The organism is Nostoc cycadae WK-1 (assembly GCF_002897135.1).
Lineage (GTDB): Bacteria > Cyanobacteriota > Cyanobacteriia > Cyanobacteriales > Nostocaceae > Nostoc_B.
This window is the reverse complement of sequence record NZ_DF978422.1, coordinates 352,768-410,438: the sequence shown is the minus strand read 5'-3', so window position 1 is coordinate 410,438 and position 57,671 is coordinate 352,768. Positions and strand designations below refer to the sequence as shown.

Sequence of the window (57,671 nt, the reverse complement as noted above, 5' to 3'; positions counted from 1 at the left end):
GAAAGCGAAAGCCACTGCGCCGCAATTATTAGGAGTATCTTCCGAGCAGATAATCGCAGACAAAGCGAAAGTTACTCGTCAACGCCACAAAAATTCTGTCGCAACTAAACCTAGCCTCAATCTGCAACAGCCATCTGCAAAAACCCAGTCTAATCTCATAACCTTTCCCCTACCTAGTAAACAACGCCGTCCCTTATTTGGACAGCGTTACCCATTCATTCAGCAACAAAGTACCGCTGATTGCGGGCCAGCTTGCTTGGCGATGATCTCCCATTACTGGGGTAAAAAATTTAGTATCAATATTCTCCGAAATATCTCAAATGTTGGTCGTGGCGGAGCCTCCCTCAGAAGTTTAGCAACCGCCGCAGAAACTATAGGTTTTCAAGCTCGGCCAGTACGAGCTAGTCTCAACCGTATAGCCAATCAAAAACATCCTTGGATTGCCCACTGGCAAGGCGACCATTATATAGTTGTTTATCGAGTACGGAAAAATTGCGTTATTGTTTCTGACCCTGCTATTGGGCGTAAAAAGCTCAATATCAAAGAGTTTCAAGCTGGCTGGACTGGATACGCACTCTTACTAACTCCTACACCTCAATTCCAAGCTGTACAATCTACCAAACCATCATTAAGGCGATTTTGGAGCGCATTTTTACCTTACCGTTCACTGTTGCTACCCATTATCGTTGCTTCTTTGCTGCTGCAAATTTTTGGTTTGGTGACTCCCCTGTTAACTCAAGTCATTCTTGACCAGGTAGTAGTACATAAAAGTCTCAGCACCTTACACGTCTTTATCATCGGTTCGTTGGTATTTAGTCTCTGGCGTATTGGTTTGGGAAGTATTCGCCAATATATGCTGGACTATTTCTCCAACCGAGTAGACTTGAGTTTAATTACTGGCTTTATTACTCATACCCTAAATTTACCGCTTCAGTTTTTTGCTACTCGCCACGTAGGGGATATTATCACCCGCGTTCAAGAAAACCAAAAAATTCAGGTGTTTCTGACGCGACAAGCAGTTGCAGCTTGGCTTGATGCACTAACAGCAGTTGTCTATGTCGGACTCATGGCATATTACAACTTGCAATTAACTTTTTTAGTTCTGGCACTATTACCACCGATTATTTTGTTGACAGTAATTGCCAGTCCGATTTTACGTCAGGTATCGCGGGAAATTTTTAATGAAGCTGCCAAGCAAAACTCTTCACTGGTAGAAATGCTCACAGGCGTGGCCACAGTCAAAGCCGCCGCCGCCGAACGCGAACTGCGATGGCGCTGGGAAGACCACTTTACAAGTACAGTCAATGCTAAATTTCGCGGTCAGAAATTAGCGATTACTTTACAAGTAATTAGTGGATTAATTAATACATTGGGTAGTACAGTATTACTGTGGTACTCAGCAACCTTAGTAATTCAAGACCAACTCAGCATAGGTCAATTAGTCGCTTTCAATATGCTGATTGGTAACGTAATTGGCCCTGTTTTATCACTAGTGAATCTTTGGGATGAATTTCAAGAAGTGCTAGTTTCCGTAGAGCGGTTAGATGATATTTTTAGCACTCAACCAGAAGAAACTGCGGAAAAATCCATGTTGGTTCTACCGAACCTCCGAGGAGAAGTAAGATTTGAAAATGTGACTTTTCGTTATAGTGCAGATGACGATCACAATATCCTACAAAACATTTCCCTAGAAGTACAGTCTGGTCAAACTGTTGCCATTGTTGGTCGTAGCGGTTCTGGCAAGAGTTCATTGGTAAATCTATTGCAGGGGTTATATTATCCTACTAGTGGCAAAATTTTAGTAGATGGGCATGATATCCGCCATGTTTCCCCTCAATCTTTGCGTCGGCAATTGGGCGTTGTACCGCAAGAGTGCTTTTTATTTTCTGGGACGATTCTCGAAAATATTACCTTATATCGTCCAGAGTATAGTTTAGAACAGGTAATTGAAGTTAGTAAGCTGGCAGAAGCACACGTATTTATTCAAACTTTACCCCTAGGCTACAACACCAAAGTCGGCGAACGCGGTTCTAGTCTTTCTGGGGGACAACGCCAAAGAATTGCGATCGCTCGTGCTATTTTAAGCAATCCTCGCATTCTGATTTTAGATGAAGCTACCAGTTCTCTAGATACTGAATCAGAGCGACGTTTTCAACAAAATCTTCGCCGCATTAGTTGCGTCAGCAAAACTTCTGTGCAAGAGGCTCGTACCACTTTTATTATTGCTCATCGCCTCTCAACTGTGCGTCATGCTGACCACATTATCGTACTAGACAAAGGCGTTATTGCTGAACAAGGCACTCACGAAGAACTTATAGCAATTCAAGGACTCTACTATCATCTTACAAAGCAGCAAATTGATACATAAAAATTAGTAAATTGCTGTTTTTAAGAATTATATATGCTCCATACTATCTAATTTCAGTAAAAATTTACGAGGTATGGAGCGGCTTATATTTTCAATTTTAACCCAAGATATTTGGTATTGTCTCTCAGAAAAAGTGCCAATTTGGCTCAATTTACAACAAATTAAAGAGTATTCTGTGTAGTAGGTAACTATTCATTAGGCAAAATTCTGACATAATATCTGGCTTTTTAATCTGAATTTCCAGCAACTCAGACAACGTCAAAATCCAGACAGAATATCCTTACTAACTTCTCGTTAATCACCATTACAGGGTTAGCCATGAACTACCAGATGCCTTCTTCTCAAAAAAACTTTCACAGTTTGATTACTCATGAACAATTAGAGCAAGTAATCGAAGCTATTAGTGAGGGTAGATATTCTTGGGCTTGTGTATTAATTTTGCGTTTTGTTGGCTATAATCCACTCCACTTTATTCCGCAAAGAACTTACAGCCGTTTAATAAAAGAGCAGAGTCAATTTATGGCTGCAAAATTAGAATTAGAAAATGCTATGAATGTCTCAAATAATATTACTGACAACCAAGAAAAAACTCAAAATTTGCATAATGCAAAATATCTAGATACACCTATCAAAAAACAAGAAAATATTCAAGGTGTCAATGTACCATTTTATTTAAAAGCAAATATGGCTAAACTTTATCCCTAAAAAAGAAAAGAGCTACAAAACTAATATCAAAAAATAGCAGGGAAGAATATTGATATTTTCCTCAAACCTTCCCTGTTAATTTATCCTGCATTAAAAGTCGCAATAATATTAACTGCTTTGATTAGACAGTTTTAATCGGAATAATCCCCTGATCAAAAACACGCTTATCAGTACCAATAGCCTTAACTTCTATTCTATTTGGATACACTTCATAAACTGCAAAGCTCAAGCTAGAAGCAGAATACTCAGTCCACTCAGAACGACCTACAGGACGAGTTCCAGCACCACCGCCAGTAACTAAGTAAGTTGTGCCATTAATAGACTTAGTACGTTCATAATGGTGTTCATGACCATTAATATAAAGTTGCACGCCGTATTTTTGAAACAAAGGTGTAAAAGCCTGAATAAAAGCTGGGTTACTACCATAAACACCAGAAGCATAAATTGGATGATGACCAAATACAACTTTCCAAGATGCATCACTGCGGCTCAATTCTAACTCTAACCAAGGTAGTTGCTTTTTCCAATCAGCATTATTGTTAGTATCTAAAGCAAAAAACTGCACTTGATTACGGCGAAATGTATAGTAACGTTTTCCCTGCATATTAAAACCAGGATATTTCAGTTGTAATTCACCGTTATCAGTCCGAATATCGTGATTACCTAAACAAGCTTGAAACTTGACACCTTTTTTTAGTAAAGGTTGATAAGGACGTTCAAATACTGCACCAATTTTTTCGATTTCGCCGTTGTTGTAAATATTATCCCCAGCTAAAACTACTAAATTGTATGAATTTTGCTTGTGATAAAAATTCATTGCCTCTGCTACAGCATATTGTCCTTTGGCACCAGTCCCTGTATCTGCCACAGAGACAAAACGCAATAGTAAGTCTTTTTTCGCTGGTTTACCTGCTATTGCTACAGAATCATCGGTATAGCTATTTTGACGAACTAATCTCCAGCCGAGAATTCCTGTACCAATGGCTCCCAAGCTTCCTAAGAATAAAAATTGACGGCGTTTCCAGTTCATAACTCACCAAATTCAATAAATAGTCAGTTTAACCGAAGCCAAGTGCAATGAAGTGATACATTAGGGCAGAAGAGACAGCAGTAGTCTCATGTACTGCTTTTGGTGAAAGTTCCATGTCACAAGACAATCAGAATTCACAACCCCCTTCTCCTCAAGAACCCTACCAGAGAGAGCCACCTATATGGAAGGCGGCCATTATCCGAATTCTGCGGGGAACAATTGGGGTTTTGGAAACAGCCGTGGTAAAACTGGAGGCTGAGTCATCTGCAACAGGCGAAACTTCGGGTGTTTGGCAGCAGTTACAGCTAATCTGGCGTAGACTATTAGCTGGAATTCGGTCTTTCTTACCAGTAAATTTCTCTCGACAGTTATCAGACACAGCTTTAACAGGAATTATTGCTGGAATTACTGTGGTTTTGATTTGGACAACTTCTAGTGTCTTTACTAGTAAACCGACGGAGATAGCCACAATTCCCCCAGTTGAAGAGATTCCTGTACCTACGCCAACGGTTCCACCAGAGTTAACTACACCGGAACCAGAACCGTCAGCAGAAACTACACCGGAACCGGAAGTAACTCTCACACCGACACCAGAACCGTCAGCAGAAACTACACCGGAACCGGAACGGGAAGTAACTCCCACACCAGAACCAACGCCAACACCCGCAGTAGTATTAACACCAGAACAAATTTTGATTGCGGCTATTGAGAATCAAGTAGCAGAAATTAGCGATCGCGTCGCTTCTGGTCTGATACAGTCAATTCAAGCTAATTTTCGCACTAGCAATCTAATTATTAAAATTAATAACGATTGGTATACCCTTAAAGAATCTCAACAAGACAAATTAGCATCAGAAATATTACAACGTTCTCAAGAACTAAATTTTAGTCATTTACAAATTGTTGATTCTCAAGACAAATTAATCGCCCGAAATCCAATTGTCGGAGAGCAGATTATTATTTTCAAACGACGCATCGCCAATTTTCCTGTTTCAACTTCAGGGTGAGATTCTTTGTATATTTAAACTCTATATATTATGAATGTTATACCTCGTTTGCTAGAGGTTTAGCGATCGCTTATAAAATAAGATAGTTAATAAATTCAATTCTTTGCAATTGGCTTAAACGCCAATCGATTTAATAAATAAATTCAAAATTATTTTTAAGAGGAGCATGAAACTATGGATATGCAAGTCCTGAGAGAGCGTGCTGGACTTAGCCGTGCAGAAGTAGCCTTCAGGCTTGCAATCAGTGAAACCAGTGTGCGTAACTGGGAAGCTGGGCGTACTGAACCAACAATGACACCCAAAAAATATCTAGAAGCTTTACGTTTGTTCAAATGTACCCCAGAAGAATTAGCAGCTGCCAGCGAGAAATCTATTAATCAACGCCATAAACGTAAACCTGGAAGACCAAAACGCTTTCCTGATAATCAAGTAGCTCAGGTGACAGATACGCCAGTTTGCACCTGATAGTCTGCGAAGTGTAGCATAGCCCCTGATAAGATCTAGTTTATGGCGATCGCTTAGGTAAACAAATCTAGTACGTCACCACTGCTGAACTATTGAGTCGTTAATCTCCATTGATGGAAGACTCATATATTTAGCAGTGAAAGTTTATGATGTGGGCAAATGATTGGGAGTGTAGGTTAAAAATGCGGAAATATAAATAAATACAATTCAAAATCAATTAAAAGCTCATAATTATCAGCACATTGAATTTTGAATTCCGCAAAGTGGTACTAGTGCGATCGCTAACGGTATTTGCCACGATAGCGCGATAAGATTCTAAAACAACAGTCGGAACAAAGGTTTAAATGGCAGAAACATTATTTTTCAACGCTCTGCGGGAAGCCATTGACGAAGAAATGGCGCGTGATTCCAGTGTATTTGTGCTGGGTGAAGACGTAGGACATTATGGCGGTTCCTATAAAGTCACCAAAGACTTATACAAAAAGTATGGTGACTTGAGGGTTTTAGACACTCCCATCGCCGAAAACAGCTTTACTGGTATAGCAGTAGGGGCGGCCATGACTGGGTTGCGACCGATAATTGAAGGTATGAACATGGGCTTTCTGCTCTTAGCCTTCAACCAAATCTCTAACAATGCCGGGATGCTGCGCTATACTTCCGGCGGTAACTTTAAAATTCCTATGGTGATTCGCGGCCCTGGTGGTGTAGGTAGACAGTTAGGTGCAGAACATTCCCAACGTCTCGAAGCTTACTTCCAAGCTGTACCAGGGTTAAAAATTGTCGCTTGTTCCACACCCCATAATGCCAAAGGGTTACTAAAATCAGCCATCCGTGATGATAATCCCGTACTGTTCTTTGAACACGTACTTTTGTATAACTTAAAAGAAAATTTACCAGAAGAAGAATACCTCTTACCCTTGGATAAAGCTGAGGTAGTGCGTCAAGGTAAAGATGTCACAATTCTGACTTACTCACGGATGCGCCATCATGTGATGCAAGCCGTAAAGCCTTTAGAAAAACAAGGTTACGACCCTGAAGTCATTGATTTAATATCTCTCAAACCCCTCGATTTTGATACCATCGGCGCATCTATCCGCAAAACCCACCGAGTGATTGTTGTGGAAGAGTGTATGCGGACTGGGGGTATTGGTGCAGAATTAACCGCTTCTATTAACGATCGCTTATTTGATGAATTAGATGCACCTGTATTGCGTCTATCTTCTCAAGATATCCCCACACCTTACAACGGTACTCTGGAGCGTCTCACCATTGTTCAGCCAGAGCAAATTGTTGAAGCTGTACAAAAAATGGTCGCATTGCGAGTCTAAAAAAGTGTGAAGTGTGAAGTATGAAGTATGAAATTCATCCTTCATACTTTCCTTGTCCCCAGGGACTTTCAACCCTGTCCGCTGTTACCTGTCCCCTATTCCCTGTTACCTGCTCCCTGCCGTAACTCAATCAAAGAACGCTATTATAGCGTTTGTCAGTTGCGAGTTATGGTATGCAAAGACAGCGATCGCTATTAGCTTTAATTTTTGTCCTCATCATCGCCGCTGTAGTGGCGATTGTGAAAATTCCTGTGCCTTTGGGATTGGACTTGCGCGGAGGTTCTCAGCTGACAATTCAGGTGAAGCCAACAGCAGAAATCCCCACAATTACTCAACGTGAATTAGAAGCCGTCAAAAAAGTTGTCGAAGGTAGAATTAACGGCCTCGGTGTTTCGGAACCAATCATTCAAACAGTCGGTACAGACAAAGTTCTCGTCCAGCTACCAGGGGTAAACGATCCTGAACAAGCAGAAAGAGTCTTGGGTGGTACTGCTCAGTTAGAATTTCGCCAACAAAAGCCAAGTACAGAAACTCAATTGTTTGCGTTTCAGTCTTCAAGAGCCGAACTAAGAGCGAAACAAGAAGAATTACGTAGCAGCAAAGATCAAGCTGCAATTACCAAAAATCAAGAAGAATTACAGAAAAATAATCAAGCAATCTTAGAATTGTTCGATAGCACCAAGCCGCCACTTGATGGCAAATACCTCAAGGATGCCTATGGTGAACCAACTCAAGCTAATAATTGGAATGTAGCCATTCGCTTTGACCAAAAGGGTGGTGAACTCTTCGCCGAAATTACCAAAAACTTAGCTGGGACAGGTCGCAGTATTGGAATTTTTCTTGATAATGAACTCATCAGTGCGCCGGTAGTCGGGCCAGAGTTTGCTGCTAATGGTATTACTGGTGGTGCAGCAATAATTACAGGTAGATTTACCGCACAACAAGCCAATGATTTAGGTGTACAACTCCGAGGCGGCGCATTACCTGTACCCGTAGAAATAGCCGAGAGACGGACTGTCGGCGCAACTTTAGGTAAAGATAGCATTCAAAGCAGTATCTACGCTGGTATTGGTGGTTTGGCTTTGGTATTAGTTTTCATGGTGGTGTATTATCGACTACCAGGACTAATTGCTGACTTCTCCTTGGTAATTTACTCACTTTTGACTTGGGCTTGTTTTGCACTGTTGGGTGTTACCTTGACGCTGCCAGGAATTGCTGGGTTTATTCTCAGTATTGGTATGGCTGTAGATGCCAACGTGTTAATTTTTGAACGCACAAGGGAAGAATTAAAAGCAGGTAAATCCTTATACCGTTCTGTAGAATCAGGTTTTTACCGTGCATTTTCCAGCATCTTAGACAGTAATGTGACTACTTGGATAGCTTGTGCTGCCTTATTCTGGTTGGGGTCAGGTTTAGTCAAAGGTTTTGCTTTAACCTTAGCTTTGGGGGTAGCAGTAAGTATGTTTACTGCAATCACATGTAGTCGGACATTCTTATTTTTGGCAATTTCCCTGCCTAGTTTGCGAAAACCAGAATTGTACTGTCCTAACGTGCCAGTGTCGAATAAGGCTGAGGTGGCTAAATGAAACTGAGTGTTAATAAATCGCGATCGCTGTGGTGGATTATTTCTGGTGTTATCATCCTCACTGGCATCATTTCGATGGCAATTTCTTGGAGTAACCCAGCAATTCACGCCCCTCTGCGTCCAAGTTTAGATTTTGTTGGGGGTACACGTTTACAATTTGAACGCGATTGTACAAAACCAGGTAACTGCGATAAACCAATTGATATCACAAGCGTCCGGGAAGTCGCTAAAACCCAAGGTATTGGTGATAGTAGCATTCAAATTGTGGGCGAAAATGGCATCTTAATTCGCTCAAAAGATTTAAGTGTAGACCAACGCACTCAATTACAAAAAACTTTAAGCGATAAAATAGGTGCTTTTGACCCCCAAAAAAATCAAATTGATTCTGTCGGCCCAACTTTAGGTGCAGAATTGTTTCGCTCAGGGGTTTTAGCCCTAGTAATTTCTTTCGTGGGTATTACGCTCTACATGAGCGTACGCTTTCAACTGGACTATGCGATTTTTGCGATCGTCGCCCTGTTCCACGATATCTTGATTACGGTAGGAGCTTTCTCACTTTTGGGTTTAGTTGCAGGTATCGAAGCTGATAGCCTCTTCATCGTCGCCCTACTGACCATTACAGGTTTCTCTGTCAACGATACAGTGGTTATTTACGATCGCATCCGGGAAACCATCAAAACTCATCCTCAACGCCCAATTGCGGAAATTGTCGATGATGCAGTCAATCAAACTTTAGCTAGATCAATCAACACAACCTTAACTGTCTTGTTGACTTTATCGGCGATCTTCTTCTTCGGCGGCGAAACACTGAGAAATTTTTCCCTAGCATTAATCATTGGTTTCACAATGGGGGCTTATTCCAGCATTTTTATTGCCAGTACTCTCCTCGCTTGGTGGCGAGAACGTACAGGTCAATCTACCTTAATCACCAGCAGCGAAACAATGGATACTTCAGTTGATAATTAGTTCAACAATTTTGGATTTTAGATTGACGATAGTGTAGTGTGAGCAAACCTACAAATGTTGTTGAGATTGCTTCTATGCTTCTGCTCAAACCGAAAAAACAATCCAAAATCCAAAATTTCAAATTAGTAACTCTATTTGCATCCGTGTCTTTATGACTTTTTCCTGCTATGGATCAATCGGAACAACCGCCAATTAATGACCCATCTTTTGCTCAACAAGTTCAAAAACTACATCAGCTAACAGTATACGGTCGATGGTTGTTTGTGTTCTTGTTATGGCTGATTATCGCACCTATTTGTTTTTGGGATTTACGCTCAGAAATTGTTTTGTGGCGGCAATATTTTACCTGGGTAGCAGTGCGATATGGACTCATATTTCATCCCCTGTCTACCCTGGGGTTAAGTTTTTGTATCGCTATGACTGTTTCTGTTTTAGTTTGGCAAAGCCGCAATATTTTAATAGGACTACCACAGCGGGAAAAAGAACGCCTAGAAAAACGAGTGTGTCGCATTCGCCAGCAAGGGCCTACTCATCCTTTGTGGAAGTTAATTTCTCGGTAAATTTAGGGTTAGATAAATAAATTTGTATATAGTTGCATTTCGGTATACTTAGGGGTAAATTTCTATCACAATATGACTAAATAAAAGCAAAGATATTTATTGGTGAAAGTGAGTTGCTACACATGAACTATCCTCAGATTAAATTTAGCGATCGCCATTCTGATATAGACCTTTACCAACTCCAAGAGTTATTTAATATTTCCGCTTTTTGGGCAAAAGGACGTAGTATCGAGGATTTAAGCATAGCTATTACCAACAGCGACCCAGTAATTTCTCTGTGGGATGACACAAAACTAATTGGCTTTGCTAGAGCAACTTCTGATGGAATTTACCGCGCAACAATCTGGGATGTCGTCATTCACCCAGACTACCAAGGCACTGGACTAGGCAGCAAGTTAGTCGAAACTGTTTTGAGCCATCCCCGCATGAAGTGGGTTGAGCGCGTATATTTAATGACAACTCACCAACAAGGATTCTATAAAAAAATGGGTTTTATACCCAACACAACCACAACTATGGTGCTACATAACCAATCTCAACAGCTAAGTTCTCTCTCCGCAGCGGAACTCCAGTTTCAGGAATAAAGGTAAGCATGAGAGGCTAGTACTTTTTCAAGCCAAGGGAATAGATATTTGTACCCTAGTTTGTGCCTCAGATGATTCTGATTTAATTGAATTGGGCAGCATTTCTAGTTTTGCTCCCATTACTTCTAATAGAGTTTGATTGAGTAATAATTTCATTCCTGGCGAAAGATTTGCCTTCTCATATTGAATTTGAGGAGGCAAATTATCATATTTAATTAAATCTATCGGCTCACTTTCAGGTAGAGCATGAGTAGGAATATCTAGATAAATATGAGCCGTATTAGTAGTAGGTAAAACAGTAGCGGAAATACCAATACTACCTTCTTGCATTTGTGTAATTGCCGTATCTACTAAATTGACTAATACTTGGCGTAACCAGCGATGATCTGCCAACACATAAATTTCTGGATCTACAGGTGACATCTGCAACGGAAAATTGCGATTCGCCGCCAGCATATAAGTTAAGTCTTTAACTTCCTGAAAAACTGTGTCTAAACAGCGGGGCTGAATATCTAATTTGTTAGTACCGTATTCAATTCTCGACACGCTGAGAATTTCATCCATTAATTGGAGCAATTTCAAAGCTTTTTCATGAGCTTGGGCAACAAATTCTCGTTCTTCGTCAGAATTTTCACATAAGTCTGACAAAATTAATTGATGCAGGCTAATCACGCTATTAAGTGGCGATCGCAATTCATGGGTAGTCCGCGCCAAAAAACCTGCTTTAAACTGGCTCATTTCCTGTGCCATTTGATACGCCAGTTGTGTTTGCTTGACATCTTGCAGCAGTTTTGCAACATTTTCTGGTTCTTCTACTACTACTGGCGATAAGTTAGCGTTAGTATCTGCCGACTTAGAAAATAACCAACGAAAACTGATTCCTAAGATAATTCCGACTCCGAGATATGCCCAATTGCTCCAATTCATAATTTGGCCATTATTAACTTTTTAATTGACCACAATGGTATAAAACTAATTTCCTGAATTTCTGATTAATTCAGTGTAATTCTCCCTTGGCGTAAAATTTGCCAGTTTTTCCCTGTCCACTTGGCAACGGTTGAAGGTACACCAACCCCAGAAATTTCGTCAAGAAATTCTGTAGTTGCTAAGGTTAAAGCATCAGGAAATTGCATTGTAATTTCTGCCATTGTTTGTAAAGGCGGTTGACCAGAAAAATTAGCACTTGTTGTGGCTAAAGGGCCTGTTTTCGCCAAAATAGCACGAGCGATCGCATTGTCCGGTACTCGAATACCAATAGTAGTTGGGTCAGTAGGGTTTATCTGTTTCGGTAAGCGATCGCTGGCTGTCAATACTAAAGTTAGCGCCCCCGGCCAATACTGATTCACTACTTGTTGCCAAAGTTCATACTCATATTCGCTACCTTTGACATAAGGCCATAAATCCGCAGCATTAGCACCCATTAAAATTAAAGGTTTATCCTGACTACGCTGCTTGGCTGCAAAAATTAAGCCAGCTTTTTCTGGTAAAGTTGCCAGTGCTGGCACAGTATCTGTTGGAAAACTCACTAATCGGCCAGCCTGTGCGCCTGCTATTAGGTCTGCTAGAGAAACTTGAGGCATATTTTGTGAGAAGTTATGAGTGAAAACGTGTAATTTTTGTATTTTCACTCATAACTCCTGTAAGGGTATAGGGATTTATATATCCAAAACCCTATCACCTATCACCTGTTCCCTGTTCCCTTTCACATAAGCTAAAGCAAAACGTTCAATTCCCTCTAAATCAGTGTGAATTTGAATATTGCAATAGCTACCTTGATTTTGCAAAAGTTCTCTGACTGCACCCGCTTGTCCGGCCATCATTTCAATCAGCCACACACCACCAGGCCGCAAATAACTGGGGGAGACTTCAATTAAATAGCGGATATCATCTAAACCATCAACACCACCATCTAATGCCAAATGTGGTTCATGCTGCATTACTTCTGGTTCTAAGGTAGCCACAGTTGCAGTCGGAATATATGGCGGGTTGGAAACCATACCACTGAATTGGCCTTTCATGGTTGTTAATGGTTCCCACCAAGAACCTTGGTAAAAATGAATTCGGTCGGCAAATCCCAGATTTTGAGCGTTGGTTTGGGCAATTTCTAAAGCGGCGGTACTGTAATCAACAGCATGAATTGTGGCTTTTGGTAATGCGTCGGCTAGTCCAATGGCGATCGCACCACTCCCAGTTCCCAAATCTATCCAATGTCCTTGATCTAATGGGTTTATAGCTTGACTTTGAGAGATAGATACTACTGCTAAATCAATTATGCACTCTGTCTCTGGTCGAGGAATTAACACGGCACTCGACACCGCCAGCTTAAATTTTCGCCAAGGTGTAACTCCGGCAATGTACTGCACTGGTAAGCGATCATGTAATCTTCTTTGCCAAAGCTTTTCTAAATCTGCCAAAGAAATAGCGATCGCTATTTCATCCCAGTCCTTGAAAAATTCTAAACGTAGAGCCAAGCGGTCTAAACCAGCAATTTCTTGCAGCAGCCAATCAACTTCTGATGGTGGTACAGCAGCGGCGATCGCACCTTGCATTGCTTGGCTGCGCCACTGCCAAAGTTGTAACCCAGAAACTACTTGTGGCTGTTGATCTGCCATGCTTTAACGTTTTGGCTTTGCCGCAGGCTGACGATTATTACCAGTAGCCGAATCTTTTGGTAGAGTTCTGATATACTCTCTGGATTCTTGAGATGGCACTAAAACCACTTGTTTGAGCCAATCTTCATTTTTATCTTGTAAAGTTTTGATCACGCCGTCTATGTCAATTACTTGAATATCCGCTTTCGGATATTTTGGTTTTACTTGGTTTAATAAACCTTGTGCATCTTGCTTACTAACAAACAAAGGCACGACTTGTTCTTTGTCGTTTGTCAGTTTAATGGGTACATAGCCTTGATCAGGTGCAAATCTGACTGCAAAAATCGGCACACTCCGAAACTGATCTATTTTTTGACCGCTTTGGTTCAGCAATTCCAGCGCTCCTTTGACATCCTGCTCTACTGGTTTAAAAGCAAATACCAAACGGTTGGGCTGGTTTTTGGTTTGTTGCAACTGCTGATAAATGATTCCCAAAGGTACAGCTGTCACCTGGAGACTCTTGACAATATCTGCCATTTTGGGGTCTTTGTTCGTGCTTTGCAGTTGCTTAATAAAGGCTTGAGCTTCTTGACGGCTGAGATATACACCTGTCACTGAACCACCCAGTTTTTGACCGTTTTGACCTTCTGGCAAAGGACGACTCAAAGGCAATCCTTTATCATTGGTAATTAGATATACAGGTACTGAGTCTAGTTTTTCTTTTATTTGTTGTTCTGATAATGCCAGCACTGGGAGGTTCCCGACAAAAACTGTGCCTAACAGAGTACTCCCGATTAAACCCAATGTTGCGCCCCAGCGAACTAATGCTTTCATGACTACTCCTCGCGTCAATGGTTTTTAATTAAATTAGACTAATTGGTTGGATTTGCACCGAACTAACTTGTTTTAGTTATATAGCAATCCATTTGAGATGTAAAAAAGCCATTATGGCTGCTAAATGGTCACAATCAACTTGCAAAATGAGAGATTTCTAAATTCTTGAGAACTCTACAGTACTTTTCGCACAATGAATTGTGCTGCAACCTGATTTTTTTAATTCGCTTTGCCTAATTCCTGCACAAGAATTATAGAGGACTATTATAGACTGCTCTCAAGTAATGAAAAATTTTGCCGACCGTTGAGATGATTAATGCCATTTTATTGTCTTTCTCAAAAACTGGTGACGCGATCGCAAAATAATTCGTTCCATTTATTTATTACCTTAATTACTGCTTAAATCAATACCTAGACTTATTCTCGGCTGATTCTCCTATTCGGGATATAATTACTCAACTTTTGACAAAGACAAAAAAATCAAATTATTGTTTTCTGTAGTATTTACACTTAAAGTGTCAAACTTACTACACAATCCATAATTCTGGACAAATTTCAAAATTCAAACATAGTAAATTTTGATTGCTAATTAAAAATATAAAAAAATATCCTATCTATTGATTACCAATAGATAGGATATTCCGCAAATTTTTATTTTAAATCGGGATGACAGGATTTGAACCTGCGGCATCCTGCTCCCAAAGCAGGCGCGCTACCAAGCTGCGCTACATCCCGGATACTCTAGTGAGCTTTTGCCTTTTGGTAATTACCTTAAGCATGACAAGACAATTATCTTAACACACTAGCTTCCCTATCATAGCAGGCTGAACATATCTTTGCCAACCAATATCTATAATTTATTGCCCACAGCTTATAGATTAAGAGATTTCGCCAGCACAAACATTAGTAACACTCGGGTGTTTAGCGTCTGCCCCCTGCCATAGCATTTCCCAAAACATCTTAAAATACAAACTCAGCCGTTCCCATAAACAAGGCTTGTTTTTATGTGGTCGTTTTGAACAGAATATTTTAGTGAGGATACCAAAACATACCTTTAATGCCTTCAGGATCTGACATAAAACCCATACCCCGATAAAAATCCACAACATGCGGATCAGCAAAGAGAGTTACATTACTGATTTCTTCGCTTCTGAGTTTTTTGAGTACGTACTTCATTAATGCTTTACCCAGCCCTTTACCTTGAAAGTCTGGATGAACTACTACATCCCAAATCGTGGCATTAAACGCATGATCTGAGGTAGCACGGGCAAAACCAATGAGCCGCCTTTGGTTTCCTCGTACTTGCCACATGGAGGCAACGAGAAAACTATGCTCTATGGCTTTTTTCACTTTTCTTAACGGACGGCGCGACCAACCAACTGCATCACACAGTTCTTCTAATTCATACAGGTCAATATCTCGTTCTGTGCTGAAAACAATCCGTTCCGCATTCCGCGCCCCAGTATCGCCAGCGTTAGAACTGCCAAATTCCCCTGTAGTCTCTTCAAATGAGGTTGTTTTATTTGTCGCTACAGATTCAGGAGTACTAAACCAAGTTTTCCAAAAACCCATGCCAACGTGGTTCGGGTAGTATAACTGAATTGGCTACCACTCTTTTGGAGTGATGATACACGTTTTATCAAGCAAATACCAGAGTACAACCCACACACTGAATTTTTTCGGGTGTTGTGGGGATAAGCAATGGTAACAGCCTTTCATAGCGTGTTTCATACCAATCATCTTCAACTTTAGCATTTTGTTGTAAAGGCTAGGAGAAATTCCCCAAAAGGCAAAGTTTTGAGAGTCAATTGTATATATCAAGATTGGGTATTAAGTACTGGGTGTTGGGAATAATGTTTATTAGCACCCAGTCCCCAGTCACAGTCCCCTGGTGACAACAGCAAGCGAGTCTTACCCCAACAATGGCTTCTGGTTTAAAATCTTCGACACTGGAACTCCTAAAACGCTTTAACCGAGCGTTTCCCCAGTTTTATGAGCAATTTGTCAGTAGTGAAATTCAACTGCAAAATCTCCGGTTAGCTTACCGTCTTTATAAAACCAGACGTGCCGTTATCGAGTTAAAGCCGGAAGGTAGCAAAAGTGCTTTGCACTTTGCCTACCGTAACCAGTCCTTTCTCCTCAGTGATATTTTTGGTGTGTTGGCAGCTTATGGTTTAACCATTCATGGTTTGAGCCTGTATGGTCAAATCCGACCTCCTATGTTAGTTTTCATCAAACTTTTGGTATCTCGTGGTAGCAAAGCTTTGACAGAGAAAACCGCAGAAAATGTCTGTCGAGCTATTCGAGAGGCTTTAGGAGGACGCTTTGAAGTAGAAGAGATGCTGGCTGTAGAATTTAATTTAGATGCTGGTTTAGAACAAGTACAAACTGAGTTTTACGTCGATCCTGTATTTCATCTGCCGGCGCTGGTAATTGAAGCAGATAACCAACCAGGATTGTTTTACAAAGTGATGTACGCTATCTGGCAAGAAGATTTGCTAGTAGTTAATGCTAATTTGCTAGTTTGGCGGGGACGCACGCGGCTAATTCTCTATTTGTTGGGGCCAAATGAAAGCTTGATTCCTGAATACCTAGGACACAAAATCGCTGAAGGAGTTCGACAGAGGTTATTAGGTAAGTGATCCCAATTGTAAAATTCCTTCTGGCTTGATTGTTTAACCTTTTGTACTCTGTATTTAGTCGTACCCATCCTTGAGGGTACGATATAAGTATGGCAACCATAGAAATCTTGGGCGTTCCACACGCATACGAGTTAACGGCTCCCACTGCCTGCCCCCATACTTTGGTGTTCATCCACGGTTGGCTAAATAGTCGTGGGTACTGGCAACCTGTGATTTCCCGTCTGTCAATAGATTTACAGTGTCTATCTTATGATTTGCGCGGTTTTGGTGAGTCACAGTCCCAGACAGAAACTGATGTTGATCGGGGAGAACCTACTGGCGGTTTGACATCCCACTTGTTGGATACTTCTAGCTCACAATTTGATTCTCTGTATACACCAACTGCTTATGCTCAAGATTTAGTAGCTTTGTTACAAGAGCTAAATATTACTAGCGCGTGGCTGATTGGCCACTCTTTGGGCGGCACGATCGCTCTATGGGCAGCTGCCTTAATGCCTGATCGGGTTCAAGGCGTGATCTGTATCAACGCTGGTGGGGGCATTTATCTGAAGGAAGCTTTTGAACAATTTCGTTCAGCCGGTCAACGATTTTTACAAGTTCGTCCGCGTTGGTTATCTCAACTACCTTTGATTGATTTGCTATTCACTAGAGCTAGTGTCGCCCGCCCTTTAGATCGTTATTGGGCGCGTCAACGGGTGATAGATTTTGTGGTTGCTGACCCAGAAGCTGCTGTAGGAACGCTATTAGACTCCACAACAGAAGAAGAAGTTAATCGCTTACCTCAGTTAGTTTCGCAATTAAAACAGCCTGTTTACTTTTTGGCTGGTGCCGATGACAAGGTAATGGAACCCAAGTATGTTCGCCATTTAGCCAGCTTTCATCGGCTTTTTCAATACTGTGCTGATAATGTGATTGAAATTCCTGATTGTGGACATTTAGCTATGTTAGAACAACCGGATGCTGTTGCTGGTCATATTCGGGCAATAGTTAATGGTCAATAGTCAATGGTCAAGAGTTTTGGATAAAGAACACATGACCATTGACTATTGACCATTACGCTTGATATAACTTCATCACCTGACTTAGGGATAAGCGGGATTCAACACCCAATGTCAACGGTGAGACATGACCACGAGAGAAATGGTCAGATGCAGCACAGGCGATCATGGCGGCGTTATCGGTACAAAATTTTAAGGGTGGGAACAGGACGCGGAGGTTATGTTCACTAGCGGCTGCTTGCAAGTGCTGTCTCAAGCCACTATTTGCTGCGACTCCGCCACCAACAGCAATCGTCTTCAGTCCGTAGTCCAGGGCGCAGGCGATCGCTCTTTTGGTGAGTGCTTTGGCTACAGTCGCCTGAAAACTCGCCGCTACATCTGCTACGGGGATTTGCCCACCATCTTTCTCTAATTGCTGTACTAGCCTTAGCACTGCTGTTTTTAAGCCACTAAAACTGCCATCATAGCGATGAAAACCTCCACCTGGCAGCGAAACTTTCCCTTCTGGCAACGCAAAAGCTTGGGGATCACCCTGCTGTGCTAACTTGTCAATAACTGGGCCGCCTGGATAACCTAGATTTAACAGTCGTGCCACCTTATCAAAAGCTTCCCCCGCAGCATCATCACGAGTTTCACCCAGGGTTTCGTAATTACCACATTCTTTAACATAAATCAAGCTTGTATGTCCGCCTGAAACCAGTAAGCTAAGAAAAGGGGGATCTAAAGTTGGCTCACTCAAGTAAGTCGCGTAAATGTGGCCTTCGAGGTGATGAACTCCCAAAAATGGTTTATTGTGTACGATCGCTAAAGTTTTGGCAGCAGTTAATCCCACCAACAACGCTCCTACAAGACCAGGGGCGCAAGTGGCGGCGATGCCATCGATTTTTGACCAGTCTAATTCAGCTTGTTCTAGAGCTTGGGCGATCGCCTCGTTGATCGTTTCCAAATGCTGACGGGAAGCCACCTCTGGCACAACTCCACCATATTGCTGATGAACTGGGATTTGGGACGCGATGATACTACTGCGAACTTGACGATTGTTAACAATTGCGACAGCAGTTTCATCACAACTGGTTTCGATTGCTAAAACGTTTGCCATCTGAGGGTTCTGCAAAATAACGATTTGTTTGAGAAGCTTTAACTTTTATTTACTTAAACTTTACTCGGTTCCCAGGCAAGAGTATGATGACTTGCTAGTTAGCCAAATAAAGAATGTACAAGCCGCTTCGTTTTGTACAAAAAACTTTTTCTTTTGTAATAAAAGGAAACAACTCCATGCGACGATTGTTTGCTTTGATTTTAGCGATTTGTCTTTGGTTCAATTTTGCTCCACCAGCGAAAGCTCTAGGGGCTAATCTTACACCCTGCCAAGACAATCCCGCATTTCAAGCACTAGCCAAAAATGCCCGGAATACTACCGCTGATCCTCAATCAGGTCAAAAGAGATTTGAACGTTACTCTCAAGCGCTGTGTGGCCCCGAAGGCTATCCTCACTTGATTGTTGATGGTCGTCTAGACCGTGCTGGGGACTTTTTGATTCCTAGCATTCTGTTTCTCTATATAGCTGGTTGGATTGGCTGGGTAGGCCGTACTTATCTAATCGCAGTTAGAAAAGAATCTGACACCGAACAAAAAGAAATCCAAATTGATTTGGCTCTAGCGTTACCCATCATAGCCACGGGTTTTGCTTGGCCAGCAGCCGCTTTGAAAGAATTTCTTTCTGGCGAATTAACTGCTAAAGATTCGGAAATACCCATTTCTCCTCGTTAGGTTCCGCTTAACTGATTCATTGTTTTGGAGACTAAATACATGGCTGAAAAAAGCGATCAATCATCCTATTTGATTAAATTTATTTCCACAGCACCAGTGGCAGCTACTATCTGGCTGACAATTACAGCAGGTATTTTGATTGAGTTTAACCGCTTTTTCCCCGACCTACTGTTCCACCCACTGCCATAACTCAAGCATTGGGATTTACAACTGTTGCTTATGTAATTGAGAGGCGAACATAAAACTATGGCGCAAGCAGTAGACGCATCCAAAAATCTGCCCAGCGATGTGAGAAACCGGGAAGTAGTGTTTCCCGCAGAACGCGATCCGCAACTGGGTAATCTCGAAACCCCAGTTAATTCTTCTCCTGTAGTCAAGTGGTTCATCAATAACTTGCCTGCTTATCGTCCAGGTCTCACTCCTTTCAGACGTGGGCTAGAAGTTGGTATGGCACATGGCTACTGGATATTTGGCCCCTTTGCTAAATATGGCCCTCTGCGTAATGCAGAAAACGCTAACCTAGCAGGTTTACTAGCAGCGATCGCTCTAGTAATTCTGTTGACAGGTGGTTTATCTTTATACGCCAATAGCAATCCACCAAAAGCCCTGAATAGTGTGACTGGAGCTTCAGCCCCAGATGCTTTTCTATCAAAAGAAGGCTGGAATAATTTTGCCAGCGCTTTCTTAATTGGTGGTATTGGTGGTGCGGTAGTTGCTTACTTCTTGACTAGCAATATTGCCATCATCCAAGGTTTAGTAGGCTAATTTGGTTTCTGGTAATTGGTAATTAGTGATTAGTCAAAGTTACTAATCAGCAAGTGATGAATTAAATAACATAACTTGAGATTATGACTTTCTAATTACTGATTACCACTTGCCCATCGATATAGCAAAATGCTATTAGCTGTAGCTGGGGTTTAGTTGGTGCTGAGTTGAAAGAAATAATCATGTATTCCTATAAAAAAATTTGAAGGACACATATTTATATGTGTCCTTTATCATTTGGTGGTGAAAATGCTTGGTTTTGATTATTCAAATAAAGCTGCTTCAATCGCCTCAAGTGCCATTTCAAAATCGTCATTGACGATTTGAATATTAAATTCATCAGCAGCTACAATTTCTGCTTTGGCACGGGCTAAACGACGAGCGATCGCTTCTTCCGAGTCTTGTCCACGGCCACGTATCCGTTTTTCTAATTCATCAAAGGAAGGCGGTAATATGAAAATGCTAAGGGCATTAGGAAAGGAAGCACGAATTTGCCTTGCCCCTTCTAACTCAATTTCCAGCACTACTAACTTACCAGACTGAATTTGGTTAACCACAGTTTCCCGCGGAGTGCCGTAATAATTACCCGCAAATTCCGCCCACTCTAAAAATTCACCTTGAGCAACCAGTTGTTCAAACTTACTTCGGTTAATAAAGTAATAATTTTTGCCATCGATTTCTCCTGGACGAGGAGAACGAGTTGTCACGGATACAGAATAATAAAGTTGCGGATGACGCTGCAACAGCGATCGCATTAAGGTGCCTTTGCCGACTCCACTAGGGCCAGTTAAAACAATTAACTTGCCTGTAGGTGGGCATTCTTTGGTAGTAGCACTAGTCTGGATGGGTAAAACTTGCATCATCCGTTCAACCTGTGAATTAATCAACAATCATGATTTGTGAGTTTGTTGTCGTGGTCAGGGCGACCTCAACTAACGAAGTTGTAGCACTGGTGACAGAAAACCAGTCTAATTCACATGGTACTGCCGATATGGTGTAAATAGAATAGGCGTTTGTCAACTATCCCTAGTTAATTATCTACAGCATGATGATCACGAGAAATCACGAAACGATTTGCTACCGTTTCTGGTTGAATTGCTGAAAGAATGACGTGGTTGGAATCTGTAATAATTACAGCCCTTGTCCGACGACCATAAGTTGCGTCAATTAGTTCACCTCTTTCCCGCGCATCTGTAATGATTCGCTTAATTGGGGCAGATTCTGGACTAACAATCGCAACTACTTTGTTAGCTGACACAATGTTGCCGAAACCGATATTGATTAATTGAATTTCCATAAATTAACTGACATTAAATGTGACGCGATAATCCATTCAGGATTTTATTTCTATGTTATCCCTAAAAAATCGGAGTTACAACGCATTACATCTAGCTTGCTTTAGTTTTTAGATAGCAAATGCTTTTTTTAGCAGTTTCTTAGCCAAATATACTGAAAATCATCCCCAAGACACATGCGTAACTACAAAAATATCATCTAGTACCCAGTAAATAGTGCCTAGACGCGCAGCGGTGAGGCAGTGCGGTCTTCTCCCAAAGGGAGAGGCCAACGCCCGCCGTAGGATGCCCGTACCCTTCGGGAAGCAAGCTACGCGTAGCGTCTCCTTTAGGAGAAGGGCTGTAGGGGGTTTCCCCATAAGCGATGCAGGAGTGTCAGGGCTTGCCGCAGTAGTACGAAATTTTAGACTTCTATCTCCTGCCTTTTGACTATTGACGATTGACTTTTTCCAATTCCAGCCATTTTTGGCGTAATTGTTGTAAATCAGGAGTATGACCTCCATAGCGCCAACTAACATAAGCCTGGCTAATTTCATCAATTACTTGGGCTGTGGCTGGGGCATGATGTTGATATGCCACTTGGACATATTCTAGGGGTGTTTGTGCTGGATGCTTACCGAAACCTTTGGTTGCAGTCCATTGCAGCATTTGTTGATAAAGCCTTTCCATCGGCGGTAATTTACTTAACCACCGACTCTTTAACCACTGTCGCCACTGTACCCAACCTAGCCAGCCAAAGAAAGCGATGGTGGTTCCCAACGTTAAGCCAGTTAAGACACCTAACCAACCTTGAGCGAATAAAGCAAAAAACCAAGCGATCGCTCTGACTATCCAACTAAAGATTGTGCCAAATACATTGTTAAACAACCCAGTCACCGGTGAGGGTAACCACCCAGCTACCCAATGCCAAAATTGGCGCAAAACGCTAAAAGTTTGTGAGTCTTCAACAGATGGCGGAATTAGAGGATGATTGGGAATGGGGTCAAAGGTAAACCAGCCATATTTAGGGAAGTAAACTTCTGTCATCGCGTAAGCATCGGTGTTACGGACAACATACATCCCCGTAAAGGGATTAAACTCTCCTGGACTAAACCCCCCCACCAACCGCGCTGGAATCCCAATAGAACGCAGCATCACTGTCAGCACAGTCGAGAAATGATCTGGGTAGCCGCCTTGATGTTTAAACAAGAAAGCTTCTACTAAGTCTTCTTTTTCATCCAAATAAGGAAAATCGAAGGGATTTTTGGGGATAGAGTAGTTTTGCTTGAGGTATTGCGCTAGGTAAAGTGCCTTTTCATAGTTTGAATCTAAAGTTTTTGAGACCTTAGATACATTATTTCGACGGTAGTTAGCCAGAATTTCTGCGGTTAATTTTTGGACTTTGGAAGCAATTTCTGGCGGAATTTGTAAATAGTATTTTTTAATGTGCTTGGGATAGTTAGTAGTGGCTTTGCCTAACAAAGTGCGATCGCGGTATGGTACGTCCGATATGACCGTATAGGTGAGGTCTTCAGATAAACTAACAGGCGCTCGCAGCCCGTTTTCCTGATCCACAGCGATAATCGGTGTCGGAAAGTAAATTTCTTTGGGATAGGACATCGCCGGAATCAAATTCGGCAAATCCGCCACCACTGTATAGGTTTGCACTACTTCTCTAGTTGGCAAAGACGTAGGAGGTGGAGACAAATAAATTTGATAAGACCAAGGCGATCGCTTGAGCGTAGTAACATCATCATTGCGGGAAATTTCCCAGCCTTTACCTGTGTAGCGATCAAATGCCAATACACGCCAAAACCCTTCCACCTGCGATCGTACCCGCATCACTACCTTGGGTGTCATGCTTCCCCGCAGATTTTGATTCATTTGGCTATTAAAGCCATAATAAAAACTGTCATTTAGCTTTCCTGGTTGCCCAGTTTGGCTTTTTCCTTGACCATCGCCTTGATTTTCAGCATTACCTTGGCGGACATAACCAGGATTAATAATACTCCGTCCCGTAAAGCCGCCTTTGACTTCAATCGGAGAACTAACCGGAAATGTCCGTAATTGATAACCAGGAAAGCGGGGTAAAACGGCAAAAATCCCTAATCCCAATCCCAGAATTAAAGTAAATAATAAAAAATAAAAAGATAATTTTGATTTAAGTTGTGTTGCTTTTGCCTTTTCTCTTTTAACTTTTGACTGACCTAAACCCAGTTGGGAACGGTAGTTTAAGACGAGAGTTGGTAAGGCGATCGCTAAAAATAATAATAATATAGGTGCAAAAGTCAAAGTTTGGCTCAACGTTGCTGCCACACCTAATAAAATTAAACCAATCACAATTGAATAGCCCAAGTCTTTGCGTCTGGGCATATCAAAACTGTGGAGTATTTGCAGTTGAATCAATAACTCTGCTAAAGCCAGCCGCGTATCATTTAATTCTCCCAACACCCGTCCAAAGAATGCACCTAGAGCAACTAACATTCCAATGGCGATGCAGAATTTAACTGGTATATTGGGATTTCGGCGATAGCGGTAACTCCAGATTGCACCAACAATATTTAAGGGAACTGCCCAAAAACTGAATGTTGTATCAGCAGCAATATCTACTGCCACAGTTCCCATTATTACTAATGCCAGCACTAAAAGCCGCAAGGAAAGAGAATCTTCCACTGCCATCAAAGGCGATCGCTGGATATTTTGTCGCCAATTATTAACTCTAGGTAGACGCGAAGACCAATTAATCCTGGATAAATTAAACATTTAAAGGTTCAGCAATGGTGTAGATGCAGTCAACAAAATGCTTGGTTAGTCAAACCATCTACTTAGTTGTAACTCATACCCTGCCGAAATTCTTGTGCAGATAACAGTAACTCCCCGAAGCAGCCTTTGGGAGTCTCAAATCTCTAGCCCTAATGATCGTTGCAAAAAACGTAGAAGCCCTAATGATCGCTTATTAAAAAAGATAAGCTCCAAAACCACAATAATTTTCTTAATTTCTCAGCGTTCTTTGACTTGCGCTAGATTGTAGGATTAATCACAAACAACAAAGGCTGTTGGTCGATATCAGGAAACTCAACTTCTAAAGTATAAGTTGGGTTAAACTCCTGACAGGATAACTCAACATGCAAGCAGCCCGCACTTGAAGACTGAGCCATTGCCAAAGTACCATCAGCTCGCAATGTCACAATTCCTTTGGTGGGTAAATCAGCCTCAACTCGTAATTGAGTGTGTTTACCACGAGATTGGTATTCAACCCGCAAAGTCAACAAACCTTCACTTGTAAACCATTGTCTTTCTACAACTGGACTGTTTGGTGTCACTGGTAGACTTAAATTTTCTAGCAGTTGTTTGGCCGCCATTAAAGACAATGCCATTTGTTGACGTGGTTGTAAATCTGGGTAATCGCTCTCGATATTGAGTTTTTGATCGAGAACATCCGCAGATCGATAAGTACTTCTGAGTACCAAACCAGCTATATCATTCAGCGCATAAGAAGATTCTTGTGGGAAGAAGTCTTCCACTGCCTGAACTAATTTAGCTCCTAATGGTAGTGAAGCAGTTAGCAGCGTTTGGCACTTTTCTAATAGCTCTCGGAAAACTGTTTCTGGCAGAGTAATCGGCAGATTCAGCTTAGATTGTTGTGCCTTCCAGCCCCAAGCAGGAACTAAAGAGAGCGATCGCTCTTCCAAACGCTCAGGATATTCCATTAATTGTGTTTCCCAAGGAAACAAAGGGGGCTGGTTTTCGATTTCGGTTTGCAACCGACGCTTGAGTACGGCTTGGAAACGGTCTTGCACAGTAGGAATGTCTCCCAGTTTAAAGGTTTGGGGTATCCCTCCCAACTCTGGATCGCCACTGGCGAAAGTGGCTGATTGTTTGAGAGAGTGATTAACCCCGTCATTTTCCTTAAACTCGACCAAGTTAGATTCACTAGTGTTGACATCATTTGCCAACAACCAAGTGAGTAATTGGTTTTTTAAGGATTCTGAGTCACTATTCATGAGTAGATGCACCTGATCCGGACACTAATGAGTTACGAATTTCCCAAGCCTGTTCCAGAATTTTAAACCAGCGTTTTTGCAGTTGTGCCATTGATAACCCTAGAGTTTTAGCAATTTTCTCGTCAGGTTGTCCTTGTTGTTTTAAGTCAAGTAAAGACCGCTGTTTCTCGTCTAGCTGGGAGGTATAGGCTTCCCATTGCTGCGGAGTTAGTCCCAAATTTGTTTGTAAAGAAGCTTCCAACCATTCGTGAACTAGTTCCCAGCGATGTAATAAAGCGAACCTAATTAAATGATACTTGAAGCGCTGTTGTAAGTAATCTCTCTGACGCGGAGTGAGATTTAAAATTGTCTCAATTTCTTGTGTTGATAAATCTTTAAGACGTAGGGAGAAGTAATCAGCACAATCAGATTGTTGTTTTTGCTCCAAATAGCTCATCAATTCTGTAATCACAACAGAACGCAACGTATCTTCTTCGGGTTCTGGTTCTGGTTGCGTCGCCATTGTGGAGCGTAATTGGTGGACTGCTGGCTCTTCCCAAGAACCATCACCGTCACCAGAACTACCTTCAGAAGCTTGTTCTATATCTACGCTGGTTTCTGGGGGTTGTTGCTGAGAGAAGGTCTGCGCCCGCAGAATAATTAGCTGTTGCTGACGACCGGGTAAAGGAATGCGGCGCTTACCGTAGCGTTCGGTAAAGGCCATGTACTCTGCTAATTCCAGGAGAGATTGGGGACGATAGGTAGTACCCAGTTGATTCTCCCGTCGGAAAGCGTTTAATGCTTCTAAATAAAAACTTTGTAGAAAATCTTCTATGATAGTTAGCCGCCCTTGATAGCTCAATTGCCGCTGGGGAGGATTAATGTAACGATAAATAATGGCACTCAGCGTACTGTGTAATTCAACTCTGCCTCTATTGGAACCCAACTGATAGTACCTTTGACATTGTTGCAGCCGATGTCTAGCTAGAGTCATTGCTGAGTTTTCTACAGCACCGGAAGCTTGGATGCGTTTACTTTCGCTGCAAATTCGGTATACTTCGGTAGTAATACGTGTTGCCACATCATGGCAATTTTGTTCTGAGGCTTTGGTTGATTGCCGAAACTCCTTGTACAGGAGTTGAAATATCACCTCCACTCCGATAGTCTGTTCTCCCAAAAAAGTTGCGGTTGGAATAGTTGCGGTTGCGGCTGAATTCATAGTCTCGGTGTTTAAAAGACCCTAACATACATAGAAACAACCTGTACGACGGTAGGTATTGGCTTTGTGTGTTTTGCGGATAAGCTAAACGCAGGTCTATCCTGCAATGAGGATATGGCTGATTTTATTATTCCCAATTTGCTGGGGATTGTTCACACCTTGACCTGCTGTGATTGCCATTACTTAAAAGTCGTTGACAAGTCATTATGGATTTAGAAACACAAATTCAATTGCTGATCGACAATGCACCCCGCGATGGTATCTCACCACATCTTATTGCAGCAATTGTTCCTGCTTTTCGCGCGATCGCTCAACAATTACGCCACTCCCAGTACTATATTCTCCAAAAGGAGGGAAACTGGGTCTTAACTACATTGAGCCACCGTGCAGATCCTGGATTGGAGAAGCAGGTGATTTACGCTTTTTCTACCATACAGGATGTTTCCCTAATTTCATCTGCTGGGCGAGACCCTCAAGTGGTGGCCACACCCATTGCTGTCACCCATATTTTGTTCCAATTAATCGCCCTAGACACCGTAGATAGCATAGTTTTTTTAGAAACACCGGGTACACTGAATAATGCTTTTGAAGTGCAGCGCACTCAGTTAGAAAAAACGATTCAAAAGCAGTTAAAACAAAGGCTTAAACCACAACAGCAATCGAGGCAAATACCACCTGATATTGCCTAAAAAAATTGGGAGTTAGGATTTTTTGGATACACTCCAAATTTTCCTACTCCCAACTCCAACATCAAAACTTTACAATCAAAAATTTTTAATAAAGTCGACTCAGCACATATTCAGTGATGTCAATTAAGGCTTGGCGTGATTCTGATGGTGGCAAAATCTCAATGTCTTCAGCTGCTAACTTGGCATGATGTGCAGCTAATTCTCTCGCTTGCTGTATCCCCCGACTATCTTGAATTAATGCCAGTGCTTGCTCTAAATCTTCGGCTTGAGCAAACTGACGTTCAATTAGCACTTCTAAATATGGTTTCTCTTCTAAAGCAAATAAAACAGGTGCGGTCAAATTACCACTTCTCAGGTCAGAACCTGCTGGTTTACCTAGAGTATCTGTAGTACTGGTGAAATCTAAAATGTCATCTACAATTTGAAATGCTAAACCAAGATTCCGCCCGTAGTTATACAAATGCTGGGCTGTTTCTGAGGGAACTTCACTTAGTAAACCCGCTGCTTTGGCACTATTGGCAATTAGTGAGGCAGTTTTGTAATAGCTCTTTTGCAGGTAAGTTTCAATGGCCAGGCTACTATCAAAGCGGTTCATGCCTTGCTGAATTTCTCCAGTAGCTAAATCCATGATGACTTCTGAGAGGAGTTTTACAACCTCTAAATTATCTAAGTTTGCCAGATACCAAGATGATTGAGCAAAGAGAAAGTCACCTGCTAGTACAGCAATGCGATTACCAAACAGGCTATGAACAGTCGGTACGCCACGGCGCATTTGCGATTCATCTACCACATCGTCATGCACTAGGCTGGCCGTGTGAATCATTTCTGTGATTTCGGCTAGGCGGCGGTGACGCTGGGTGATATCTTCTTCTAACATTGTCGCCCGCGATATCAGCAGGACGATCGCTGGTCTGATGCGCTTTCCCCCAGCTCCGAATAGATGTTCGGCGGCTGCAAAAAGAATGGGGTGGCGATTGCCAACTAGCTGCTTGAGGTTATCGGCTAGTATTTGCAAATCTGCTTCCACAGGGGTAAACAGGGAGGTAGCTGGGGTCATGGATGGCCGGACTCTGGCTTAGGTTACGAAAGTTTACATATCCTATACTCATTTTAAGATAACCCTGTGCCAGCGCAAAGTTTTGCTGAGAGAATCCTTGCTTCTTGGCTGTTATCTGAGCTATTGGAAATGACTGCTATCTCCCTGCTGTCAAGGCTAACAGGCGATTTTGTTAGTTTTAGCTGCATACAAAAAATTTTTGCAATTCAGCCAGAAATCTGAGAATTCAGACTAATTTTCTGAATGAGTGTCACCAAATCTTGAACAAAGACTGAATACCACTTGTGACGGTCTTCAGCAATTTGATCAATCGCTATCCTATTCATCATCATTTCTCTTGATGGTTGATTTAGAGATGCTTCTGTATGGGTAGCCTGTGTTTTTTTACCAGAAATTGTCTGATTTTCTCAGTATCCTAAGTATATATACAAGTATCGAAAAATCTAATTTTTTCGCTGGCTAACCCAAGAATCATAATTCGGTAAATATATCTTTGATTTTTACTATAAATTTATATTTAACATTACCTGTTGTAAGTAATAATAACTACATTGGTAGAATATTGAGTTTTTGTTATTTATGATCAAATGAAACACAAACAATATTTTTAATCAAAGAAAAATTCATTTTATCCGTGAATTTAGCCTTTCAGAAAATTCAAAATTTAGCCTCAAGATTGGCTTAAAAGTCAGGTTGGTTGTGTTACGCTAAAATGTAGGGATTTTAAATTTTTCAGGTATTGACAATGTACGGGTAAAACACTTTTGAGTGATTTTACCTTGAAGTTGTTTTGAATCCAGAATAGCTAATTGCCAACAAAATAAAACCAAGAGAATTATTTCTTGTAATTTTGTAGTGGCAAATAAACTTCTTGGGATGGAGTTAGGCGGTATCCTTAAAGGAAATCGTTTTCGGCTTACAGCTTGCGCTGAAAGTCGTGGTATATCCTACCACAGAGGTATGAAAAACAATAATGCAGACTAAGTAAACTGCTGAGGAGCGCAGTTAATTATGCTATTGGGCAAATTAACTGTTGTGGTATGTGTTGTCTGCAAATAACGTCAATTAAATAGTTCCATTTGTTTACCGAAGAGCGTTATAACTCTACGGCAAATTTAGCATAGCAAACTACGGCTATCAAGAATTTTCTTGCTTAGTTGAAGTTCTACGTGTTGTATGAAATTTGATATTTTTCGAGAAAAAAGCTGGTAGAACAATGATTTACGCTAATATGCCTATGATGATTTTTATTTTAGCTGCTGGGTATTTATTCACAGTGTATCTATTATTAGCACTAGCAAAGCGCAGTGGTCAAAAACCTTTCTATCATGATTCTCTATCCACAAATCATGAGAAAAATCAACAGGACGTATCCATAACATCACAGGTAACTGAGGTGGTGAATAGTCAAGAGTCAATAGTTATTAGTCAATAGTCAACTGAATTATGAATTATGAATTATGAAGTATGAAGTATAGAATTTTATTCTTGGGCTTCATACTTCATTCTCATTTATGTAAGTTGAGAAACTACTGTGCTATTTAAGTCTACGACTTCTACCATTGGCGTATGACCTAGCCACTGGACTGCGGACTGAGCGAATTGTTGTGGACAACCGCTAACGACAAAGCGAGTTGGTAATGGCGGGTGGGTATTAGTTAAGCCCAGCAACTCTAAATCTTGGTTACAAGCAGCTGTGACATGAACAGCGGGGTCAACTAATTTGACATGAGATGGAAGAAGTGATCGCAGTACTGGTGCCAGATGCGGATAATGAGTACAGCCGTAGACTAAAGTATCAATTTCTTGCTGAAGTAAAGGCTCTAAATAAGAGCGTGCTACCTCAGTAGTGTAAGGGTCGTGGATGCGATTCTGCTCAATTAACGGCACAAACTCTGGACAGCCAACTTGCCAGACTTGTACCTCTGGGTCAATTTCCAAAATCGCTTGCTTATAAGCATTACTTTTAGCAGTGGCTGGGGTAGCAATTACACCAATGCGCTTACCTTGTTGCACAGCAGCTTTAGCGCCTGGGAGAATTACGCCCAAGATAGGGATATTAAATTCTTGGCGGACAATTTCTAAGGCGAGGGCAGAACTGGTGTTACAAGCCATCACCACCATTTTGACTTGCTGCTGCTGCATCCAGCAGAGAATTTCGCGCACAAATTGCAGAATTTCTGCTTGGGAACGGATACCGTAGGGCAGTCTGGCTGTATCACCAAAATAAATAATCGATTCATTTGGTAGTTGGCGGTAAATTTGTCGCAGTACCGTCAGCCCACCCACACCGCTGTCAAAAACGCCGATAGGGGCGCGTTGAGGTTCTTTATCAGAAAAATCGTAAAGATTAGCTTCAAAAATAGAAGATGAATACACAGGCAGATATTGATTTAGGTTTTGGCATTTAAAATACAGAATTTAGCAGACAATTTGTGAACTGACTACTAAATTCCTTTTGGTTCAGTAGTTCAGCAAATCGAATTCAGGAATCAGAATCAGCGTCTGTAGAATTAAAGCGACTTTCCACACAGTAATTAAAAACTTGTACTATATTTTCAGCTTGGCTGTATATATTACCTTTGACGTAAGTATTTGAGAATACCACGAGCGATCGCCTCTGCCATCCGATTTTGATATTCTGGTGAACCCAATCGAGGGTTATCTTCCCGACCAGTCATATAACCTGTTTCTACTAAAATCGAAGGCATAGAACTTTTTCTCAAGACATAAAACCTTGCTTTCCGTGTTCCTCGGTCTTTAATGGTGCCAATATCTTGCAGAATCGTATTGCGAACTACTTCTGCCAAACCATAACCACTATCGTAATAATATACTTCTAAGCCATTAACATCAGGGCGACTATCTACAGAATTAGCATGAATACTCACAAATAAAGTTGCATTGACACGTTCAGCAATATCTACCCGTCCTTGAAGTTCAACGAAAAAGTCAGCATCTCTGGTGAGAACTGCTTGTACACCATTGCGTTCTAGAATTGCTGCTACTCGTTTACCAATTGGTAAAATTACATCTTTTTCTAATAGTCCACCCAAACCAGGCGCGCCAGAGTCTTTCCCACCATGTCCAGGGTCAATCACAACTATCAGTTTTCCTGTGGGGACTGGGCGTGGTGCTGGTGGAGGATTGTCCTTTGAGTTTGGTAATTGACCATTAGTTGGGGGTAGAGGCGGTAAACCTATAGGTGGTGTAATTGCGTGAGTGCGTTGTAACTGTACAGCCAACAACTGATTACTAACTTGGTTGACTTCCCCAATTTGCACTCCTGAAGCGGGTTGAACCAAAATATTGACGGAATCTTCTTGGGGTTGCAACCGTACCCGCAGAATGGGACTATTGGCATTAAAAGCTGGCCCAATAACTCTAGGGGCTAACTTAGCATTGGCGATCGCAATCCGAAATAAACCAGAAGATCTATCCCACCCGCCTTTAGCAGACACAGGCCTGTTAGATCTGATTAAAAGTTGAGTACCATTATCAGCTAATTCCACTGCTTGAATAATTGCAGGTGAGTCAGTCGCCTCCGCAACGAGATTTGCATCACTATTACCAGGTAATCTCACAACTCGGTTAGGTATAATTACAAACCCACCGATACTGCTAGTACTTGCCCGCCAGTCAGGGCTATTTTTATCCACATACAAAGTCATGCGGACTGTTGGTTGTCTTGTTTGCAATTGGGAAAATTGAATCCGGTTGACACCATAACGATTCACAGCTAAATCTTGTTGCAACAAGCTAGGAGATAAGGATGCACCAGTAATCTCGATATTAACTGCGCGTTTATCTGAACTCCGGTTCACCTGAATTTGTGGACTACCACCATTAGTCCGCACAAAAAAACCATCACCAGTAACTCGAAAACTTTCTAATTGAGTGACAGCGGCGAGGGTGTTACCCAAAGGTCTAGGATTATTTGATGTTACTGGGTCGGTTTTAACCACAGAGTAGATATTTCTGGAAGGAAATTCTGAATTAGCTCTGGTTTCTAAGGTTTGAGGTTCTGATTGGAGTGAAATATCTGCTGATGATGTGATAGGCGTTGCTGTTGGTGTGGGTAATTGTACTAACCAACGACTACCAGTAGTAGGAATAAATTTTACCCCTTGGGGGTCAATAGTATAACCGGGAGCTAACTCTACGACAATTCTGGCCGTCTGGGGGTCAAATTGCCCTACGCGAATTGAGCGAACTGCTCCACCTATTGGTTGTGTTAACTGTGGTCTGCCAAAATCTGTATCTGGTAAATCAATTACCAGACGAGTGGGATTGAAAATGAGTTGAGCTTTGGGTTGAACAGCCCCCAAAGTATTAAATTCCAAGCGGTTTTGCTTGGAATCAAAGTGCCAAGACTCCAGTTTCGCCGCTAAAGCAGGCGATGATAGCCAGAAGATAGTTCCAATAGTACCGGTTAGTAACCAGTGTAATTTCACAGTCATTTCTCCTAATTCGCGTTCATAGAAGCCGTCAATATGTCCACGTATCTATTGGTAAATCCTCACACCGTCACCGCCAAACTTAGCTTTAATTCCAGAAGTCTGCATAGTGGACATTGCTCATCAGAACTTCCGTAGCAACCAGCAATTTTGTGCTGGCATTCAAGACAATAAATACTTTCAGTCAATATACGTAAAATCAGTATGGATTAGTGTTGAGTTATTTGATGGCTGATAATCAATGTACCCAAAAAGTTATTGCTACTATCAATAGATTCTGGTAAAGGTGGTGACACTTAATTTAGCATTTTGAAAACAATATGATATTTAAATGTATCTACTCATCGTCAAAAATTAGTTCTCACTTCCAAAAAAAGTGAGAACAAGAGATTTTTAACCGTGAGATTACAGGCGAATCTTGCTTGCGATCAGCAAGATTAATATTAACCAGATATAGCAATTAATTATTCATTAGAGTAGTTAAGTATATTTACTAAAGTTTGACGATGATTTATCTGCGTCGGAGGTACTGGAGTACACCACGGGCGATCGCTTCTGCCATTTGATTTTGATAAGCTGAACTGCGTAGCTTGGCAATGTCCTCTCGACCAGTTAAATAACCTGTCTCGACAAGAATCGAAGGCATAGAACTTTTTCTCAGGACGAAAAATCTGGCTCGGCGCACTCCCCGATCTCTAACATTCAGACTTTGCAAAATGCTGCTATGGACAACACGAGCTAGACCCAAACCACTGTCATAATAATAAGTCTCTAAACCACTGACATCTGGACGACCTGCACCTGCGGAATTAGCGTGGATACTGACGAATACATCAGCATTAGCTCTTTCTGCCAACTGTACTCTTCCTGGAAGAGTCACAAAATAGTCAGAACTCCGCGTCATAATTACCTGCACACCGTTTTGCTGAAGAATGTCAGCTACCTTTCTCCCGATGGGGAGAATAATATCCTTTTCCCGAATGCCACCAATCCCAATGGCTCCAGAATCTTTGCCACCGTGTCCTGGGTCAATGACAACTACTACCTTTCCTCTGGGTAAGGGGCGTGTTCCTGGCTGCGGTATGGAACGGGGATTTTCATTAGGATCTGGTAATTGACTTTGTCCTGAAGGAAAAGGCAGTGTACCTGGAAGTGCCACAACTCGGCGAGAACCTTGTAATTGTAGTGTTACTTGGTCGTCATTTTGATTAATTTGCCCAACTTGCACTCCAGCCGCAGGTTGAACTAAAATCACTACTGTGTCAGCATCTGGCGTTTGCAGACGTACCCGCAGAATTGGACTATTGGCGTTAAAAGTCGGGCCTTTAATTCGAGGTGCTAATTTAGCATTATTAATGGTGATGCGATACAAACCAGAGGTTCTGTCCCATCCACCCCTAGCATTGATAGTTTGGTTAGCTCTAATGAGTAGTTGCTTACCATCATCAGACAGTTCAACTGCTTGAATTGTTGCTGCTTCATCAGTAACAATTCGGCGATTAGGGGGAGAAAATTCTGGTTGGTTATCAGAAGAGTTGTTAGAGTTATTTCCGGGTAATGTAGCAAACCGATTAGGCAGAACTACCAACCCAGTACCACCACTTCTAGTTGCTCGCCAGTCAGGGCTATTTTTATCGACGCGCAAGGTCATACGGACTGCGGGTGGACTAGTTTGCAGTTGGGTGAATTCTACACGGCTCACACCATGCCTGTTAACGCTGAGGTCTCGCTGCGCCAAATTTGCTGATAGAGTCGCGCCAGAGATATCCATAAAAATAGTAGAGCGATCACGACTACGATTGACTCTCACTTGGGGATTACCACCATTTGTCCGAACAAAAAAACCATCTCCTGTCACTTGTAAACTGTCGATTTGAGTTGTGCTTTGTGTGCTACTAACAACTCTCGGTAAGGGTGGTCTTGTGTCTGAGTCAAGAGTGGTGACTACGTTGTAAACATTATTCGCGGAAGAATTTACAGGTTCTAGCCTTGGTCTAGGCAATTGTACTGTCCACCGACTGGCAGTTACCCCAACAAATTTTATCCCTTGAGGGTCAAGAGTATAACCAGGAGCCAGTTCTACGACTATGCGGGCTGTTTGGGGTTCAAACTGACCAACACGGATAGCCCGAACTGCTCCACCTACAGGTTGTGTTAACTGTGGTCTGCCAAAGGTTGTGTCTGGTAAATCAATAACCAGGCGTGTGGGATTGAAAATGAGTTGTGCTTTGGGTTGGACACCCCCAGAAGTATTGAATTCCAGACGGTTTTGCTTGGCATCAAACCGCCAAGACTCCAGTCTGGCCGCCAAAGCTGGCGAAGACAGTAAGCAGATCATCCCAACCGTACCGGGTAGTAACCAGTGTAATTTCACAATCCTTTCTCCTGATTCGCATTCATGGAAGTCAATATCTCAAAAATTTGGGTAAGTTATTCTTCCGTTACAGAAACTTTGAGATTTGACTTTGGCTTTTTTTTGGGTTAAAGAAACAATTAATGGTGTAAATTTTCAACTGCTTACATAGTCTGTAATTTTAATATTGCTGTACTCTCCAGCGATAAAGTGAATTTGAGAGGCAACACAAATATAACCAGAATTATCTGATTTTAGTCAATTGTGGTTAATTTTTGACTTCGTTATAAACTTTATTTTGTGTGTTTTGTTGATAGACAAGCAATTTTCTCAGTTACAAATTTCAACTCGTTTTAAAAGATGTTGCAATATTGACAATTACTAGTTTTTAGCGACTAAAAACATATTTAGATGAGGATTTGTAATTAGGTAATATTAGTAACAAATTATTTTCTCAAAGCTAATAATCAATAGTCAAAATGATTGAGAAACAACGATATCAGAGGACGCAGATCAAGAGACAGAAGTTTCCTGTAATTAATGAAGGGATTGGAGACCAAGAAAGAAGCACGAAGTAGATAATTTTATTTCAACCCTGTTTTTGCCTAGCCCCCAATCCCTCAGTTTTAATCTTTAATTAGTTGCTCAGATTCAGTGGCCAATTTGCTGGAATCGGGAAATACGAAACGTAATAAAGGCGGAGCTAAAAAAGTTGTGAGGATCACCATCATAATAATTGCCGCCCCCAATGGTTTCGAGAGAGCGCCACTAGCAGCGCCAACACCAGCAAATACTAATCCGACTTCACCACGAGGAATCATACCCACACCGATCGCTAAACGATTGATTTGGGGTTGACCAAAGACGCTCAAACCTGTAATAACTTTACCAAGAATGGCTACTGTAATCAGGAAAATAGCCATAATTAAGCCTTCGCGGTTGCTGGGAATGGCAGGGTTTAGCACTCCCAAATCAGTTTTTGCGCCAACTGTGACAAAGAAAATTGGCACCATCAAATCAGCTACAGGAATCACTTGCTTTTGCAGTTCTTTACGCTTATCAGTTTCTTCTAAGACTAAACCAGCAGCAAAAGCGCCCAAAATTGCTTCTAATTGAATGATGGCAGCCAGATATGCCATCACAAAGGCGAAAATAAAGGCGGGAATGACTAATTCACCGCGGGTTTTGAGTTGGTTAGCGATCGCCACAAATGTTTTATTGAAAACATTACCCAGAACGATCGCACCTAACAGAAATGCTGTGGCACAAATAATGAGGTAAATGACTTTACCTACATCCACTGCACCATCTTTGGCGAGGCTGGCAACTACCGCTAAGACAATAATCCCCAGTACGTCGTCAATCACCGCTGCACCGAGAATAATTTGTCCTTCTTTGGAATTCAGCTTACCAATTTCTGACAAAACTTTAGAGGTAATTCCAATACTTGTAGCTGTCAAAGCTGCACCGGCAAAAATTGCTGGTACAGCACCAATACCAAATAAAGTCATCAAACCTACAGTCCCAGCAGCAAAAGGTACTACCACACCTACCACTGCCACAATAGTTGCTTGGATACCCACTGCCATTAAGTCTTTTAAGTTAGACTCCAAACCAATTTCAAACAGCAAGATAATCACACCCAATTCTGATAGCACAGAAATAACTTCTGATTGGGCGGCAAATACCTGGGGTGCTGCTTCTGGAGTCAGACCAGCAGTAGTTTGCAGAAAGGCCATGATTAACGAATTAGAACTGTCTGCGCCACCTTCGGGGAACACCAACAGGTGCAGAACCGAAACACCTACGACGACACCGCCGACAAGTTCGCCTAAGACAGGTGGTAAACCGATGCGGTTTGATAACTCCCCACCAACTTTGCTGGCGAAGTAAATTACCACTAAACTCAGCAGCACAGCCGCTACTACCATAGAACTGTCTGCGGCTTCTGTTGTGCTTGCCAGCAGAGGAAAAGAAAAGTTGATTGCATCTAAAAACTGCATGGTTTCCGCGAAAATCCTTCTCTTTATTTTTACTCTTTTCTGGACAGAGGCTGTTGATTAACTTGAGAAAGGCTTGGTATTACTTTCATGAAAATAAAGATGAGGACTGCGCGACAAAGTTTTGTAGAACCAAAGTGTACTCAGTAGAAGTAATAGTGAATTGTAAATATACTGTATCCACAGTGGCAGTAATAAAATGAGAGGACGGCCAGCAAAAATAAAAAAGAAATTAAAAATCCCAAAGGTATAAATAGTAAAAATTCGATGGCGAATTATATCTGAAGACAAATAGAGATTGTGGCGACGACTGTAGACTTTGGCTTGTTTTTCAGCAAAGCGTCCTAAAATATAAGCGATCGCTGTAAATCCTCCCAATATCATTGGCACAGTAATTAATTTGGGTAGATTAATTTGGTGTCCAAACAAATAAAGTCCAGGACTCAATATTGTTGCCATCTGGTGAGATTGCCGTATCCAAGCTCCAGAAAAATAATATTCCCAATTGCCCGCATAAAGGTAGTAATAAACAAAGAAACCAATGACTAAACCGCCGTAGCCATAACGCACAAAAGCTTCTTGCGGCTTTTTTAGGTCTTCCCAATAAGCACGTTCAGCATCAATATCAATACAAAAGTTTTGACAGGCAACACAGGCACTCTGTTCTTTACCCTCTGGCAAAACAATACGGCACATCGACTGGCTCATGTGAGCTTTACTGCTGAATAACCCACTGGGTTGACTATAAATCTTTTCTACGGGAGCCATTGGGCAGAAATAATTACACCATGTCTTCCCGCTATAGAGATAGCCAATAGTAATAGCAAAAGCAATAGTCAGCAACAACCATAATGCCAAAACTAGGCGATCGGCATCAAAAAATAAAATCCGGCCACATAGTCCAATAAATAACAATCCGAACTGTAGGTAAGCATAATTTTTGCCTAACCAGGATTTTGAATTGACTTTTGCTAACTTGTAGTGTTGTTTTCCTGTTTTAGAGCGCTTCCATTGAGATTGACGCTGCCAACCCAAGCCACGGGGAATCTGTGAAAGAAATGAGAGGGGGCAAATGCGTCGCCAAAGTTCATGTCCAAAAACAAGTAGAACAAAAATTGACGCAGGTATAATCACTCCCCACATCAGGGTTGTTCCCAGAGAATAAGATCGTCCTGAAAAGCATTTACCCTGTACGTGAATACAGCTATTAGCAAGTTGTACTGGGGGCGAAGTCTGATTTAGTTTGGTCTGTACGTGAGTCAAGGGGTCGTACAATAGCGAAGCAATGATTACGAGCCATGCAAAAGTTAACAGACAGCGCACCCAGTGCATCCAACGTTCAGGTATGCGGAAGAGCATGGATCTATTCCACTAAATAGTATTTTGTTAATCCAGTGTTGAGCAAATTATGCGAATGCTCTGTGCGGAATCTGACTAAAAAATTCTTATATAGATAGTTGCGCTTATTATGCAACTTACCGAAATCAGAGAATAACAGTGTATCCACTTAAATCTTTAACCTTTCTTCTTAATTCGTAGTTCAAAATACTCAATTAACACTTTTTGCCAACGCCTAATAGTATTCAGATGCAGGTGAATGAGGTAAAAATTTGTAGAACAAAGTTATATACCAAGAGTTTTTACACCTTGTTCCCCATTCCCTGCTGTGAGTTTAAGTTTCGCTGGCTGTTAGTTTGATGAGATGTTGCCAATGAACTTCAGATACTGGGACAACAGATAATCTGGGGAGTCGCAATAAGTCAAAGCCGGAAAATCGGTCTTCTTGCTTAATTTGGGCTAGAGTAACAGGCTGAGTGACTGGGCGGACTGCTTGCACCTTGACAACTACCAGTTTGACATCATTGAGGGCTGGATCAGGGTAAGGCTGAGTGACTATCTCTGCTAAACCGGTGATTTGTCGTTCTTTACCTGTGTGATAAATCCAAGCTAAATCGCCAGGAAGCATTGTGCGGATATGCTTGAGGGCGAGAGCATTTGTAACTCCGTCCCATACTGTAGTGCCGTCTCGTTCTAAATCAGCATAAGAGTATTTATCTGGTTCAGTTTTCAGCAGCCAATACGCCATAACAAAATCTCCAGAAATTTTACTGCGATTTTTTAGTTTCCAAAAATGTAACAATACCTGTTTTTGACTACGCTAATGTCACAGTAAGAACATACAAATCGTATCGAGCGAACTGACTGTTAACTATTAATACTGAACAGTTAACGGATGATTGCTGGATGCAGTTTACTTATTAGCATCTGTATATTTTTCAGAGGAGTGCAAGTTTATGTCTAGAGCCGTTTTGTCTGGTTCTCAGTTTCGTGCTGCAAAGTTTTGGCAATCTCTACCCTTAGCTTTACTGTTATTCGTAACGTTGGTGCTACCTGCGTCAGCCCAGGAAAAAGAAAAGTTATGGCGGACTTTGACTGTTAGTGGACGTGGGATGGAATCAATTCCTACTACTTTGTCTCTAGTTAATTTAGGCGTAGAAATTCAAGGTAAAACTGCCCAAGAAGTACAGCAAGAAGCTGCGAAGAGGTCATCGGCTGTAGTTGTTTTGCTCAAAAGCCGCAATGTAGAGAAACTGGAAACTACAGGTATTCGCCTCAACCCTGTTTACAGTTACACCAATAATGTGCAACGAATTACTGGTTACGCTGCTAGTAATACTGTGAGTTTTCGCATCGTTACCGAAAAAGCTGGGACATTGTTAGACGACGCGGTGAAAGCTGGGGCAACGCAAATTAACGGTGTTAGTTTTATTGCTAGTGATGAAGCGATCGCTGCTGCTCGTCAAGTAGCATTAAAAGAAGCGACTCAAGATGCTCAACAGCAAGCTGATGCTGTTTTTAGTGCTTTAGGACTGAAATCTAAAGAAATAGTCACTATTCAGGTTAATAACGCCAGCGCTCCCCCACCACCTGTATTTTTACGCGCCCAAGCCGCGAAAGTTGCCGAAGACGTTTCTACGCCTGTGGTTGGTGGCGAACAGGAAGTAGAAGCATCGGTGACGTTGCAAATTAGTTATTAGTCAAAAGTGCATAGTTCAATGTCAATGGTTGAGGATCAACCGTCAACGGTTAAACGTCTGGTTAGCATTTTTTAAATTATCCAGTTAGGTTAACTATTGACCCTTGACCGTTGACCATTGACCATTAATCAATTAAAAATTCTCTGGAGACATATCGTTCATAGCACCGTCGCTATCTTGCTTAGAACCTAATAAATCTAGCTGCTCTACGAGAATAACTGGTGTAGAACGGCTGGCTCCTGTTTGGCGATCGTTCCAAGTGTCAAACTTTAAAGAACCTTTAACAGCAATTTGTTTACCTTTTCGTACATAAGTACCAGCAATTTCGGCTGTCTTGCCCCATAATTCTAAATTGAACCAATCCGGCTCATCACTATTGCGTGTTCTTCTGTTTACTGCCAGTGTTAATCTACACTTAACCTTACCAGAATCAAAATACTTCATGTCTGGGTCGCCACCTACACGACCAATGAGGTGAACTATATTAATAGTCATGTGCTTTACCTTTTAGTACGGACGTACTCATGTATCTTGATTCCCATAATAGCCAATTATGAACTTACTGAAAATGTGTTAAAAAGTTAACAACCTTGCAAGGTATATAAATTTGAGCTATTACTTTGGGAAAACTAAAAAACTGTACGGATATACTGAGTTGGTCTGAGAATATCGAAAACGTGAATGTATCCAATTTAGTAAGTATGGTCAAAACTAAATCAAAAAATGGCCATTTTTACTAGACTGATGATCAAAAACGTAATAGAATCCAGCACGATTCAATCTAACATTTTTTTATAGTCAAAAATTATTGCAAATAGGGGGCGTAGAGAAGCGTGGGGCTGTTTAGGAACTTTCGCTCATCATGGGATATGGGTATCGACCTCGGTACTGCTAATACCCTTGTTTATGTATCTGGTAAAGGCATTGTACTGCAAGAACCTTCTGTAGTAGCGATCGACCAAATTGAAAAGGTCGCACTAGCAGTAGGTGAAGATGCCAAGAAAATGCTTGGTCGCACACCGGAAAACGTGATTGCCTTGCGTCCCTTGCGTGATGGGGTAATCGCTGATTTTGATACAGCCGAGTTAATGCTAAAAAGCTTTATTCAGCGAGTTAATGAGGGGCGATCGCTGATTTTACCTCGGATTGTCATTGGCATTCCCAGTGGTGTTACCGGAGTAGAAAGACGGGCAGTTATGGATGCCGCAGTTCAAGCTGGGGCTAGAGAAGTATATTTAATCGATGAGCCAGTAGCAGCAGCCATTGGAGCCGGGCTACCAGTTGCCGAACCCACTGGTAACATGATTATTGATATTGGCGGTGGCACAACAGAAGTTGCTGTGTTAAGTCTCCAGGGTACTGTTATCAGTGAATCAGTCCGCATTGCAGGAGATGAACTCACTGAATCTATTACCCAATATATGAAGAAGGTGCATAACTTGGTCATTGGTGAACGAACTGCGGAAGATATCAAGATTCGTCTTGGTTCTGCCTATCCCACCAACGAAGATAATGAAACCATGATGGAAGTTAGAGGTTTACACTTACTGTCTGGTTTACCGCGAACCGTCACCATCAAAAGCCCAGAAATCCGCGAAAGTATGATGGAACCGTTATCGATCATTGTCGAAGCAGTGAAGCGGACACTTGAAAGAACCCCACCAGAACTAGCATCTGACATCATCGACCGTGGTATTATGCTGGCTGGTGGTGGGGCGCTACTCAAAGGCATAGATACCCTGATCAGTCATGAAACGGGTATTGTGACTCACATTGCAGCTGATCCTCTCAGCTGTGTGGTGCTGGGAACAGGCCGTGTATTAGAGAACTTTAAACAGTTGGAAAGAGTCTTCAGCGCCCGTTCTCGAAATATGTAGGAAAAAAATATGGGATATTGGGTTCTATTTGCCTTGGATTTGGGTTTCATATAAATAGAATCCGATATCTAGCAAAATATAGAAACAGGTATAAATGGTTACTGTACGTCGTTGGTGGGGTAGTAAAGGGTTACAGATTGCTTCGCTGGCCCTGGTACTAGGTGGTGCTTGGATATTACGACAGACTCAAGGAGCAATGCTGCTGGAAGTTTACCAAGTAGTGACGCGTCCTTTACAGATTTTGCAATCTGGGCAAACTCCCGCAGAACGTTTGGAGGAACGCCTCAAAGATGCCCAGTTTATGGAAATGCAAACACGCATCCAAGAACTGGAAAGCCAAAATCAACAGTTACAGCATTTATTAGGTTATGTGCAGACTGAGCCACCTGCATCACGTCCCTTGCCAGCGCGGGTAGTAGGACGTAGTGCGGATCATTGGTGGCAACAAGTTACACTCAATCGTGGCTCAAATTCTGGGATTCAAGAAGGGTTTATTGTCAAGGCTGAGGGTGGATTAGTAGGTTTAGTAGATACTGTCACCCCTAATACTAGCCGCGTTTTACTCATTAGTGACCTGAAAAGTCAAGTGGGTGTGACAATTAGCCGCACCTCAGCTAAGGGAGTTTTGCGGGGCGATTCTTCAGCTGAAGCTGTGTTGGAATTTTACGAAAAAGTTCCCAATGTCAAGGTAGGAGATTTAGTTTCAACTTCAACTTACAGCCAAAAATTCCCATCTGGTTTGGCAGTAGGGCGAATTAAATCTTTAGATTTAAAGAAACTGCCGGCATCTGTAGCGAAAGTTGAACTTTTTCCGCCCATTAGGTCATTAGATTGGGTTGCTGTTTATCCAAAACCAACAAACCAACAACAGGAAAACCCAGAGTCGGCACAGCAAGAACAGGCAAATCAACAACTGCAAAAATCAAAATAATGAAGATACCTTCATTTAATGGTAGTAGACAAAAAAAGCCCAAAGCTGCGGAGCGAAAATCTAAAGCTTATCGCAAACCGATCGCCCGTTGGCATCCGCGTGTAGTTCAACTGTTAGATTTGTCTGTAACGGTTGGGTCTGTACTGTTATGTTTGCTGTTATTGCCAACGCGCTTTCCTGGTACAGAATTGTTGGGTATTGGGCCTAATTGGCTGTTAATTTGGGTAGTTGCCTGGAGTGTAAAACGCTCTGTTTGGGAAGGAGCAGTAGCAGGGATCGTTTTAGGGCTACTGCAAGATGCTATGACATCACCAGACCCGACTCATGCTTTAACTTTGGGTTTAGTGGGACTGCTGACTGGATTAGTACAGAAGCAGCGATTTATTCAGGAAGACTTTATTTCCATCGCTTTAATTGTCTTTTTAATGGCAATTTTGGCAGAATCAATTTTCGGTTTGCAGTTGAGTTTGACTGGCGATCGCAAAGTAGAATACATCTGGGCTTATTACCAACGGGTTGCTCTAGCCTCAGCGATTCTCAGTAGTCTTTGGGCTCCTGTAGTTTACTATCCCCTCAATCTTTGGTGGCAAAAGCGCAAAGCAATCGAGCAATAGTTACAGAGGAAATAATTTTGAGTTTAAATTTTGGGAGTGAGGAATTATGGTTACAGACCCTAAATCCTCACTCTTTTTAGTTGATGTCATGGGTCAACGGTCAATAGTTTCGGTGCAATAGTATTTAAGTATGCACCCCGACAGCGAACAGTAGCTCTGGGATATTACTGTTGAGGTATCAAGCCAAGTCGGTAACGTGCAGAATATTGAAATTCTTGCCCAAAATTTATGGATAATTCCCCAGTTGTTGCTCAGGTAGATACATCACTAAATTACACTCAAAAAGATGGGTTGATAGTGCAATTCTCCGCTGGAGAGGCTGCGCCAACGCCTTTGGTATTCAATTCTCAAACGCAGAACAGTATGAGCAGTGAAGCTGACTTTGACTCCCGCATGATGCAGCGATGCTTGGAACTTGCCCGCCGTGCTTTGGGGCGCACTTCGCCTAATCCGCTGGTGGGGGCGGTTGTAGTCAAAGATGGCGAGATTGTGGGCGAAGGGTTTCATCCCCGTGCGGGTGAACCTCATGCCGAAGTTTTTGCTTTGAGAGCCGCAGGCGTTGGCGCTCGTGGTGCGACAGTTTATGTGAACCTCGAACCTTGTAATCACTATGGCCGCACTCCGCCTTGTTCGGAAGGGTTGATAGAGGCTGATGTGGCTAAGGTGGTAGTGGGTATGGTTGATCCTAATCCTTTGGTGGCTGGAGGTGGAATTGCTCGTTTACGCGCTGCTGGTGTCGAGGTGTTAGTTGGGGTAGAGAATGAAGCCTGTCAGCAGCTAAATGAAGCTTTTGTACATCGTATTTTATATAAAAAACCTTTTGGTATTTTGAAATATGCCATGACTTTAGATGGCAAAATTGCCACTACTGCTGGTCATAGCGCGTGGGTGACAAATCAAGCCGCCCGCAGTGAAGTACATCAACTACGGGCGGCTTGTGATGCCATCATTGTTGGTGGTAATACAGTCCGACAAGACAATCCTTTTTTAACTAGCCACCAAGTGGGGGCGCATAATCCTTTACGGGTGGTGATGAGTCGTCAACTCAATTTGCCCGAAAACGCTCGTTTGTGGGATACCCAAGAAGCGCCAACGTTGGTGTTAACAGAAGTTGGAGCCAACCCTGATTTACAAAAAATGTTGCTTAAACACGGCGTGGAAGTTGTGGAATTACCAGCGCTAACACCTGAACAAGCAATGAGTCATTTATATGAACGGGGTTTTTGCAGTGTTCTGTGGGAATGTGGCGGTAATTTAGCTGCAAGTGCGATCGCTCAAGGAGCCGTACAAAAAGTTATGGCCTTTATTGCTCCTAAAATTATTGGTGGTAGCCATGCGCCTACACCTGTCGGTGATTTAGGTTTGACTACTATGACGGAAGCATTGCCCTTAGAACGTGTTCGTTGGCGTGTGGTTGGTTCCGATTGCTTAGTGGAAGGTTATTTGCCTCAATAGTCAATGGTCAATGGTCAATGGTCAATGGTTTTGCTCTAGACTATTGACTGTTGACTTCTTAGCAGTGTCGATCATAAGCGATATCGCGTATCAGACTTAGCCGGGATTGAATATAGTCGCCAAGAGAATCAATCTCATGGGAATCTAAGAAAACTTGTGTTGTGGTTTGTTTTACCAACCATTGCACCAAGCTAGAATCATCCAGCTGTAAGAGGGTCATGGTTTGGGCGGTTTCAACCACAGACCAAAGCTGACGCAGAATATTAGGAGTCATCAGACCTCATTGAAGATTAGCCTAGCTGTTTTTAGATTACACAATTTCGACGTTAACTTATGGCATGAATGTACAAGCTGAGACAAGTATTATTAAAAAATTAATAATGTGATTTATAACTTTATGAACTTTCAGAAATGAACTATTGCATTTATTTGTTAATAAAAAGTTACTAATACTAGGTTTGTATATCTATACTAATTTATTAATGCCATCTATCCAAAGAAGTATCTTAATTATTTATAGTTTAAAAATGTATTTAATGAACAAAAATAGTGCCAAAACTAGATAAATAATTATAATTTTTATCTAGTCAAAAAGAGTAGAAGGGGCTGGAAACTAGTCTCTCACTCATTCTGAGCAATGAAACAAACAATATTAATTGTTGGAATGGCTAATCCCAACAATTAATATTTTTACTGACCAATTGACAAATTATTATTCTTCATACTCCACCCAACTATTAGGTGTTTCAGAAACATGAACTTTTAATTGTACATTTGGCGGTAATCGCTTCTTGGTTTCATCGTAAATGTACTTAGCGATCATTTCAGCAGTAGTCTCATATTCAGGAGGCATAACTTCATTTAAAATGCAGTGGTCAAGCCCTCCTTTAGTAGCATCTTGTTTTGCCCAACGTAAAGTTCTAAAATCAGCTACCATAACTGGATGTGGACAAAATTGTGAAGAATGCAGTTGTGTTGAGATGGCTTCGATGCGGACTTCGTAATTATGACCGTGCATCCGACCACAGGGGCCATCGTAATCTTTAATGTAGTGAGCGCTATTAAAAGAAAATTCCGTTACCACTTTCCATTTGGGCATTTTAATATTACCTCGTAGCCAATTTAGAGATAAATACTTATCTCTTCTGATTACCTTGGTTAATAAATCAGATTTTTATAGTATTGCTTATACAAGTTTAAAAAAAGAATATGACAAATACAGGTTTAGCTTTGCATTTTAAAGAATTTATCAGGCGTTGCAACTAAGCGATCGCTTTAGCTGCGTTGACGATTAACATGCGTAGGTGGAACCTGTCGTAGCCATCGCGCATAAATATAACTAAGTAGTGTGTTTATTACCGTAATTAATGAAATTCCCTCATCAAAGCAAAATTAAAGCGCAAGTTTGGGTAGTCGAAAATGGTAAAAAACGCCTGCGACAAGACCAACTAACTACCGAAGAACCTTTAGAAATTCGTTTGACATCTCCATCGCGCACAGTAGCTATTACAATGCGAACTCCCGGCGCAGATTTTGAATTAGTAGCTGGCTTTCTCTTTAGTGAAGGCGTGATTAATAGTAAACAAGATATCCAAAAGATGAGCTACTGCACAGATGAATCTATAGATGGTGAGCAGCGTCATAACATTATTAATGTGCAATTAAAGCCAGGGTTAAATCCAGATTTACAGCCTTTAGAACGTCACTTTTATATCAATAGCGCCTGCGGAGTTTGTGGTAAAGCTAGTATTGCAGCTTTGCAGTTGCGGGGTTGTGCCAAAATTACTTCTGATTTAACAGTTAAGTCTGAGATTATTTACAGCTTATCTGAGCAGTTGCGATCGCATCAAGGTATCTTCAGTGCAACTGGAGGGTTACACGCGGCGGCGGTATTTGATGCTGAAGGAACAATGTTGAACTTACAAGAAGATGTTGGCCGTCACAATGCGTTAGATAAGTTGATTGGTAAGGCTGTACTAAGTGAAGAGTTACCATTCAATCATCATATTGTCATGGTGAGTGGGCGTTCTAGTTTTGAGCTACTGCAAAAATCTGTAGTTGCTGGAGTGCCAATTGTTTGTTCTGTATCTGCGCCTAGCAGTTTGGCAGTATCTGTCGCTGAAGAGTTTGGTATTACTTTAGTAGGATTTTTACGGGGAACACGCTTCAATATTTATACTGGATGGCAGAGAATTATGGGGACATGATATGCTCGTAAAAATCACAATTTTTACTTGATTTTTACGTAATCTTGTCAGATAAACTAGGACATTTAAATATGAACACGCTTGGTCAAAAGCCTAAAGTTAGCTTTACTGTAAATGCGTGCGTTGTGGATACCCCATTCATCGATAAAATACTCCGGAGTATGATGCGTTCTCTGGATTATCCTTTTTGCGAAAGGCTGGTAGCACTAGATCCTGGTAAGCCATCTGGTAAATACCTAGAACGTCAAACAGGGCAAATAGACGAATTAAGAACAAAATTAGAGCAACTGCGAACAGAGGGTGTTATTAATCGAGTAGATGAAATACCTTGGGATGAAAACTCTCAAAAGTCAGTATTAAAAAAATATTTTGGACGTGAAGATATAGATGTCAAGGATTTTGATGGAGCGCCAATTTACCAATATCTGTTTGCTTTGGAACAGTGTACTGCTGATTATATTCTGCATGTAGATTCCGATGTGCTTTTTTGCCAGGATGCCGCAAGAAAGTCTTGGATAGATGAAGGGATTGAAATGTTGCAGGCAAACCCATCTGTAGTAATTGCAACTTGCGAAGGTGGCCCTCCACAAGCTCAAAATTTTATAGAAAAATTAATCGGTCGTCCTTTAAAATCTAAACAGCAGCAATTATGGAATAAAGCTCGTAACGTTTCTACACGATATTTTCTCTTAGACCGCCAGCGCTTAGAAAAGAATGTATTGCCACTAGTACAAAAGGATACTGGAGAGCCATTAGAGAATTCATTTACACATACTTTTAAAGTTAAAGGTTTTGAGCGTTGGTCGATGAGTACTGGTACTTGGGCAATTCATCCAGTAGAACATGGTGAAAATTTTAATCAACACTTAGATGATTTAATTTGGGCTGTAGAAAACAATGTTTATCCCTTTAAACGGGGTGGTAGACGATGGAATATGCACACAGATGGAGATAATATCAAACCTTGGCTGAATGCTATTCATCAAGCTAAGTCTGCTATGTCTTAAATTTTGAAATCATAAAAGTGATAGATATGGGTGAGAGTATATTTTTAATAACTCTTGCCCAAACTCTAATTTTTGATATTAATGGCTGATCAATTCTAGAGAAATGATTTGCAACATCAATTAGCTACAGCAAAGTAATGGTTTTGCGATATACTGAAGTATTCGTGGTGATCGCCACAGTTAATCTAGAAAGTTTAGTCGGTTTTTATACTCAAGTTTTAAGTGAAAAGCCTAGTACTTTAATTCCCAATGTTTATGCAGAGTTTCAATTGATGGGTTTGCGATTGGGGATTTTTCAACCGAAACAAAGTCACGAGTTAGAATTTGAAAACTCAACTAAAAGTAAAATAAGTTTGTGCTTAGAGGTGAGTAATTTAGAAGCGGCGATCGCTCATCTCACAAATTTAGGTTATCCTCCACCCGGCGAAATATCTATTGCTTCCCACGGACGAGAGATTTATGCCTACGATCCTGAAGGTAATCGTCTAATTCTGCATCAAGATAAGGGAGTCAATCGTCAATAGTCAAGGGATAAAATTTCACACTTTACACTTCATACTTCACACTTTTTTCTATGGCTATTACGAACAACTACAAATTAAACCTGATCCAATGGTATCCGGGTCATATTGCCAAGGCAGAAAAAAACCTCAAAGAACAGCTAAAACTGGTAGATGTGGTATTAGAAGTCCGAGATGCGCGGATTCCTTTGGCGACGCACCACCCGCAAATAGGTGAATGGGTAGGAAATAAAACGCGGATTTTGGTATTGAACCGCTTAGATATGATTACACCCCAAGTGCGATCGCTCTGGACAGATTGGTTTAGAAGTCAAGGAGAAGTGCCTTATTTTACCAACGCTCAACAGGGTCAAGGTGTAACAGCTATTGCAAAAGCCGCCCAAGCGGCCGGAGTCGAACTAAATAAAAAAAGATGCGATCGCGGAATGTTACCTCGTCCTGTGCGGGCTGTGGTGATTGGTTTTCCTAACGTTGGCAAATCAGCTTTAATTAATCGCCTTTTGGGACGGCGCGTGGTAGAAAGTGCAGCGCGCCCAGGGGTAACACGTAGCTTGCGTTGGGTACGGATATCTGACCAGTTACAATTACTCGATGCACCTGGTGTCATTCCTTCTCGCTTAGAAAACCAAAACGCAGCCTTGAAATTAGCAATTTGCGATGATATTGGTCAAGCATCTTACGATAATCAACTCGTAGCATCCGCACTAGTAGATTTTTTGAACGAAATTCATATTACTGCAAATCATTTGTTACCAGAATCACCGCTACAGTTACGTTATGGACTCGACTCCACACCCTACACAGGAGAATCTTATTTAGAAGCTTTAGCAGAACATCGTTATAACGGCGATGTGGAACGCGCAGCGAGACAACTTTTTACAGATTATCGCAAGGGTTTATTAGGGACAATTCCTTTGGAATTACCACCTAACTTATAAGCAGCCAACTAACTTTATGCACAGTTTACACTCATGCGATCGCATCTCAAATTTTGACTCAATATGAGCGATCGCAACTGTTAGTAAAGGTTTGTGAGTGGCGCTTCGCTAACACCACGGCGTTGACGACTCTTAAAAAAGGAGACTTTGAGATGATGTCTCCTCTTTTTAAGTTGCCATGTACATACAAGTTAAATTACCCCCCTTAATCCCCCTTTTCCAAGGGTTAAGGTGGGGTAATTCAATAACTTGTGTGTAAATCGCAGGTTTACAGCTTAAAGAGATAGTTTATCAAACTCAAGTTAATTCACTGTTGTCTTTGTACTCTTACCATTCATTGTTGAATTCTCTACATTTAGCGCCATTATCGTTGTAGTCGGTGCAGTTGTTGATGCACGCTTATTTTGTTGGCGCAGCTTTCCCCCCGCTTGCACATATTGCAAACTGTTTTTGCCATAGCGCGTTCTGACACTCATTAACATTCTTTCAGAATAGCTGCTTAAATCTTGCTCTAGTAATTGAATCTGCCCCATTGCTTCATCTAAAGTGGAGAGCATCATGTTGTAGTTTGACAACTTTGTTTGTAAGGTTTGAATTCGCCTTTCATACTCCGTCAAACTCAACCCATCACCAAATTCCAACGTTTCGCTAATCGATCGCATCCCAGCAATTCGTCGCGTTGCTTTATCTAATATTGTAGAACCACGTTTCAATCTTGCCATATATACCTTTTCTACTGAATATCCTGTAAAAATTGATGCAAACTTATATTTTTACTCTAGCTATCTGCTATCTCTCTTGACCTGAGCAATAACAACCAAAACTAAAGTATTGTTACAGTAAAATCTAATATTTATTCACTAATTATACTGAAAGAATTTATAATTAAAAGTATAAAATTTCTGTTTTTTTGCTGTTGAGTTCTTAAATATCGTATTGAAGTATCCGAATATCGTACTGAAGTACCCAAATATCATATTGAAGTACCCAAATATCATATTGAAGTATCCGAATATCGTACTGAAGTACCCAAATATCATATTGGAGTACCCGAATATCGTATTGGAGTACCCGAATATCGTATTGGAGTATCCAAATATCGTATTGGAGTATCCGAATATCGTATTGAAGTACCCAAATATCGTATTGAAGTACCTTAATAGACTATGACGGTTTAGGTTGCACAACAACACAAATTACTAATCAAGAAATGCGATCGCTTTTTGGGTACTTTTTACCACTACCCAGGAGATGATGAAACTACCAAAGTTAGTAGTGGGTTGTCATATAGAAGCAATGTTCCTGACGGGCTGTGCTTACGCGCAATAGATAAATTCTATTTAATTTACTGTAAACAGTTGTCGGAATGTCATTATCAGTGCCATAAAGATAAGGTAAAGGATTTATCCTGGGTATCCTTTACGTTAAAGATGTTTCCCTAGCTTCCAGGATAAACAAATCATACTCATGACTGAACTCACACTGCGCCTACAACAGGGAGAAACAGAAACAACAGTAACCGTGAATCAAGATGAATTCACTATTGGTCGTTTACCAGAATGTGACCTGTACTTACCTTTTGGTGGAGTTTCCCGAAAACATGCACTTTTACGAAAAAAAGCTAATGGTGCGTGGGCTATTGAGGATTTAGGCAGTAAAAATGGCACGCAAGTAAATCAAAGTTTTGTAACTGAAACAAGAGATTTACAACACGGCGATATTATTTGGCTAGGAAATGTCAGCTTAGTAGTATTGTTGGTAAATCCGGCAATGCAGGTAAAAATTCAACACGCAGCAGTTTCTGATAGTGCGGAACAAAGAACAATTTTACGTAATGTTGAACAGTTGCAACAGCAGTGGATAGCAGCTGATAGTCACGATGATGATATTACTACTAAAAATAAAAGCATTGCTCGCCTCAAAGACTTAGTAGATATTGCTAAAAATTTGTGTGCAGCCGCATCAATAGAAGAAATTTTTTCTCAAGTACAACAAGTAGTTTTTCGTTATCTCGACAGTATTGACCGCTTGGCTTTATTAATTGATGTGAATAGTTGCAATCATTTAGAGTTAGTCAATGCTGGTACGAGAAATACTTATGAACAAAAATATTTAGCAGCTGATGGTAGCTGGATTAGTCGCAGTATTTGTCAAAAAGTATTTGAAGAAAAAGTAGCAATTCAAACTGCGGATACTCACAAAGATGAACGATTTGCTGGGGAACATAGTATTTTAGTCAAAGGTATTCGTAGTGCAATGGCTGTGCCTTTGTGGGATGAAAATAAAGTCGTTGGTGTTCTCTATGCAGATGCCCATCTTTCTTCTTATCATTGGGCAGATGATGGTGAAGAAGAACTCAGCTTTTTTTCGGCTTTAGCAAATTTGGTTGCTTCGAGTGTGCAGCGTTGGTTATTAGTAGAAAAACTCAAAACAGAAGAAGTAATTCGTCACCGCCTAGAACGTTATCATTCTCCCGCAGTTGTGCAGCAGTTAATTTCTGTGGGTGGTTTACCAGATGGACGTTTACCAACCACTGAAAGCGAGATTAGTATTTTATTTGCTGATTTAGTCGGGTTTACAGCACTTTCAGAGAGATTAACACCAAAAGCGATCGCCCAATTATTAAATAATTTATTTGAAGAGATGCTGCAAGAAGTATTTGGCTACGGCGGCACTTTAGATAAATATATTGGCGATTGTATTATGGCATTTTTCGGCGCTCCCGAACCGCTGGTAGATCATGCAGATCGCGCCACAGCCGCCGCTAAAGGAATGCTCACACGTCTGCAAAGGCTAAACGCCAAAGGTTTTTGGGAAGAACCTCTACAATTACGCATTGCAATTAATAGTGGTAAGGCTGTTGTTGGTGATGTGGGTAGTTCGCAACGGGTAGACTACACCGCATTAGGCGCTACGATTAACTTAGCAGCACGGATGGAAGCCGTTTGTCCCCCTGGGGAATGTGTGATTAGTGAAGCTACTTATCACATGCTGACAGACTCCTCAGATTTTCAAGAAATGGGAGATCATCGGTTTAAAGGTATTGATAGATTAGTGAAAGTTTATCAAACAAATATGAGTTAATATTAATGAACAATCAAGGGTTTGTAACTCACGTACTGCTTCGCAGAAGCCGCAGGCTAGGTGGGTTTTGTCTGTTTAGCAGCGATTTCCAATCGCCAAAGCAAGTAATAATAAATTAGACTTTTAAAACAACCTCTTAGCACTGTGTTAGCCATAGCATAAGAAAAAGAGTTTTTCTCACCACCTTAATAGGCAAGTTTAGGTAACTTAATGATAAAATTTGTCCCCTTACCCTCCGTACTTTCAACTTCAATCGTCCCCTGATGCGCCTCAATAATACTCTTTGCTAAAAATAATCCTAACCCCCATCCTGTTTGATCCTCAGCAGAGATGGTTCGACGAAATTGCTGAAATAAGATTGATTGAGCGTCTGAAGAGATTGGATTCCCCTCATTGTGGATAGTCAGGCTGATATGCGTTTCAATTTGCTCCAGCGTAAGTGTAATTGGTGTATTAGCAGCACCATACTTCACGGCGTTAATAGCTACGTTTTCAATTACCCGTCGTATCTCTTTACGGCTGCAATTGCTCCTGATAGCAGTATCAGAAACTACAATAAACCGATCTCCATAAGCAAAGTTCAAATCCTCTACTACGTCCTGAACAAGGCTGTCTAAACTGCATTCTTCAAATTCAAACTTTAAGCTCTCCCCTGCCCGCAGCCGACTAGCATCGAGCAGATTTTGAATCATCGAATTCAAACGCTCGACTGCTTTTAGCATTGTCGCCGCGATATTCACATGGCTGTCTCCTTGTTCAAGCCGACGCAGAGTCAGTTGAGTACCTATTTTTATGACATTGAGTGGGTTCCTAAGATCGTGAGTCAGTGTCACCATAAATAACTCTTGAATATCTCGCAACGTCTGGGAAAATTGAGTCGCCGCATCGTTAACAGCTTGCTCAATGGAGTCGATAATAATATCTCGTTCCCTCACCTCTAAAGCCGCTTCTTCTTCTAAAATTTCAAATATGACCTGACGCAGAATGTGGTACTCAAAAATCACTTGACTCATCGAGTAGTCGGCAAAACCTGCCCGCTCATGTCCATGCTTTTTACCAATCCGAGTGCTTTCTAGTTTATCGGTTTTTATTCTCGCTGGTGTCCTTTCAATCTTCGTTGACAATTCATCCACCAATTGCTCTAGATACTGAGGTAGCGAATTTTGTAGCATCAGAGAGTCCTGATGTATTGATGCACCAACTTCATCACGCGCCCTCTCTTCCCACCTCTGCATAATTCTTTCAGCATTTTGCTTAAGACGCTCAGACGTTTGGTTGGACATAGATTGTAAAAATACCAAAATTAGCCAATAGTTAGCTTTAAACTGCTTGATATTATACGCAATATTTCAATTCAATTTCATCAAAACTTTACCAGCATTTAGTTCTCATTCACTTATGCGAAGTGGTCAGCAATGGTGATTTTGGGCTGGAGTTTCACGCGAATTAGAGCAATATTGCTGCTTTTACGACTCTATTATCAAAGCTTAAATCCTTACCTATATGTCACTTGCGATCGCTACCTTTTTTCTAGTTTAGGATCTATGTATCATATTTAGATGCGATCGCCCTGGTATTCTTGTCGCGCAAATTAACAGTGGAGTTTGATCGTTTAAATTTATCTTACGGTATTCCTAAAACTACATTCGATTTTTTGAAGAAGTCAGATATCTGCGTTTCTCGGTTTTCAGCAACTAAATATTAAATCTTACTTTAAATACTGGTTATTACAATATTCTATAGTTTCTTTAACAGCAACAACTTCTACCGTAACTGGTTTATCTTTAGTGCCGTTGATGAGAAATTCACTAGCGCCAACATGAGGCTTTTGAGGATTTCCCCAATCGTATGTATAACCTAAACCAGTCCAAGGATAATATTCTTTGTCTTTATTCTCAAAAGAGTTTTGATAAATATTATGCAGAGTTAAATTACTTTTAGGTACAGGTACAGGTAAAACATTACAACTAGAATCATTAATTTCTGGGTCAATACATGGTCTGCTCAAGTCTTCGGCTTTCACCCACATTTCTACAAAGTGGGTTTTATTAGCATATTTATTTAAAACTAAACCTAAATACTGCTGTAATCTCAACGCCAGCATCACTTTTCCTGGCAAATTTATGCCTGTTCCTTTGCAGCTTTGGCAAAATTCTTGCGCTTGAGGAAATACTGTTAACCATGTTTGACGGCTAATTTCTTTTGTCCCTACTGCCCAATCCATACTGGGATTTGAGGTATACAGCCAACTCACCATCAAAAATTCTGTTTTACCATCGCGTTCTCTGGTTTTAATTTTGGGGTTGGTTGTGGATAATGCCCAAAGGTTATTAACAACTTTATCTACACTTGGTTTTTTAGCATCTTCAATAGATTTGTCTAGTTGCTTTTTCAAAAAGTTGTAACTTTCGGGGTTGTTTTTAGCCAAATATTCATAGACAGAAGGAATTGTTTGAGACTGTGCCAATAATTGTTTATCCAGATTCGGCACTGTTTGAACATGAGTTTCTGTAGCAAATAAATTGGAATAACCTACTGATAAACCAACAGCACTTAAACTTAAAAACACATATTTATTAATTTTTTGCATAGTAATTTTCCTGCTAGGTAATAGCAATAATTTATATCAACATAAAGATTGAATCTGATTTTATAGGGTGTTTGCAGAATGCGCCAGTAAATTTAAACTTCGTGATTTTATTTGTTTGTATAAAAATAGTGCGATCGCCAGCACAAACACACTAACAAAATCTTAGTATTAGTAGTGATACAAAACTTATCAATATTTACAAGTATTACTGTTGAAATAATTAATTATTTACACCGTAATTTCACTTTGATAGGCTGTTATTACGCCTAAGTATTTGGGTACTATAAACTGAGAATTATTTTGGGTATTTGCTGACTCATGATGAAAATTATTACTGCGCGAGTTATCTTAGGATTAGTCGTGCTAGGACTCTGTAGTTGTAACGCTATCAAATCAACAACCACAAACAATTCTAGTCAAACTACTAGTCAAAATGATGTACAAACCCAGCCACCCATCAAAATTGCTGGTTCTAGTTCATCTATCACAGTTTTAAAAGTATTAACAGAAGCTTATCAAGCTCAAAATAAAACAGCCAAAGTAGAGTTTATCTCTCATAGTCAATCAGAAGGTGCGATCGCGGCACTTAAAAATGATATCGTTGATATTGCAGGTAGCAGTCACAAACTAAAGCCAGAAGAAGATAACGGTAAAATTCAATACCGTGAATTAGCTCAAGATTTACTCGTTGTTTTTACACACAACAGCGTTAAAGGTGTAACTAATTTAACAACTAATCAGTTAAAGTCAATCTACGCCGGAAAAATTACTAACTGGCAAGAATTAGGCGGCCCCAATGCACAAATTGTAGTTTTGGATAGACCAGAAGATGAATCTGCTAAAAAATTACTGCGAAAATACTATTTAGGTCAAGATAAAACCACTACTAAAGCTGTCATTTTAAATAAAGAAGGAGAGCTAATTGATACTTTACAAAGCACTCCTTATTCAATTGGTGCTTTTTCTTTAGCTTATTCTGCAATTAATCAATTACCAGTCAATCGCCTCAAACTAAATGGTATTGAGCCAAACAAAGGTAATTTTACTAATGGTAAATACCAAATGGTGCGTCATCTAGGAGTTATTTGGCAGAAAGCACCTACACCTACCACTCAAAAATTCATTGATTTTATCTTTAGCTCAGAAGGTCATAAACTACTGCAAGATAAAAGCTTTATTCCTAGCAATTAAATTCATCATCACCGCCATGCGAAGAAAATTTCGCTTACGCTTTAATCTCAGCCAAAAAATAGTTTTTTCATCTCTAGCTATATTTTTGAGCATATTTATATTGTGTTTATCCATCATTGGACATTGGTTTACTGATAGTCTTGAGCAGAACATTCGCCAAGAAGTCGCAAGTTTTGCAGAAAGAGTTTACCAAGATTTTCAACATGAACAGGAAGATTTGGAAACACAAGTAAATTTGATTGCTGGGCGTGAGACAATTACCTTAGCAATTGAACAAAAAGATAAACAAAAACTTTTACAAGATTTACTCCCTATTAGAACTACTTTGAATTTAGATTGGATAAAAGTAGTTGATACTAATGGCAATACTTTATTAGATACAAGAAAATCTAGTTTAGTTACATCTAAATTACTTGATAAATCTATTACTAACATTGCTAAGAGCGGTGGTAGCTTTATTGATTTTATTGATGTAGAAGATAGTCTACAAATTTTACAAGTAGTAATTCACCCAATCAAATCTTCCATAAAAGTTGTAGGTGGAATTATTATGGGTAATTTAGTAGATGAGTCATTTTTAAAACAAATTGCTGTTGGTTCTTCCAAAAACATAGTTACAACAAAAAAAGACACAATTATTGCATCAACACTACCAGATATTAAAGAAACAAAATGGCGGCCGCCTTCGCCTAATTTGTCTACCCTTAAAACATCAATTCAACAACAAGAATATTTTGCTAAAAGTATTATATTTAAAGGAGCAAGTCAATCTTTAATTACAACTATACTTTATCCAATATTGCAATTAGAAAAAACTCAATCTTCACTTTGGCTACGGCTATATCTTTTGTTTTTATTGGGAGGTACAATTGTTACATTCATAGGATATTTAATTGGCAACAAAATTACCCGCCCTTTGCAAGCTGTAACACAAATTGCCAAAAAAGTGACAAAAGATGCTAATTTTGATTTACAAGCGCCTGTCACT

53 protein-coding genes and 1 tRNA gene (2 of these 54 only partly in view) are annotated in these 57,671 nt (G+C 40.9%); 28 read left to right on the top strand and 26 right to left on the bottom strand.

Annotated elements, in window-relative coordinates; all coding sequences use genetic code 11:
• Positions 1 to 2,368, top strand: partial view of an ABC transporter transmembrane domain-containing protein gene (locus tag NCWK1_RS03860; RefSeq protein ID WP_103123779.1) — the 3' portion only. 776 nt of this gene lie to the left of the window's left edge; only the last 2,368 of its 3,144 coding nucleotides appear in the window; its start codon lies beyond the left edge, outside the window; the stop codon is at positions 2,366 to 2,368.
• A gap of 318 nt (positions 2,369 to 2,686) precedes the next feature.
• On the top strand, positions 2,687 to 3,073 hold the full coding sequence (locus NCWK1_RS03855; protein ID WP_103123778.1) for a HetP family heterocyst commitment protein: 387 nt from the start codon (positions 2,687 to 2,689) through the stop codon (positions 3,071 to 3,073).
• Between the two features lie 121 nt (positions 3,074 to 3,194).
• On the opposite strand, the gene NCWK1_RS03850 is transcribed toward NCWK1_RS03855, so the two are convergent.
• Entirely contained in the window at positions 3,195 to 4,103 is a 909-nt protein-coding gene (locus NCWK1_RS03850; RefSeq protein WP_103123777.1) for a metallophosphoesterase family protein, read from the bottom strand.
• A gap of 113 nt (positions 4,104 to 4,216) precedes the next feature.
• On the opposite strand from NCWK1_RS03850, the gene NCWK1_RS03845 reads away from it, so the two are divergent.
• The 7 genes from NCWK1_RS03845 to NCWK1_RS03815 all read left to right on the top strand — a co-directional run bounded on the left by NCWK1_RS03845 (position 4,217) and on the right by NCWK1_RS03815 (position 10,598).
• Positions 4,217 to 5,110, top strand: a complete 894-nt coding sequence (locus tag NCWK1_RS03845; protein ID WP_103123776.1) for a hypothetical protein — start codon at positions 4,217 to 4,219, stop codon at positions 5,108 to 5,110.
• A 174-nt stretch (positions 5,111 to 5,284) separates the two neighbouring features.
• Complete coding sequence (locus NCWK1_RS03840) at positions 5,285 to 5,575, top strand: helix-turn-helix domain-containing protein (protein ID WP_103123775.1); 291 nt, start codon at positions 5,285 to 5,287, stop codon at positions 5,573 to 5,575.
• A gap of 344 nt (positions 5,576 to 5,919) precedes the next feature.
• On the top strand, positions 5,920 to 6,903 hold the full coding sequence (locus NCWK1_RS03835) for an alpha-ketoacid dehydrogenase subunit beta (RefSeq protein WP_096580075.1): 984 nt from the start codon (positions 5,920 to 5,922) through the stop codon (positions 6,901 to 6,903).
• Between the two features lie 173 nt (positions 6,904 to 7,076).
• The gene (gene secD / locus NCWK1_RS03830) at positions 7,077 to 8,489 is read left to right on the top strand and encodes a protein translocase subunit SecD (protein WP_096580078.1); all 1,413 of its coding nucleotides are present in this window, start codon (positions 7,077 to 7,079) and stop codon (positions 8,487 to 8,489) included.
• Positions 8,486 to 9,454: a protein translocase subunit SecF gene (secF, locus tag NCWK1_RS03825; protein WP_103123774.1), complete on the top strand. Its 969-nt coding sequence runs from the start codon at positions 8,486 to 8,488 to the stop codon at positions 9,452 to 9,454. The genes secD and secF overlap by 4 nt, the downstream gene beginning before the upstream one ends.
• Positions 9,455 to 9,621: 167 nt before the next feature.
• On the top strand, positions 9,622 to 10,014 hold the full coding sequence (locus NCWK1_RS03820; RefSeq protein WP_103123773.1) for a hypothetical protein: 393 nt from the start codon (positions 9,622 to 9,624) through the stop codon (positions 10,012 to 10,014).
• 122 nt (positions 10,015 to 10,136) lie between these two features.
• Positions 10,137 to 10,598 carry a GNAT family N-acetyltransferase gene (locus tag NCWK1_RS03815; RefSeq protein WP_096580083.1) on the top strand — a complete coding sequence of 154 codons (462 nt, stop codon included), beginning with the start codon at positions 10,137 to 10,139 and terminating at the stop codon, positions 10,596 to 10,598.
• Positions 10,599 to 10,625: 27 nt separating this feature from the next.
• On the opposite strand, the gene NCWK1_RS03810 is transcribed toward NCWK1_RS03815, so the two are convergent.
• The 6 genes from NCWK1_RS03810 to NCWK1_RS03785 all read right to left on the bottom strand — a co-directional run bounded on the left by NCWK1_RS03810 (position 10,626) and on the right by NCWK1_RS03785 (position 15,595).
• On the bottom strand, positions 10,626 to 11,525 hold the full coding sequence (locus NCWK1_RS03810) for a sensor histidine kinase (protein ID WP_103123772.1): 900 nt from the start codon (positions 11,523 to 11,525) through the stop codon (positions 10,626 to 10,628).
• A gap of 65 nt (positions 11,526 to 11,590) precedes the next feature.
• Positions 11,591 to 12,178, bottom strand: a complete 588-nt coding sequence (locus tag NCWK1_RS03805; protein ID WP_103123771.1) for an L-threonylcarbamoyladenylate synthase — start codon at positions 12,176 to 12,178, stop codon at positions 11,591 to 11,593.
• Between the two features lie 75 nt (positions 12,179 to 12,253).
• Entirely contained in the window at positions 12,254 to 13,210 is a 957-nt protein-coding gene (gene prmC / locus NCWK1_RS03800; RefSeq protein ID WP_103123770.1) for a peptide chain release factor N(5)-glutamine methyltransferase, read from the bottom strand.
• Between the two features lie 3 nt (positions 13,211 to 13,213).
• Complete coding sequence (locus NCWK1_RS03795; protein WP_096580091.1) at positions 13,214 to 14,023, bottom strand: Tic22 family protein; 810 nt, start codon at positions 14,021 to 14,023, stop codon at positions 13,214 to 13,216.
• A gap of 661 nt (positions 14,024 to 14,684) precedes the next feature.
• Positions 14,685 to 14,758, bottom strand: a tRNA-Pro gene (locus NCWK1_RS03790).
• 294 nt (positions 14,759 to 15,052) lie between these two features.
• Positions 15,053 to 15,595, bottom strand: a complete 543-nt coding sequence (locus NCWK1_RS03785) for a GNAT family N-acetyltransferase (RefSeq protein ID WP_103123769.1) — start codon at positions 15,593 to 15,595, stop codon at positions 15,053 to 15,055.
• 350 nt (positions 15,596 to 15,945) lie between these two features.
• On the opposite strand from NCWK1_RS03785, the gene NCWK1_RS03780 reads away from it, so the two are divergent.
• Together NCWK1_RS03780 and NCWK1_RS03775 are read left to right on the top strand one after the other, a co-directional pair.
• Positions 15,946 to 16,665 (top strand): hypothetical protein, encoded by a 720-nt coding sequence (locus tag NCWK1_RS03780; protein ID WP_062296711.1) that lies wholly within the window; start codon positions 15,946 to 15,948, stop codon positions 16,663 to 16,665.
• Positions 16,666 to 16,754: 89 nt separating this feature from the next.
• Complete coding sequence (locus tag NCWK1_RS03775; RefSeq protein ID WP_103123768.1) at positions 16,755 to 17,666, top strand: alpha/beta fold hydrolase; 912 nt, start codon at positions 16,755 to 16,757, stop codon at positions 17,664 to 17,666.
• Between the two features lie 52 nt (positions 17,667 to 17,718).
• Here the strand turns inward: NCWK1_RS03775 and tsaD are convergent, their stop codons facing one another.
• Entirely contained in the window at positions 17,719 to 18,762 is a 1,044-nt protein-coding gene (tsaD, locus tag NCWK1_RS03770) for a tRNA (adenosine(37)-N6)-threonylcarbamoyltransferase complex transferase subunit TsaD (protein ID WP_103123767.1), read from the bottom strand.
• Positions 18,763 to 18,938: 176 nt separating this feature from the next.
• Between tsaD and NCWK1_RS03765 the strand changes: the two genes are divergently transcribed.
• Genes NCWK1_RS03765 through NCWK1_RS03755 form a run of 3 tightly spaced genes read left to right on the top strand, consistent with a single transcriptional unit; the run spans position 18,939 to position 20,198 of the window.
• The gene (locus tag NCWK1_RS03765; protein ID WP_096585244.1) at positions 18,939 to 19,433 is read left to right on the top strand and encodes a Photosystem I reaction center subunit III; all 495 of its coding nucleotides are present in this window, start codon (positions 18,939 to 18,941) and stop codon (positions 19,431 to 19,433) included.
• A 39-nt stretch (positions 19,434 to 19,472) separates the two neighbouring features.
• The gene (psaJ, locus tag NCWK1_RS03760; protein WP_015112405.1) at positions 19,473 to 19,622 is read left to right on the top strand and encodes a photosystem I reaction center subunit IX; all 150 of its coding nucleotides are present in this window, start codon (positions 19,473 to 19,475) and stop codon (positions 19,620 to 19,622) included.
• A gap of 57 nt (positions 19,623 to 19,679) precedes the next feature.
• Positions 19,680 to 20,198, top strand: coding sequence for a photosystem I reaction center protein subunit XI (locus NCWK1_RS03755; RefSeq protein ID WP_096580099.1), 519 nt, complete (start codon positions 19,680 to 19,682; stop codon positions 20,196 to 20,198).
• Positions 20,199 to 20,461: 263 nt separating this feature from the next.
• Here NCWK1_RS03755 and gmk read toward each other — a convergent pair whose 3' ends face one another.
• The 5 genes from gmk to hetZ form a co-directional block, all read right to left on the bottom strand.
• Positions 20,462 to 21,061, bottom strand: a complete 600-nt coding sequence (gene gmk, locus NCWK1_RS03750; RefSeq protein ID WP_096580101.1) for a guanylate kinase — start codon at positions 21,059 to 21,061, stop codon at positions 20,462 to 20,464.
• Between the two features lie 167 nt (positions 21,062 to 21,228).
• On the bottom strand, positions 21,229 to 21,495 hold the full coding sequence (gene remA, locus NCWK1_RS03745) for an extracellular matrix/biofilm regulator RemA (protein ID WP_015112408.1): 267 nt from the start codon (positions 21,493 to 21,495) through the stop codon (positions 21,229 to 21,231).
• A 427-nt stretch (positions 21,496 to 21,922) separates the two neighbouring features.
• A complete protein-coding gene (locus NCWK1_RS03740) occupies positions 21,923 to 24,235 on the bottom strand; it encodes a transglutaminase TgpA family protein (RefSeq protein WP_187308043.1) in 2,313 nt (770 codons plus the stop codon).
• A gap of 257 nt (positions 24,236 to 24,492) precedes the next feature.
• Complete coding sequence (locus tag NCWK1_RS03735) at positions 24,493 to 25,476, bottom strand: PatU (RefSeq protein WP_103123766.1); 984 nt, start codon at positions 25,474 to 25,476, stop codon at positions 24,493 to 24,495.
• On the bottom strand, positions 25,469 to 26,674 hold the full coding sequence (gene hetZ / locus NCWK1_RS03730) for a heterocyst differentiation protein HetZ (RefSeq protein ID WP_096580105.1): 1,206 nt from the start codon (positions 26,672 to 26,674) through the stop codon (positions 25,469 to 25,471). Before hetZ ends, NCWK1_RS03735 begins: the two co-directional genes overlap by 8 nt.
• 206 nt (positions 26,675 to 26,880) lie before the next feature.
• Here hetZ and NCWK1_RS03725 point away from each other — a divergent pair, with 206 nt between their 5' ends.
• The gene (locus tag NCWK1_RS03725; protein ID WP_096580107.1) at positions 26,881 to 27,363 is read left to right on the top strand and encodes a hypothetical protein; all 483 of its coding nucleotides are present in this window, start codon (positions 26,881 to 26,883) and stop codon (positions 27,361 to 27,363) included.
• Between the two features lie 85 nt (positions 27,364 to 27,448).
• Here NCWK1_RS03725 and sds read toward each other — a convergent pair whose 3' ends face one another.
• Positions 27,449 to 28,420 (bottom strand): solanesyl diphosphate synthase, encoded by a 972-nt coding sequence (sds, locus tag NCWK1_RS03720; protein ID WP_096580109.1) that lies wholly within the window; start codon positions 28,418 to 28,420, stop codon positions 27,449 to 27,451.
• Between the two features lie 1,216 nt (positions 28,421 to 29,636).
• On the opposite strand from sds, the gene NCWK1_RS03715 reads away from it, so the two are divergent.
• Positions 29,637 to 29,855, top strand: a complete 219-nt coding sequence (locus tag NCWK1_RS03715; protein WP_096580111.1) for a hypothetical protein — start codon at positions 29,637 to 29,639, stop codon at positions 29,853 to 29,855.
• 77 nt (positions 29,856 to 29,932) lie between these two features.
• Here NCWK1_RS03715 and murI read toward each other — a convergent pair whose 3' ends face one another.
• The 6 genes from murI to NCWK1_RS03685 all read right to left on the bottom strand — a co-directional run bounded on the left by murI (position 29,933) and on the right by NCWK1_RS03685 (position 39,316).
• Complete coding sequence (murI, locus tag NCWK1_RS03710; RefSeq protein WP_096580113.1) at positions 29,933 to 30,799, bottom strand: glutamate racemase; 867 nt, start codon at positions 30,797 to 30,799, stop codon at positions 29,933 to 29,935.
• Between the two features lie 197 nt (positions 30,800 to 30,996).
• Positions 30,997 to 32,874 carry an N-acetylmuramoyl-L-alanine amidase gene (locus NCWK1_RS03705; protein WP_103123862.1) on the bottom strand — a complete coding sequence of 626 codons (1,878 nt, stop codon included), beginning with the start codon at positions 32,872 to 32,874 and terminating at the stop codon, positions 30,997 to 30,999.
• A 514-nt stretch (positions 32,875 to 33,388) separates the two neighbouring features.
• Positions 33,389 to 35,251: an N-acetylmuramoyl-L-alanine amidase gene (locus NCWK1_RS03700; RefSeq protein ID WP_103123765.1), complete on the bottom strand. Its 1,863-nt coding sequence runs from the start codon at positions 35,249 to 35,251 to the stop codon at positions 33,389 to 33,391.
• Between the two features lie 605 nt (positions 35,252 to 35,856).
• A complete protein-coding gene (locus NCWK1_RS03695; protein WP_103123764.1) occupies positions 35,857 to 37,233 on the bottom strand; it encodes a cation:proton antiporter in 1,377 nt (458 codons plus the stop codon).
• A gap of 57 nt (positions 37,234 to 37,290) precedes the next feature.
• Positions 37,291 to 38,589 carry a 4Fe-4S binding protein gene (locus NCWK1_RS03690; protein WP_146033938.1) on the bottom strand — a complete coding sequence of 433 codons (1,299 nt, stop codon included), beginning with the start codon at positions 38,587 to 38,589 and terminating at the stop codon, positions 37,291 to 37,293.
• Between the two features lie 313 nt (positions 38,590 to 38,902).
• Positions 38,903 to 39,316: an EVE domain-containing protein gene (locus tag NCWK1_RS03685; protein WP_103123762.1), complete on the bottom strand. Its 414-nt coding sequence runs from the start codon at positions 39,314 to 39,316 to the stop codon at positions 38,903 to 38,905.
• Positions 39,317 to 39,524: 208 nt separating this feature from the next.
• On the opposite strand from NCWK1_RS03685, the gene NCWK1_RS03680 reads away from it, so the two are divergent.
• Complete coding sequence (locus NCWK1_RS03680; RefSeq protein WP_103123761.1) at positions 39,525 to 40,268, top strand: SIMPL domain-containing protein; 744 nt, start codon at positions 39,525 to 39,527, stop codon at positions 40,266 to 40,268.
• 132 nt (positions 40,269 to 40,400) lie between these two features.
• On the opposite strand, the gene NCWK1_RS03675 is transcribed toward NCWK1_RS03680, so the two are convergent.
• Positions 40,401 to 40,763: a single-stranded DNA-binding protein gene (locus tag NCWK1_RS03675; protein ID WP_096580125.1), complete on the bottom strand. Its 363-nt coding sequence runs from the start codon at positions 40,761 to 40,763 to the stop codon at positions 40,401 to 40,403.
• Positions 40,764 to 41,137: 374 nt separating this feature from the next.
• On the opposite strand from NCWK1_RS03675, the gene NCWK1_RS03670 reads away from it, so the two are divergent.
• The 4 genes from NCWK1_RS03670 (at position 41,138) to ribD (ending at position 45,145) form a co-directional block, all read left to right on the top strand.
• Positions 41,138 to 42,145, top strand: a complete 1,008-nt coding sequence (locus NCWK1_RS03670; RefSeq protein WP_096580127.1) for a rod shape-determining protein — start codon at positions 41,138 to 41,140, stop codon at positions 42,143 to 42,145.
• 94 nt (positions 42,146 to 42,239) lie between these two features.
• A complete protein-coding gene (gene mreC / locus NCWK1_RS03665) occupies positions 42,240 to 43,076 on the top strand; it encodes a rod shape-determining protein MreC (RefSeq protein WP_096580129.1) in 837 nt (278 codons plus the stop codon).
• Positions 43,076 to 43,690, top strand: a complete 615-nt coding sequence (gene mreD, locus NCWK1_RS03660) for a rod shape-determining protein MreD (protein WP_103123760.1) — start codon at positions 43,076 to 43,078, stop codon at positions 43,688 to 43,690. Before mreC ends, mreD begins: the two co-directional genes overlap by 1 nt.
• 228 nt (positions 43,691 to 43,918) lie before the next feature.
• A complete protein-coding gene (gene ribD, locus NCWK1_RS03655) occupies positions 43,919 to 45,145 on the top strand; it encodes a bifunctional diaminohydroxyphosphoribosylaminopyrimidine deaminase/5-amino-6-(5-phosphoribosylamino)uracil reductase RibD (protein WP_096580133.1) in 1,227 nt (408 codons plus the stop codon).
• A gap of 58 nt (positions 45,146 to 45,203) precedes the next feature.
• On the opposite strand, the gene NCWK1_RS03650 is transcribed toward ribD, so the two are convergent.
• Both NCWK1_RS03650 and NCWK1_RS03645 read right to left on the bottom strand, forming a co-directional pair.
• On the bottom strand, positions 45,204 to 45,419 hold the full coding sequence (locus tag NCWK1_RS03650; RefSeq protein WP_096580135.1) for a hypothetical protein: 216 nt from the start codon (positions 45,417 to 45,419) through the stop codon (positions 45,204 to 45,206).
• 438 nt (positions 45,420 to 45,857) lie between these two features.
• Positions 45,858 to 46,244: a 6-pyruvoyl trahydropterin synthase family protein gene (locus NCWK1_RS03645; RefSeq protein ID WP_096580137.1), complete on the bottom strand. Its 387-nt coding sequence runs from the start codon at positions 46,242 to 46,244 to the stop codon at positions 45,858 to 45,860.
• 268 nt (positions 46,245 to 46,512) lie between these two features.
• On the opposite strand from NCWK1_RS03645, the gene fdhD reads away from it, so the two are divergent.
• The 4 genes from fdhD (at position 46,513) to ylqF (ending at position 49,818) form a co-directional block, all read left to right on the top strand.
• Positions 46,513 to 47,352: a formate dehydrogenase accessory sulfurtransferase FdhD gene (fdhD, locus tag NCWK1_RS03640; protein ID WP_096580139.1), complete on the top strand. Its 840-nt coding sequence runs from the start codon at positions 46,513 to 46,515 to the stop codon at positions 47,350 to 47,352.
• A 71-nt stretch (positions 47,353 to 47,423) separates the two neighbouring features.
• Positions 47,424 to 48,359, top strand: coding sequence for a glycosyltransferase family A protein (locus NCWK1_RS03635; protein WP_103123759.1), 936 nt, complete (start codon positions 47,424 to 47,426; stop codon positions 48,357 to 48,359).
• 137 nt (positions 48,360 to 48,496) lie between these two features.
• Positions 48,497 to 48,883 carry a VOC family protein gene (locus NCWK1_RS03630; RefSeq protein WP_103123758.1) on the top strand — a complete coding sequence of 129 codons (387 nt, stop codon included), beginning with the start codon at positions 48,497 to 48,499 and terminating at the stop codon, positions 48,881 to 48,883.
• A gap of 50 nt (positions 48,884 to 48,933) precedes the next feature.
• Positions 48,934 to 49,818 (top strand): ribosome biogenesis GTPase YlqF, encoded by an 885-nt coding sequence (gene ylqF / locus NCWK1_RS03625; RefSeq protein WP_103123757.1) that lies wholly within the window; start codon positions 48,934 to 48,936, stop codon positions 49,816 to 49,818.
• 302 nt (positions 49,819 to 50,120) lie between these two features.
• Here ylqF and NCWK1_RS03620 read toward each other — a convergent pair whose 3' ends face one another.
• Positions 50,121 to 50,540 carry a hypothetical protein gene (locus tag NCWK1_RS03620; RefSeq protein WP_103123756.1) on the bottom strand — a complete coding sequence of 140 codons (420 nt, stop codon included), beginning with the start codon at positions 50,538 to 50,540 and terminating at the stop codon, positions 50,121 to 50,123.
• Positions 50,541 to 51,285: 745 nt separating this feature from the next.
• Between NCWK1_RS03620 and NCWK1_RS03615 the strand changes: the two genes are divergently transcribed.
• On the top strand, positions 51,286 to 52,902 hold the full coding sequence (locus tag NCWK1_RS03615; protein ID WP_103123755.1) for an adenylate/guanylate cyclase domain-containing protein: 1,617 nt from the start codon (positions 51,286 to 51,288) through the stop codon (positions 52,900 to 52,902).
• A gap of 185 nt (positions 52,903 to 53,087) precedes the next feature.
• Here NCWK1_RS03615 and NCWK1_RS29890 read toward each other — a convergent pair whose 3' ends face one another.
• Both NCWK1_RS29890 and NCWK1_RS03605 read right to left on the bottom strand, forming a co-directional pair.
• Positions 53,088 to 54,185: a sensor histidine kinase gene (locus NCWK1_RS29890; RefSeq protein ID WP_103123754.1), complete on the bottom strand. Its 1,098-nt coding sequence runs from the start codon at positions 54,183 to 54,185 to the stop codon at positions 53,088 to 53,090.
• 425 nt (positions 54,186 to 54,610) lie between these two features.
• Positions 54,611 to 55,492, bottom strand: a complete 882-nt coding sequence (locus NCWK1_RS03605; RefSeq protein ID WP_103123753.1) for a hypothetical protein — start codon at positions 55,490 to 55,492, stop codon at positions 54,611 to 54,613.
• Positions 55,493 to 55,813: 321 nt separating this feature from the next.
• Here NCWK1_RS03605 and NCWK1_RS03600 point away from each other — a divergent pair, with 321 nt between their 5' ends.
• Both NCWK1_RS03600 and NCWK1_RS03595 read left to right on the top strand, forming a co-directional pair.
• Positions 55,814 to 56,683 (top strand): substrate-binding domain-containing protein, encoded by an 870-nt coding sequence (locus NCWK1_RS03600; protein WP_187308049.1) that lies wholly within the window; start codon positions 55,814 to 55,816, stop codon positions 56,681 to 56,683.
• 16 nt (positions 56,684 to 56,699) lie between these two features.
• Positions 56,700 to 57,671, top strand: partial view of an ATP-binding protein gene (locus tag NCWK1_RS03595; protein WP_103123751.1) — the start only. The gene runs 1,017 nt beyond the window's last position; 972 of the gene's 1,989 nt are visible here — the first part of the coding sequence; its start codon is at positions 56,700 to 56,702; the stop codon falls past the right edge of the window.

Coding starts and splice junctions, on each gene's coding strand:
- NCWK1_RS03855 (WP_103123778.1), top strand. CDS start 2,687: ATGAACTACCAGATGCCTTCTTCTCAAAAAAACTTTCACAGTTTGATT.
- NCWK1_RS03850 (WP_103123777.1), bottom strand. CDS start 4,103: ATGAACTGGAAACGCCGTCAATTTTTATTCTTAGGAAGCTTGGGAGCC.
- NCWK1_RS03845 (WP_103123776.1), top strand. CDS start 4,217: ATGTCACAAGACAATCAGAATTCACAACCCCCTTCTCCTCAAGAACCC.
- NCWK1_RS03840 (WP_103123775.1), top strand. CDS start 5,285: ATGGATATGCAAGTCCTGAGAGAGCGTGCTGGACTTAGCCGTGCAGAA.
- NCWK1_RS03835 (WP_096580075.1), top strand. CDS start 5,920: ATGGCAGAAACATTATTTTTCAACGCTCTGCGGGAAGCCATTGACGAA.
- secD (WP_096580078.1), top strand. CDS start 7,077: ATGCAAAGACAGCGATCGCTATTAGCTTTAATTTTTGTCCTCATCATC.
- secF (WP_103123774.1), top strand. CDS start 8,486: ATGAAACTGAGTGTTAATAAATCGCGATCGCTGTGGTGGATTATTTCT.
- NCWK1_RS03820 (WP_103123773.1), top strand. CDS start 9,622: ATGGATCAATCGGAACAACCGCCAATTAATGACCCATCTTTTGCTCAA.
- NCWK1_RS03815 (WP_096580083.1), top strand. CDS start 10,137: ATGAACTATCCTCAGATTAAATTTAGCGATCGCCATTCTGATATAGAC.
- NCWK1_RS03810 (WP_103123772.1), bottom strand. CDS start 11,525: ATGAATTGGAGCAATTGGGCATATCTCGGAGTCGGAATTATCTTAGGA.
- NCWK1_RS03805 (WP_103123771.1), bottom strand. CDS start 12,178: ATGCCTCAAGTTTCTCTAGCAGACCTAATAGCAGGCGCACAGGCTGGC.
- prmC (WP_103123770.1), bottom strand. CDS start 13,210: ATGGCAGATCAACAGCCACAAGTAGTTTCTGGGTTACAACTTTGGCAG.
- NCWK1_RS03795 (WP_096580091.1), bottom strand. CDS start 14,023: ATGAAAGCATTAGTTCGCTGGGGCGCAACATTGGGTTTAATCGGGAGT.
- NCWK1_RS03785 (WP_103123769.1), bottom strand. CDS start 15,595: ATGGGTTTTTGGAAAACTTGGTTTAGTACTCCTGAATCTGTAGCGACA.
- NCWK1_RS03780 (WP_062296711.1), top strand. CDS start 15,946: ATGGCTTCTGGTTTAAAATCTTCGACACTGGAACTCCTAAAACGCTTT.
- NCWK1_RS03775 (WP_103123768.1), top strand. CDS start 16,755: ATGGCAACCATAGAAATCTTGGGCGTTCCACACGCATACGAGTTAACG.
- tsaD (WP_103123767.1), bottom strand. CDS start 18,762: ATGGCAAACGTTTTAGCAATCGAAACCAGTTGTGATGAAACTGCTGTC.
- NCWK1_RS03765 (WP_096585244.1), top strand. CDS start 18,939: ATGCGACGATTGTTTGCTTTGATTTTAGCGATTTGTCTTTGGTTCAAT.
- psaJ (WP_015112405.1), top strand. CDS start 19,473: ATGGCTGAAAAAAGCGATCAATCATCCTATTTGATTAAATTTATTTCC.
- NCWK1_RS03755 (WP_096580099.1), top strand. CDS start 19,680: ATGGCGCAAGCAGTAGACGCATCCAAAAATCTGCCCAGCGATGTGAGA.
- gmk (WP_096580101.1), bottom strand. CDS start 21,061: ATGATGCAAGTTTTACCCATCCAGACTAGTGCTACTACCAAAGAATGC.
- remA (WP_015112408.1), bottom strand. CDS start 21,495: ATGGAAATTCAATTAATCAATATCGGTTTCGGCAACATTGTGTCAGCT.
- NCWK1_RS03740 (WP_187308043.1), bottom strand. CDS start 24,235: ATGTTTAATTTATCCAGGATTAATTGGTCTTCGCGTCTACCTAGAGTT.
- NCWK1_RS03735 (WP_103123766.1), bottom strand. CDS start 25,476: ATGAATAGTGACTCAGAATCCTTAAAAAACCAATTACTCACTTGGTTG.
- hetZ (WP_096580105.1), bottom strand. CDS start 26,674: ATGAATTCAGCCGCAACCGCAACTATTCCAACCGCAACTTTTTTGGGA.
- NCWK1_RS03725 (WP_096580107.1), top strand. CDS start 26,881: ATGGATTTAGAAACACAAATTCAATTGCTGATCGACAATGCACCCCGC.
- sds (WP_096580109.1), bottom strand. CDS start 28,420: ATGACCCCAGCTACCTCCCTGTTTACCCCTGTGGAAGCAGATTTGCAA.
- NCWK1_RS03715 (WP_096580111.1), top strand. CDS start 29,637: ATGATTTACGCTAATATGCCTATGATGATTTTTATTTTAGCTGCTGGG.
- NCWK1_RS03695 (WP_103123764.1), bottom strand. CDS start 37,233: ATGCAGTTTTTAGATGCAATCAACTTTTCTTTTCCTCTGCTGGCAAGC.
- NCWK1_RS03690 (WP_146033938.1), bottom strand. CDS start 38,589: ATGCTCTTCCGCATACCTGAACGTTGGATGCACTGGGTGCGCTGTCTG.
- NCWK1_RS03685 (WP_103123762.1), bottom strand. CDS start 39,316: ATGGCGTATTGGCTGCTGAAAACTGAACCAGATAAATACTCTTATGCT.
- NCWK1_RS03680 (WP_103123761.1), top strand. CDS start 39,525: ATGTCTAGAGCCGTTTTGTCTGGTTCTCAGTTTCGTGCTGCAAAGTTT.
- NCWK1_RS03675 (WP_096580125.1), bottom strand. CDS start 40,763: ATGACTATTAATATAGTTCACCTCATTGGTCGTGTAGGTGGCGACCCA.
- NCWK1_RS03670 (WP_096580127.1), top strand. CDS start 41,138: ATGGGTATCGACCTCGGTACTGCTAATACCCTTGTTTATGTATCTGGT.
- mreC (WP_096580129.1), top strand. CDS start 42,240: ATGGTTACTGTACGTCGTTGGTGGGGTAGTAAAGGGTTACAGATTGCT.
- mreD (WP_103123760.1), top strand. CDS start 43,076: ATGAAGATACCTTCATTTAATGGTAGTAGACAAAAAAAGCCCAAAGCT.
- ribD (WP_096580133.1), top strand. CDS start 43,919: ATGGATAATTCCCCAGTTGTTGCTCAGGTAGATACATCACTAAATTAC.
- NCWK1_RS03650 (WP_096580135.1), bottom strand. CDS start 45,419: ATGACTCCTAATATTCTGCGTCAGCTTTGGTCTGTGGTTGAAACCGCC.
- NCWK1_RS03645 (WP_096580137.1), bottom strand. CDS start 46,244: ATGCCCAAATGGAAAGTGGTAACGGAATTTTCTTTTAATAGCGCTCAC.
- fdhD (WP_096580139.1), top strand. CDS start 46,513: ATGAAATTCCCTCATCAAAGCAAAATTAAAGCGCAAGTTTGGGTAGTC.
- NCWK1_RS03635 (WP_103123759.1), top strand. CDS start 47,424: ATGAACACGCTTGGTCAAAAGCCTAAAGTTAGCTTTACTGTAAATGCG.
- NCWK1_RS03630 (WP_103123758.1), top strand. CDS start 48,497: ATGGTTTTGCGATATACTGAAGTATTCGTGGTGATCGCCACAGTTAAT.
- ylqF (WP_103123757.1), top strand. CDS start 48,934: ATGGCTATTACGAACAACTACAAATTAAACCTGATCCAATGGTATCCG.
- NCWK1_RS03620 (WP_103123756.1), bottom strand. CDS start 50,540: ATGGCAAGATTGAAACGTGGTTCTACAATATTAGATAAAGCAACGCGA.
- NCWK1_RS03615 (WP_103123755.1), top strand. CDS start 51,286: ATGACTGAACTCACACTGCGCCTACAACAGGGAGAAACAGAAACAACA.
- NCWK1_RS29890 (WP_103123754.1), bottom strand. CDS start 54,185: ATGTCCAACCAAACGTCTGAGCGTCTTAAGCAAAATGCTGAAAGAATT.
- NCWK1_RS03605 (WP_103123753.1), bottom strand. CDS start 55,492: ATGCAAAAAATTAATAAATATGTGTTTTTAAGTTTAAGTGCTGTTGGT.
- NCWK1_RS03600 (WP_187308049.1), top strand. CDS start 55,814: ATGAAAATTATTACTGCGCGAGTTATCTTAGGATTAGTCGTGCTAGGA.